Raw genomic sequence first — 57,671 nt, forward strand, 5'->3', positions numbered from 1 at the left:
CCTTCAGGTGCCATACCCACCCAAATTCGATCATATTTTTGAATGGTTGCGACAACTTGCTCCGTTAGCCCATTGGTACTGTCACGGTGAACAGGAATCAGTCCAGCCCAGTCTAAAAGTGGTTTGAAAGGTGGTTTAAATAACGTATCTTTGCCTAGAACTGTTATTTTTAACCCTAAGCCACCAATCGCTAGAAAACCATACCACCCATCGATATTTGAGGTGTGTGGTGAAATAATTGCGACTGCTTTAGGTAGGTTTGGAATATCACCCACAACTTTCCAGCTTTGGCTTAAAAAGATTTTTTTACACAAAGCCCGACTATAATGAGTTCCACGTTGGGGAACTAATGGTGGTAAATCTGGAAAATGTTGTGGCATAAGTAAAGCTAAATAATGACAACTATAATTATCTTAAACGCTGATGAGATACTCTGCATTGGCAAAAAATGAGAAAATATCGTCAAGATTTTGAGAGGATTAGATACTTTTGAACTTACTAAGCACTTGTCGAGGAAATTGATACATGCCTAATTTACGGCAAGTTTATGTCTTATTATTTTCACTGTATTGGGCTCAAGGTCTACCTGTCGGCTTTATGACTCATGCTTTGCCGGTCATTTTAAGAGCGCAAGGTGTTTCACTGGCACATATCGGCGGTTTTGGCTTGTTGATGCTGCCGTGGTCAATCAAAATATTTTGGGCTGCCTATGTTGATCGTTATGCCATACCTTATCCATCCGTTTTCGGTAGGGAAAGAAATGGGAGTGTTTATATTGGGCATTATCGAAGCTGGATTATTCCAATGCAGCTTTGCAGTGTTTTGATTCTAATTTTACTTTCATTTTTCCCCATTCAAGCTTTGGATCAACCAAGTTACTTGTTGATCTTTTTTGTTCTATTGCTATTGAGCAATTTAACAGGCGCAACGCAAGATATCGCAACAGATGGTTTGGCAGTTAATTTACTTAAAATTGATCAACAACATTGGGGCAATACTTTCCAAGTAATTGGTTCAAGACTTGGCTTTATTGTCGGTGGTGGTGCTGTGTTGTGGAGTCTGGACTGGTTGCAATGGCAAGCAACTTTTCTATTACTGGCTGGGATTGTGTTTTTAAATACATTAGCGATCTTATTTTATAAAGAACCTGTTCATCCTAAAGCTTCTACTGATATTGCAAAAATACAGACATCACTACTTCAGGCAGTTCGACAATATCTTGCTTACTTTAGTTCATCTGTAGAGTTAAAAGCTTGGTTAATGGTATTAATCAGCTTCAAAATTGCTGATGGGCTTGCAGGGCCACTATTAAAACCGTTAATGGTCGATATGGGGCTAAGTTTTTCGCAAATCGGAATTTACATTACCATGCTTGGGGCAATCGCAGCATTGATTGGTGCAGGTATAGCAGGACTATTACTCAGATATCTTTCTAGATCATCGGCTTTGATTTTATTTTCGATATTAAAAATATTCAGTCTTATCGCTTACGGTTATCTTGCTTATGCATTTGAGCATCAATCTCCGATTGCGCCGATGTGGTTGTATGCTGTCAATGCATTTGAAGATGCATGTTCGGCAATGCTTTTGGTCGTGATGCTGACTTTAGTGATGCAATACAGCCGTAAAAACTTTGCAGGCACAGATTTTACTTTTCAGGTTTCTGTGATGGCGACGATCAGTGGTTTACTTTATTTAATGAGTGGGGTAATAGGGGATTGGCTAGGGTACACTCGTTATTTAACTGTGATTTGTATGATCGCAGTGATTTGCTTATGGCCGATTTATTACTGGTTGAAAAAGGCAAGACCACATTAGATATTTATTACAAAATTAATTTTTTTGTTGTTATAAGTTGAAATATTGAACAGATGTATACATGGATAAAAAGAGATGAAGATCCTATTTCAATAAAATCAAAAAATTGCCTACCAAGATTTGAATCACCTTAAATTAAAGAAATGGTTGTTTTTATAAGATATTGATAATAAATAATATTATTGAATATTTTTTATTTTTTACAGTAAATGATTATCGTGTATAAAAATTAAACTTTAGTCGAAAATAGAATAAATAAATAAGATTTTAATTGTTTTGTCATATAAAGTTAATGTGTAGGATTTGTTACAAATTAACTAGGATGTCAACAATGAAAATCAAAATTGTAACAGCAGCAGTGCTCAGTTTACTTGCAACATCAACTTTTGCAGCGCCAACAATCTACGGTGAGATTGATGCTAGCGTTGACTATTTACCAGAAAAAAATGCAACTAAATCGAATAAAGATGTTTGGGAAATTAGTTCAAACAGTTCGTTTATCGGCGTAAAGGGTGATGAAAAACTGACTGACCGTTTAAGCGCTGTATATGCTGCTGAATGGGGTTTTAGTGCTGATGGTGATAGTAGTGACTGGACTCAACGTAACCGTTATGTGGGTTTAAAAGACAGTCAATTGGGTACTGTTAAAATCGGTAAGCATGATACGCCATTGAAACAATTATCAAGCGTCGTAGATACCTTCAATAACTATGTCGCAAATAAAGCGGATGTAACAGGGATCTTCACAGGCGAAAACCGTATTGATAATGTGGTTGTATATGAATCACCAGCAGTGAAACTTTTAGATGGTGGTTTCAAATTCAACGCATTACTGGCAACAGGTGAATCTTCTGGGATTAAGAAAACTAGCGGTGGAGCTAAAGTTTCTGGTCGTGGTTTAGGTGATGCATGGTCTGCTTCTGTTGTATATGAAAACCCAATGGTTGTGGCAGCTTTAGCTTATGACAAAGCAATTCCAAGTAATTTCTTAGGACGTGGCATGTTAAATGCTGCTGAACCTGAAATTGGTGGTGGATCTTTATTCGCAGCAGCGAATACTGTTCGTGCCATTGGTCGTGTGAATCCAATTGATGGTTTGGCGTTAAAAGCAATGTACCAAACGTCCGAAGTAGAAGCTGTCGCTGGAAATGATGCAGGTTCTGAAAATATTGATGATGCGCAAGGTTGGTTAATCGGCGCTGAATATAATATTCCTCAAGCGAAAAACTGGACGGTAAAAGGTCAGTACAGCCAAAATGATACGAGCTTTAAAGATAACTCATCTGATTTTAAAGCGAAGCAAATTATCGCTGGTGCAGATTATGCTTTTAACAAACAAGTTAAAACTTATGGTTATGCAGGTTATTTGACACTTGAACAAGCAAGTAAGAAAGACAAGCAACCTGTTGCAGGTTTAGGTTTAGAGTTCAAGTTCTAATACTTAGCTTAAAACAACACCCTTAAGCGCTGCTTATAGGGTGTTTTTTTATTTCAATTTTTCTTCATTACACTATAATCGCCTTATCCACTGGATGGCTTGTTAACAATAAAATAATACGATGTTTGGAATGATCGGGTATAAGGAAATTATTGTTTTCATATAAATAATTTTTAGCGTCATGATACGAGTTTTAGCGTTCAATTAGCAGTATTGTGAAACATCAAGTATTTAGTTTAAGTCATTTTTAAGTTTCAATTTTTATCTTAGCGAAGCTAAGAATTTTCTTTTTAGATTGTGATGATTATGCTGCTACAAAAACTCAAGATCAGGCCGATTTCACTGCTTACTTTTAACTTATTGCTCGCAATTTGGTTAGGGGTTTTTCTGAATATCGCTTTTTATGAAAAGCTTCAATCCCTTACTCCCTATACAGGCATCAAAGCAGGTCTATTTGTTGCGGCTTCGGTTTTGGTTGTTGTTGCACTGTATAACTTTATTTTTCAGTTATTCAACTGGAAGTGGACGGCTAAACCAATAGCAATTGCACTGGTTTTTATCGGTGGATTTGCTTCATATGCAGTGAGCACTTTAGGTGTCTTGATTACTTCTGATCAAGTGCAAAATCTGATGCAAACAGATATGGCAGAGGCGCGTGATACTTGGTCTTGGCATTTGGTTGTCTGGACTTTAGGGATGACGGTTTTACCAATCATTGCGATCTTAATGGTAAAACTAAAATCTGAACCTATCGTTGGTCAGTTGCTCAAGAAAGTAATTGCTTCTGTTGTTTCTTTAGCAATGGTAGGTGGTCTGCTTTTTGTTTTCTATGTTGATTTTGCAGCAATCTTCCGTGAAAATCGTGATTTGAAAGGTATGATCTCACCACAAAATATGATTGCATCTTTTGCGTCTTATTATAAAAAGAAAGCACCTAAAGAAAATCTTCCGCTCGTAACCTATGGTGAAGATGCAACGATGCAAAAAACTGATGCATCCAAGTTGCCTAAATTAATGGTTCTAGTCGTCGGTGAAACTGCGCGTGCAGAAAATTTCTCTTTAAATGGCTATAGCAAGAACACCAACCCTAAATTATCGAAACAAGACATTATCAATTTTTCTCAAGTGAGTTCATGTGGAACGGCAACGGCAGTTTCAGTACCGTGTATGTTCTCAGGTATGCCACGCGAAGATTATGACGAAAGTCTAGCAAATCATCGCGAAGGATTGCTAGATATTGCGAAGCGAGCTGGGTATCAAGTGACATGGATTGATAACAATTCTGGTTGTAAAGGAACGTGTGACCGTGTTGAAGAGTTCAAAATTCCAGAGCCCATTCAAAAGAAATGGTGTAAAGATGAAGAATGTTTTGATGATATTTTAATTGATAGTTTAAAAGCATACTTAGCGACGATTCCGAAGGATGATACACGTCCGCATTTAGTGGTATTACATCAGATGGGAAGTCATGGGCCTGCATATTACAAACGCGTTCCACCGCAATATAAAGTCTTTAAACCAACCTGTGATACCAATGCGATTCAAGGTTGTTCTCGTGATGAATTATTAAATAGTTACGACAATACTTTGCTCTACACGGATTATGTTTTAGATTCTTTAATTGAAACCCTAAAGACAGCAACCCAATACGAAACAGGTTTGTGGTATTTGTCTGATCATGGTGAGTCGACGGGTGAAAGTGGCATGTATTTACATGGCGCGCCTTATGCAATTGCACCATCTCAGCAAACACATGTGCCGATGTTAATGTGGTTCTCTGATACGTGGAAACAACAGGCGCAGAAACAAATGAGTTGTTTGTCGCAACAACGTCAAAAGGAATTAAGTCAAGATAACTTATTCCCGACGATGTTGAGTTTGTTAGACGTAAAAACCAAAGTAATTGACCCTAAAAATGACATGTTAGCTACATGCTCAAATCCATAAGTGAGATGAAATCATGACCAAAATCTTGATGATCGAAGATGATTTTATGATTGCAGAGTCGACATTGACGTTATTGCGATATCATCAATTTGACGTGGAATGGGTCAATAACGGTGTAGATGGATTAACGCTTTTATCAAAGCAAGATTTTGATTTGGTGTTACTCGATCTTGGTTTGCCATTGATGGATGGTATGCAGATTTTGCGTCAAATTCGTCAACGTAGCGCATTGCCTGTGTTGATTATTTCGGCGCGAGACCAACTGCAAAATCGTGTTGAGGGTTTAAATCAGGGAGCAGATGACTATTTGATTAAACCTTATGAGTTTGATGAATTACTTGCCCGTATCAATGCATTGTTACGCCGTGGCAATACAGCGATGACGCAGTTAAAAAATAATTCACAACTGTTAAAAAGTGGCGATTTAGTCTTGGATGTCGAACAGCATTTAGCAACTTTTAAAGGTCAGCAAATCGAGTTGTCAAATCGTGAGTGGGCGCTTCTTATTCCAATGGTAACGCATCCCAATAAGATTTTTTCCAAAGCAAATCTTGAAGATAAGTTGTATGATTTTGATAGTGAAGTCACGAGTAATACAATTGAAGTGTATGTCCACCATTTGCGTGCAAAATTAGGTAAAGACTTCATTCGTACGATTCGTGGATTAGGCTATCGACTGGGACAACCCTAAGACTTATGAAAACACCCAAGCAATATTCGCTAAAAAAACGGCTCATTTGGGGCACATCAATCTTTAGTTTATTGCTTGGATGTTTATTGATTTTTACTGCTTATAAAATTGCCTTGCATGAAGTAGATGAAATTCTTGATACGCAAATGCAATATATGGCAGAACGTTCAACAACTCAGCCTCTAACGCCCGTTGCAAGTAAGGTTGAGTTGCATCGCACCTATCATGAAGAAGACCTACTCGTCGATATCTGGGCGTATAAGGATCAAAGCCATTTATGGCATCAAACCCATTTGCTGATTCCACCTGTACAACAGGCAGGTTTCTATACTCAAGAAACACCACAAGGCAAATGGCGCGTTTATGTTATTCCACTAAAAGATTATCAAATCCAAGTTAGTCAACAGGAGCAAGTCCGCAAAAGCTTTGCATGGGAACTTGCAGGAAGTATGTTTATTCCTTATGTGCTGCTACTGCCATTTGCGATTATTATCTTGGCTTTTATTATTAGCCTAAGTCTCAAACCGTTGGATGATTTTAAAGCAGAATTACAGCAACGTGATTCAGATGGTTTAGCACCGATTGATAGTCAGGAATATCCTCAAGAACTCATCCCAACCATTGAGGAAATGAACCATCTGTTCGAGCGAATTCAACATGCTCAGGCGGAACAAAAGCAGTTTATTGCAGATGCAGCACACGAACTTCGCACGCCTGTAACTGCGTTGAATCTACAAACTAAGATTTTGATGAGTCAGTTTCCAGAACATGAGTCCTTAAAAAATCTAAGTAAAGGTCTAGCACGTATTCAGCATTTGGTCACTCAACTTTTGGCTTTGGCAAAACAAGATGTCGGTTTGATGTTGATCGAGCCAAATACGCTATTCCGTTTGAATGATGTTGCGTTGAACTGTGTTGAGCAACTGGTCAATCTCGCTATGCAGAAAGAAATTGATCTTGGCTTTGAACGAAATGATGTGATTGAGATGCAAAGTCTTGAGTCAACGGTGCATTCAATCATTTTCAATCTGATTGATAATGCAATCAAATACACGCCAAGTCAGGGCATCATTAACATTTCAGTTTATAACGAGAATGAGGATTATGCTTGTATTCAAATCGAAGACAGTGGTTCAGGAATTGCTCCTGAAAACTATGACAAAGTTTTAAAGCGCTTTTACCGTGTTCATCATCATCTTGAAGTGGGTAGTGGTTTAGGACTTTCTATTGTTGACAAAGCGACTCAACGACTGGGCGGAACATTGCAATTGGGACGCAGTATTGATTTGGGGGGATTATCTGTAATTGTTCGTCTGCCTAAAAAGCTTGAGCGTCACGGATAAGTTGCTAGCAAGTTAATATGTGATCATCATTTAACTTCGCCATGTTCTCTTAAATAGCGTAAAAACAGCACGCATTTTTGGATGCGTTTGCCATCATTGCCAACACGACTGACATTTAAACGTAAAACCCAATTTAAGCGCTTACCCACTTTGCAAATGTCTTTATAGACTTGCGGCTCTGCGAGTAATGCTCGATATAGAATTTGACTGGCTTCAGAAAGCTGTTCAAACTCGAAGTGATAAGCAGTAGAGAAAATATACAACAACCAATCTCGAACATAGCAATCATGTAGGCTTAGCACAGATGCTGGATCTGTTTCAAAATCAATAAAACTAAAATGAGTATCTTTGTCTACCAGAATGTTGCGAGCAAAAGCTTCACTTAAATATCCACCTTGCAAATGTACATGCTGGATGGCTTGAATCGCTTGAGTAAACAAGCTTAACTTGGCTGCAACATCATCTTTACAACGTGCTAAGGATTGGTCTAATTGCTTTACCTTACTTTGACGTTGCGAACCGAGATCTTCTAAGAGTATGCCTTTTTTGGAAAGCGCAAGAACATTTGGGGTTGATACTCCCAATGCTTTGAGTTGTTGGATACGATTGTATTCACATTGAATCGCTGCCGAACCACCTTGATTCGGAACAGGCATGATTGCACCCAAGTTAAAAATTTTGGCCAACCATTTTAGAGGCGTGTATAACCATAAACCATGACGTTCAGACGCTTTCTTTAACCAGACTTTGCCAGAGTCTAAGGTGTACGCTTTAATTGATTCTTGCTGAGTAACTAAAGCGGTTTCTAGAAATTCTTGAAAGTCATCCATTCGCAACAAACTATACCTAAGTGATTATAACCGTTCCATTAGGAGGTCACTTTACCACATCAAGCTTAGATTGAGGTATGGAAATGGTCGTACTATTTGCAAGATGGCGTTTGTAGGTGATTGCATAAACAACAAAGTTAATTGCAAGGCAGATCCATCCCGTCCAAAGATTATGACTTAAGAAATGCGCACCACGCATCATTTGTGCCCATCCCATTGCAAAGCCTAAAATGACACTCGCAAATAAGTAAAACCATGCACGACCTTTTTGATCGAATCGATAAACGAAATAGCCTGTAATGAGTGCAAAGCCAGTACTTGCATGCCCACCTGGGAAACAATGGCCTGCGGTAGCCGAAAAATCCCATACAAATCCTGTCGCAGTTTCATGTGTCATTGCCCAAGGGCAGGCGTGAGCCGAATGCGCTTTCATAAAGCCAACGATACAAGTACATAGCATGCTGACCCAAAACATATAGCCATATTGCCAACGTTTCGCTTTGAATTTTTCGACTTTAAAAGACAGTGCCCATAAAATAAAAAAGGTCACATACACAACGGTAATGATCTGTTTTACATAGCTATGATTTAGCTTTGCCAAATACCAATCACCTTTGAGCGCAAAGTCTCCAAACGTACCGACCCACGGTTGGATGAGATATAAGTCAATTGATCCACCCACAGGAAAAACCCAGAGTAAAATGAAAAAACTAATTAGCAGAAGAAAACTCATCTGTATAAAAAAAGGTGTTTTCAGGTGCATAGGCGGCACAATTCAAATGAAGACAATATATTTTTTATTAAACTGTTCTAATCTTAAGCATCTCTTAAATAAGCATAAAAAAAGCGGCTTTTTAGCCGCTTTAAATTACTGAAAAATTAGAACATCGACTCTTCGGAGTTGGCTGAAATTTTATGAATGGAAAGGTCAGCACCACGATATTCATCCTCTTGAGAAAGACGGATACCTAAAGTTGCTTTCAAGATGCCATACACCACAAAGCCACCGACAAGTGCGATCGTAATTCCTAAACCTGTACCTATGATTTGAGACATAAGCGAAACCCCACCTAAGCCTCCAAGCATTTCTTGACCAAAAATACCCGCAGCGATACCACCAAATGCACCACATACGCCATGTAATGGCCATACACCTAGTACATCATCCACTTTTAATTTATTTTGTGTATAAGTGAATAGGTAAACAAATAGTGCACCCGCAACGCCACCAATCAATAATGCACCAATTGGATGCACAATGTCTGAGCCTGCGCAGATTGCAACTAAGCCAGCCAATGGGCCATTGTGTAAGAAACCGGGGTCATTTTTGCCCATAAAGTTCGCTGCTAAAGTACCGCCAACCATTGCCATTAAAGAGTTGATTGCCACCAATCCAGAAATCGCTTCAACACGTTGCGCACTCATCACATTAAAGCCAAACCAACCTACGATCAAAATCCATGAACCTAAAGCGAGAAATGGAATTGATGAGGGTGGATGCGCACTGACGCGACCATCTTTCTTATAACGACCATGACGAGCACCGAGTAAAATGACGGCTGCTAAAGCAATCCATCCACCCATTGCATGTACAACGACAGAGCCAGCAAAGTCATGGAAACTTGCGCCGAATGTGCTTTCTAACCATGTTTGTACACCATAGTTACCGTTCCAGATCATGCCTTCATAGAATGGATAAATCAGTGCAACTAACAGCAAGGTTGCGATAGCTTGTGGACGCATTTTCGCGCGTTCAGCAATGCCTCCCGAAACGATGGCAGGGATCGCAGCAGCAAATGTCAGCAAGAAGAAGCAGCGCATCAAGTTATAGCCATGATCTTCTGCGAGGACAGCCCCCATATGGAAAAAGTTTTGTCCATATGCAATCCAATACCCCACAAAGAAGTATGCGATTGCTGAAATCGCAAAGTCTGTGAGGATTTTGCTGAGAGCATTGACTTGGTTTTTATGGCGTACTGTGCCAAGTTCCAAGAATGCAAAGCCAGCATGCATTGCCAATACCAGTACTGCACCGAGCAGTAAGAAAAATAAATCTACGTTTTGCATAGTGGTGCTCAAAAAAAGTGCTAAATCTGGTCTTGGTGTAAATGTTTGATTCGTTTTTTGCACCAAAATAGATTTAGTAAATCTAAAAACTCAAGTTATACGAATACAACTCAATTTAATGGAAATTATTATGCAAAAAACGCACCAATTTAGAATTTAATTGTGAGTTTTGGTGAAAAGTGGTGCATTTTGCTTAAAAATAGCACAGCTTTATGGATATTGTAGAGCTAAAAAAGAAAACGGTCGTTATCCTTGTCTGAACCTTGATAAGAATGCCATTTTTTTGTGGCAAGGATAGTACTAGAACCAAAGTCTATTTCTATCGGAATGATTGAATTTTCAAGGCTATTAGGTATTTAAGCTTAATAATTAATAAAGGATATCTGATATATTGCGAACCTTAAAAAGCAGTTTGCTTTAAGGTGAAAATGATATGTTTCGTATAGATTCCTTTCGTAATCGACTCCTGATTTTATTTGCAGGGATGTCTTTTATCTTAGGACTCTGTATTACCTTATACATAGGTAAGACTGCCTCGGCTCAAATGAGCAAAAGTAGTGGGCAAACCTTATATATTGCGGCAAAAAGTATCAGCAATACCTTGGCAAACTCCCTCACAGAACGTGAACGGGAGATGGTGCTATTAAGTCAGTCGCCGTTTTTTGCTGAAGCCGATTTTCAAAATCCAAGAGTGCAACAACAACTCGATCAAGTTAAAACATCTTATAAATATTATGCTTGGATTGGGATTGCTGATCCTGACGGACAAGTTGCCGTTGCTGCTGATCATCTCTTACAAGGCGCGGATGTATCGGAACGCCCGTGGTTCATTCATGGTTCCAAGCAAGTCTATTTGGGCGATGTGCATAAAGCGGTTTTACTGGCGAAGAAAATTAAAGCTATTAACCCCAATGAACCAATGCGTTTCATTGATTTTGCCACTCCCATTTATGATCCGTATACCAAGAAACTCAAAGGGGTATTGGCGGCGCATGCCGACTGGAGTTGGGCAAGTCATGTATTGAGCAGTTCACTGTCTGAAAATGCTGCACAACGTGGCATTGAAGTCTTTATTGTGAATCAGCAGGGTGAAATTCTGTATCCGTTTAAGAGTATCGGACAAGTACAACCTCCTGTTTCTAAAAAACATAAAGCCAATTATTTTGTAGATAATTGGAGCGAAGATCAACAATATTTAACCACTGACGTGCCTGTGCTTTCACAGACCCAGATGAATTTAGGTTGGCATGTCATTATTCGTCAGCCGATGTCGATTGCCTTAGCTGAAGTGAAATCACTGCAACATAAAATCTTGGCGATCGGCTTTATCTTGTCGCTGTTATTGTTATTGATGACCTATAAATTAGCGAATCGTTTTAGTCGTCCAATTGAAACTTTGGCGCAGTCAGCCCATGCAGTCGAAAAGGGGCAAGAAGATATTCGCTTTGCAACCCAGACCAGTATTCGCGAAATAAAAGGTTTGTCACATTCTTTACAAAGTATGACTGATACCTTGCTCACTCAAAAGCATCAACTGCTGGATGCCAATGCCACACTGGAACAGAAAGTGGCTGAACGCACACATGAGTTACAAGTAGCCAATGTCGAATTGGAGCACATTGCTCGTTACGATGCTTTGACTGGCTTGCATAATCGTCGTGCTTTTAATGATTATTTGAGCTATTTATTTACCCAAATGTCACGTACTGAACAGACCTATGCAGTACTGTTGATGGATATCGACTTTTTCAAAAAGGTGAATGATAGCTTTGGGCATGAGGTGGGCGATCAAGTGTTGCAACGTGTAGCTGAGATTTTACCGACGACGCTACGTATTACTGACTTTGTGGCGCGTTTGGGGGTGAGGAATTTATTGCATTATTGCCTGCAACAACGCTTGAGGGGGCGATGCACTTGGCGGAGAAAATCCGTAGCGCGATTGAACAAGAATCCATTATCGACAATCATCCCGTCAGTCTTAGTATTGGGGTCAGTCTGGCTCAGGTGGATGATGCGGATATGAACGATGCTATTCGCCGTGCCGACCAGTGCTTATATCGGGCGAAACAGCAGGGGCGTAATCGGGTAATTTCTTTAATTACTGATGCTACGGATTGTCTTGCTTAGTTGTTCCTTTGCTTTTTCAGATCGATTTGCCTAGCTGTTCAAAGGCCTGAGTGCTACTTTTGGCCTTTGATTATTGCTACACTTTTTCTTTTTCAGGTAGATGTGTGATGTCCTTTGATCTTAAAGTCAGCATGCAGCAAGGGGCAGAACAGTCTCCACAGCAGAAAAAACTGAATCGCCTGATTGATAAAATTGAACAGCAAAAAATTAGCCTTGCTATATGGCAAAATGCCCAAGACGAAATTCAGCAACATACACGGCAAAAACTTCTACCTATTTATAGTGAACTCCATGCTGTTCTATTTCAGCAGTTGCAACAGCTTTGGGATATGTTACACAGTCATGAATTTTCCAAAGCAGATATGCAGCAGTTGGATGAAAGCATTGCCCAACGTGCGCGCATGTTGAAACATTCCAAAATGCTCTCCAACGAACAGCAGCAACAAGTCGATCAGATTGATACTTTTTATCAGCAACATGCACAGCAGTCCGCCAAGAAAAGCAAAAAAGTGCAGCAAGTAAAAGTCGATCAGCTTGAACGTGATGAGCAAATAACATCGTATGAAGATGACTTTGAACAACATGCAGCCGAGCAGCAACTAGCACGAGAACACGCTAAACAGCAAAGACAGCAGCAGAAACGGGAACAAGCGGAGCAGATGGCAGCCCAGTCACTGAAAACGGTGTATTTAAAAATTGCCGCGATGATTCATCCTGACCGTGAGCAAGACGAGAGCAAGAAAGCAGAAAAAACCGAGTTGTTCCAACAAGCAAGTCAGGCTTATGAACAGCAGGATTTGTTTTATTTGCTGAAAATGCAGTTACAGCTTGAACAGAATAAAGGTGTTGGCGCGAAAGCGTTATCAGCGGAGCAAGTGAGGTTTTATAAACTGGCTTTGGATGCACAGAGTCAGCAGCTTGAAAGTCAAATTGATGAGATTTTGGATTCATTTCAGTTGGCGAAAAAGGTAAAAGCTGAGCATCTGCATATTAGTGATGTGTATAAAGCGATAGATGCGGATTGTGCTGAGTTAAAGCAGCAGTTGAAATGGGAAAAAGAGCGTTTAAAGCATATGAAAAAGGTGAGTGGGGTGGAGATGTTATTGGAGCATGGGGCGCTTTAATTTTCCTCACTCCCTTGCGAAGCAGTGCTTCTCATCCCATAGGGAGAGGGAGTAGCAATTGATTTTATGGTGGTGTGTAATTAGATGAGATTCCCTCTCCTTTAAGGAGAGGGCTAGGGAGAGGTAATAATAAAAAAATGAAACTAGACCCAAAACTACTGGAATTTGCCAAAACTATGCGAAGCAATCCTACAGATGCAGAACACCTCATGTGGCAACTACTTCGTGCTAAGCGATTTATGAATCTTAAATTTCGCAGACAGCATGTGATTGCTCCCTATATTGTAGATTTTTACTGTCATGAGTTGGGTTTGGTCATTGAGCTGGATGGTAGTCAGCATGGTACTGAAGATGCGATTGAATATGATGCTGAACGAACTAAGTTTTTAGAGGCTTTAGATTTAAGAGTAGTACGGTATTGGAATCATGATGTGTTGAGTAGGATGGATATGGTTTTAGAAAACTTATGGCAAGTTTGTTGTGCGTTGAAAGAAAATCAATAATGGAAAATTCCCTCTCCCTATGGGATGAGTAGCACTGCTACGCAAAGGGATGAGGGTGAATTTATAATGGTAAAAAATTAAAAGCACCTCTCCCTAACCCTCTCCTGAGAGGAGAGGGAACATTCATTGAGCGTCAAACAACAGTGAAATTCACAAAGGTTACTGCCTCTCCCTATGGGAGAGAGCTGGGGTGAGGGTTATCTCTTAAAATTAATAATATCTTTTAAAGCTTGAACTGTACTATTTGAACTTTGAGCCTCAATTCTATTTTTTCTAGTTCGATAGTAGTTTCGTCTTTTTTAAGAACGAAGTTTCTTTCAGTTTTAAGTAGAGTGTCTAACGCATTGGACAATAACTTGAAGTTTCCAGATTGCCTTGCTAAGTACAATGCTAAATATTTACCTTCTAAATTCGTCATTTCATTTTGAAAATACTTTATTTCATCTAAACTCCTTTTATAAAGATTTAGAAAGAAAAATGAAAAGAACTCAATAAAAATTACGATTAAAACTCTTGGTAAGAAGTAATAAATTAGACTTGGATAGTCTGTGTATAAAGTAATATTTGGGATAGTGGCAATTAGATAAAAAACTCCTAATATACTTAGGGTGATTCCAATGAATAAGTTAACAGTTCCACGTCTAGCTAGACTGGATATTTCTTGTCTAATCCGATCAAGAGAAGGCTGTGTTAAGGTATAGATGTCTTTAATTTTTAATCTTTCTTCTAATTTTATTAAGTATTCATTAGTAATATTTGATTCTAGCTGATCGTTCAATTTACTTAATATTAGAGACTTTTCTTGATCAGAGATCTTTAGCATTGATTCAAGATTATGATTTTTAAAATTTTCAAAATCATTTTCTAAATATTGAAGTCTTTTGGGTATTGAATGTTCATTAGAGTTATTTTGTTGTGCATTATTTAAATAATTTGCAAATAATGGGAATATTACAGTTAAAAACGTAATAAAAATTAACAACCAAAAAACAGGTGTAAAAGGAATATTTTTTCATAGCTGAAACCGAAAAAATCAAAGATTTCTGGCATAAAAAATTTATGTACAGAGTAAACTATAACTGTAGAAAATATTAAGAGAAGTCAGATTGTCTTATAATTTTTCATAAAATAATAAAGGGCTGAATAATCAGCCCTTTATACACAAATTAGATTAAATTAACAATACCTTAAAGCGCAGCAATCTGCTCCATATTCGCTTTAATCTTCGCTAACTGGTCAGCAAACTCAGCTAATTTCGCTTTTTCACCTTCAACCACAGCCGCAGGTGCTTTCGCCACAAAACCTTCATTCGCCAGTTTAGTGGCAATTTGGTCATGCTGCTTTTGCACTTTGTCTAAGTCTTTTTGTAGGCGCCCCAATTCCGCTTTCGGGTCAATTAAACCTTTCATTGGAACAAATACAGACACATGACCTACAACAGATGAAGACGACAATGGTGGTTGCTCAGCATCAGCCAAGAACGTAATGCTTTCAACTTTTGCTAAAGCTTTAAATAGCGCTTCAATACGTGTGATCTGTGCTTTTTCAGCTTCAGTGGTGTTTTGAAGCAACACTGGTAATAAACGCGCATTACCTAAGCCCATTTCACCACGAATGTTACGTACTGCACCAATCAAACCTTGTAACCACTGCATGTCCGCTTCAGCTTGCTCATTGATTTTCTCTTGAGCAGGCACAGGGTATACCGCAGTCATAATGGTTTCGCCTTGAATGCCGAGCATTGGCGCAAGGGTTTGCCAAATTTCTTCAGTCAAGTACGGCATAATCGGGTGAGCTAAACGTAAAGACGCTTCCATCACAGCCAATAACACACGACGAACTTCAGCTTTACGTTCTTCCGACACTTCAGCATCGTTCAATACTGGCTTGGTGAGTTCTACATACCAGTCGCAGTATTCATTCCAAATGAAGTCGTAGATCGCTTGTGCAGCTAAATCTAAACGATAGGTTGCGAAAGCTTGTTGAACCGCAGCTTCAGCTTTTTGCAGACGGCTGATAATCCATTGCTCTGGTAACTCCCAAAGATCAGGACGCGCAGTTTGACCAACCGGTTGACCTTCAACATTCATCAACACGAAACGGGTTGCGTTCCAAATCTTGTTACAGAAGTTACGGTAACCTTCAACACGCTTCATGTCGAACTTAATGTCACGACCAGTATTCGCAAGCGCACAGAAAGTGAAACGAACGGCATCTGTACCGTAAGCTTGAATACCTTCTGGGAATTCTTTACGGGTTGATTTTTCAATCTTCGCTGCTTGTTTCGGGTTCATCAAACCTGTAGTACGTTTTTGTACCAAGGTTTCAAGGTCTACACCATCAATCAAGTCGAGTGGGTCAAGTACGTTACCTTTCGACTTAGACATCTTCTGACCTTCGCCATCACGCACTAAACCATGTACATACACAGTTTTGAACGGAACTTGTGGCGTGCCATCTTCATTCTTCATGAAATGCATGGTCATCATGATCATGCGCGCAACCCAGAAGAAGATAATGTCAAAACCAGTCACTAACACATCAGTCGGGTGGAAGGTATTGAGGAAATAGTTTTCAGCATCTTTTGCTTTATCGCCAGTCCAACCTAAAGTTGAGAATGTCCAAAGTGCAGAAGAGAACCATGTATCCAATACATCTTCATCTTGATTCAATGCAACATCAGCAGGGATGTTATTATTGGCACGAACTTCTGCTTCGTCACGACCAACGAATACATTACCTTCAGCATCGTACCAAGCTGGAATACGATGCCCCCACCAAAGCTGACGTGAAATACACCAGTCTTGAATGTTGTTCATCCACGCCATGTACATGTTGCTGTACTGCTCGGGTACAAATTTGATGTCACCATCTTTCACTGCTTTAATAGCTGGCTCAGCAAGTGGTGCAATTTTCACATACCATTGATCTGTCAATAATGGCTCAACGATCACACCTGAACGGTCACCGCGAGGTGGTTTCAAGGTATACGGTTGAATTTGGTCTAACCAGCCTTCCGCTTCGGCTTGTTCAACCAATTTCTTACGTGCCGCAAAACGCTCTAAACCAATATAGTCAGCAGGGGCTGCGATGGTTTTAGAAATTTGCTCGCCCGCTTTGGCAATGTATTCAAACTCAGCCAATACTTCCGCATTTTTGTTGAAGATATTGATGATTGGCAATTCGCAACGTTTGCCTACTTCATAGTCATTGAAGTCGTGCGCAGGGGTGATTTTTACACAGCCTGTACCGAATTCTTTATCTACATATTCATCTTTAACGATTGGAACTGCACGACCTGTAATTGGCAGAATGATGTTCTGACCGACAAGGTGTGTATAACGCTCATCATCAAGTGCAACAGCGACTGCAGTATCACCGAGTAATGTTTCTGGACGAGTCGTCGCAACCACGATGTGGTCTTTACCATCGTGCGTACGGAGTGATTTGTCTTCAAAGAAATATTTGAAGTGCCAGAGTGAACCTGCTTCTTCTTTATCTGACTCAACTTCAAGGTCAGAAAGCGCAGTTTGCAGTTTCGGGTCCCAGTTTACGAGGCGTTTACCACGGTAAATCAAACCATCTTCGTGTAGCTTAACGAAAACTTCTTTTACCGCATTGGATAAACCTTCATCCATAGTAAAGCGTTCACGAGACCAGTCCACAGAAGAACCTAAGCGACGGATTTGACGCGTAATCGTACCGCCAGATTGTTCTTTCCATTCCCAGATTTTTTCAATGAACTTTTCACGACCCATGTCATGACGGCTAATGTTTTGTGCACCAAGCTGACGTTCTACAACCATCTGCGTTGCAATACCTGCGTGGTCTGTACCCGGTTGCCATAAGGTATTTTTGCCAGACATACGATTATAGCGGGTGAGGGCATCCATGATGGCATTGTTAAAACCATGCCCCATGTGCAAACTACCCGTGACGTTTGGCGGTGGAATCATAATACAAAATGAATCAACTTGACCTGATGGCTTAAAGTAGCCTTTGTCTTCCCAGATTTGATACCACTTTTTTTCGATCTCAGTTGGATCGTAGGTTGTTGCAATATTTTGAGCAGATTGAGCGTCGGTCATAATACAGAAGATTAAAAATGAATAAAAAATTGGATCTATTGTAGCAAAAATTCTATCAATTTTTTCATCTAAAAAACCCGATGAAATGCGTTGGTTTTTTATGTGAAAAAAGCTAAATTTATGTCTATTGGATCACACATTTAATAAATGTAGATGCATAAAACAACAAAATAAAAATGCGAAAATTAAAAAAAGGATGCTTCTTATGAGTTATTCAATTCTATTGAAAATTAATGAAGTGACACATGGACAGTTTGAGACGATTCGCCAACAGTTGAATTCAGGGACTCAAGAAAGCCAGTCACGCATTTTGGGTGAAGTACTATCAGAAATTGCCTGTGATATCGTGGAGCAAGTATTTTCAGTGCTACTGATTCAAAATCGCCAACCAACCTACCTCACACAAAAGAGTGCCGCTGAATCCGAAAAAGTGATTCAGCAGATTATTGGCGCGGTTCGAAAATATATGCCGTGGTCGATTGCATTATTTGGCAATGAACGGTTATGTCCTTTTGTGAATTATTTTTCAGATATGATCAAATATCACGATGAACAAGTGTATGTGTCATATCCAATTGATCGAAACTTAGTTCAACAGGCTCATGCATTGGTCAATAAGTTAAAAAACAATGAGATTCAAGATATGGTGGATGTGTTCCAAACGTTGATTGAAATTGTTGATCTTGGGGTGACAAGTCTTATCCGTGAGCCTAAAAAATGTTTGAATTTCAATACAGTGGTCGATAAGACTTTAAACGGTGTGATTAATATGACCGCGCATTTGAGCTATAAGCGTTTAGAGAAAATGGGCAATCAGGTGGATTCAAATGCAGCAACCGATTGTGTAAATCATTTTTTGGCATTTATGCATGTTGATACTGAATAGAATATGTTAAATTCGGGGTGCAGAAAGCCAAAAATGATACAAAAACAGATTGATGGATAAAAAGGGGCTGATAAAAAAGCCTCTTTTTTATGGATCTAAAAATTAGGGTTAAGAAAATGAACACCGCCGTTTTTTTGAATATTCATGCGGATACATACGCAAGATTTGCGCATATTCGAACGCAGTTAATGCAAGGAAGTAAAGATAGTCAGGCCAATGCTTTGGGGAGTGTATTGTCTGAAATGGCTTGTGAGGTCATCGAACAAGTTTTTATCGTGCTATTACAAGAAAATCAGCACTATTCACAAACGGGTGAATCTGAAAAAGTGATTCAGCAAATCTTAGAGGCAGTGCGTAAATATATGCCGTGGTCAGTCTCATTTTTTAGCAATGATCGTTTAGTACCGCTTGTTGAATACTTGTCTAAGACACTGCAAATTGAGGATGAAACTATTTACATGACTTATCCGATTGATCAGAAATTGGCTCAAAAGGTAGAAACATCAAGTCAAAAGCTAGCTGCTGGTGATCAACAAGAAATCTCAAATGCATTACGACTGTTAACAGAAGTGATTGATGTGGGTGTGACACACTTAATTCGTGAACCTAAAAAATGTTTAAAGTTCAATTTTGTGGTTGATAAAACGTTAAATGGCGTGATTACGATGACGACACATTTAGGATATAAGCGTTTAGAGAAATTAGGTACTCAACTCGATCATCAAGTTGCATCAACTTATATTGATTATTTCCTTAAGTTTATGCGTCATCAAGCATAGAGGGAACAGGTTATGGCAAAGCTAAAAAGTCTTGAAAACAAAGTGGTATGGATCACTGGGGCATCTTCAGGTTTGGGTAAAGCCTTGGCGCGTGAATGTGCCTTGCAAGGTGCACAAGTTGTACTGACATCTCGCCGTTATGATGAGTTAGAGGCTGTTCGAGTGGGCTTATTCAAGCCTGAGCAGCATCTTTCAATTGCTGCCGACATTACCGATGAAGCTCAAGTCCGCCATGCACATGAGCAAGTTTTAGCATGTAAAGGCCGTGTGGATTGGTTGATTAATAATGCTGGTTTGAGTCAGCGTGCATTGATTCAAGACACGACCATGCAAACTGAACGTGCCATCATGGAAGTTGATTATTTCTCACAAGTTTTCTTTACTAAAACAGTTTTGCCAACTTTTCTTAAACAAAAATCTGGTCGAGTGGTCTTTGTTTCAAGTGTAGCAGGGTTGTTAGGCACTCAGTATCGCGCAAGTTATTCTGCTGCAAAAGCTGCAATTCATATGTGGGCGAATAGTTTACGCGCTGAGGTTGCCAAAGACGGTGTTGAGGTTTCTGTGGTTTTCCCTGGTTTTGTGAAAACCAATGTTTCTTTTAATGCCCTAAATGGTGAGGGGAAGCCGCAAGGTCAACAAGATGAAGCAATTGAAAATGGTTTAGATGCAGGTGTATTTGCTGAACGTGTGGTCGAATCGTTGATGGCAGGCGAGGAATATATTGTTGTTGGTGGGAAAAAGGAACAACTCGGTGTTTTAGTCTCTCGCTTATCGCCAAGCTTGTTGTATAAAATGATTCGTAAAACACGAGTTAAATGATAGTGAACATCCGTAAGAAAGCCGTTTTTAATTGGAGCGGTGGTAAAGATTCTGCTTTAGCACTACATACTGTATTAGAGCAAAATGAGTTTGAAGTTGTTGCTTTACTAACAACGGTGAATGAAGAAACAGAATTATCATCAATGCATGCGATCCCGTATGCATTGCTTGAGAAGCAAGCCGAAAGTATTGGTATCCCACTTTATCCTGTATTTCTTCCAAAAAATCTTCCTGCTTATGAACAACGCATGTTAGACGCGGCTAATCATTTTAAAGCCCTAGGCGTTGAGCACTTTATCTTTGGTGATATTTATCTATCCGACGTACGCAAATATCGAGAAGATCGTCTACATCCTCTCGGTATTAAAGTTGTTGAACCAATCTGGAGTTTAAATTCGGCAGAAGTGATGCAGAATTTTTTAGCTTCAGGGATTAAAACCAAAATCATCGTCACGGATGCCAGTAAATTAGATGCGTCTTTTATCGGACAAGATATTAATGCTGCACTCATTGCAAGAATGCCGAGTGACGTCGATGTCTGTGGTGAAAACGGTGAATACCACACTTTTGCTTATGCAGGTGCTTTATTTAAAAAGCCTGTTCAGTTTGAAATTAATGAGACGCGAAAAATGTCTTATGATTTTAAACTTGATAATGGGGAAGAGAAAACCTACCACTATTGGCAAGCGATTTTTGGCGACTAGCGTTTTTGTCCTGTTATTTCCGATATGACAGGACAAATTTTTAATGATGATTGACGATCGCTGTTCCATAAGCAAATACTTCAACCATACCGCCTTGCATCCCTAATTCCGTGGTACTCATCCGAACACCCATAATATGATTTGCGCCTATTCGATCTGCTTCTTGCTTGAGGCGAAGCATTGCTTCACGACGTGCGCGTTCAACCACACTTTCATAACTGGTCAGGCGACCGCCGAAAAAGTTTTGAATATTGGCAAGTATATATTTAAAGTAATCGTGAGAAATAACGACGTTGCTACTGACCATTTGCCCATGCGCTACGGTTTGCACAAAGCGATTGGTATCAACTCGAATATGTGCAAACTGCTTTTCTTTTTCATCCAATTCACGGAGGTGTTTTTGTTCGATATGACGACCAAATCCCCAACCCACTGAAAAAAGAATTAGAAACAGGGCAATCTGAAAAATTAATCCATCCATATGATGTTTGCCTACGAACCAAATGGGTCGGGGAGTTTAGGTGTTACAGGTTGAACGACAACAGCTGTACCATAAACAAAAAGTTCAGATGCGCCTTGTGCAATATTTGAGGTAGAGAAACGAATCCCTACGATCGCATTTGCACCTAAAGCACGTGCTTTATCAATCATTCGTTGGGTTGCCTCTTGGCGAGACTCTTCCAGTAGTTCGGTATAGCCAGTGAGTTCGCCACCAACAATATTTTTAAGACCTGCCATGAGATCACGACCAACGTGTTTACTACGAACGGTACTGCCGTATACCACATCAAATTGACGCAAAATTTCATGTCCAGGAACGGACTCTAAACTACTTAATAACATCGTATTTTCTAATCATTAAAACGTCGTATTGAAGATAAGAAATATTCGAAATTGTTGCAATAAAAAAAGCTCACCGAAGTGAGCTTTTTATTCGCAAAAGTTGATAGTTATTTTGCGTAATGCTTTTCTGAACTAGATGGTTGGTGCGCTACAGTTTCACTGCTTGTCGCTTTCACACCGCCACCAAGTGTTTTGTATAGTTCAACTTGGTTGTTCAAGTCTGCTTGTTGTAATAACAATAGACCTTGTTCAGCTGAGTAAGCAGAACGTTGAGCATCCAATACGGTTAAATAACTATCAATACCTGCACGGAAACGCGCATTTGATAATTTATAGGTTGTATTGGTTGCATCAACTAAACGGCGTTGGGCGGTCAAACGATCACCGATGTTTGCGCGTGTAGCTAAAGCATCGTTCACTTCGCGGAACGCTGATTGAACTGACTTCTCATAATTCGCTAATGCAATCTTCTGATCTGTCTCAGAGATTTTTACATTCGCGCGGCGAGTGCCCCAATCAAAGATTGGCATATTGATGCTTGGTCCAATAGACCATAAACCATTTGCTGATTTAAACAAATCACTCAGGTCTGTTGATGCATAGCCTGCTGAACCAGTAAGGCTAATAGTTGGGAATAACTGAGCTTTAGCAGCACCGATATTCGCACCAGCCGCACTTAACTGATATTCAGCAACTTTGACATCAGGACGGTTGTTTAACAAATCACTTGGTAAGCCCGCCGTTAACACACCTTTTTGTGTGATACGAGCAACTTGTTGGCTCGGCAATAAGTTGTTTGGAACTGATTGACCAACCAATAAATTCAACAAGTTTTGAGCTTGAGCGATTTGTGTTTTGTAATTTGCAACATCATTACGTGCAGTTTCAACTGAAATCTGTGCCTGACGAACAGGGATTTCACTATCAATACCCACATCGAAACGTTTTTTGTTTAAGTTAAACGAGTCTAATTGAGCTTTTAAAGTTTGATCTGCCAGTTTAAGTTGTGCACTGGCAAATGAATAATTTAACCAAGCTTGGGTAACTTGACCAATTAGACTGATTTGCGTTGCATCACGCGAACTTTGAGTAGCTAAGTAGTTGTCTAATGCTGCATCTTTTAAGCTGCGAACACGACCCCAAAAATCTAACTCATAAGAAGTTAAGCCTAAGCTCACTTGGTAAGTTGAGTAAGGATTATTTGGGTTGCTGCTCGGCGATACTTGACGAACCGCGCTACCACTTGCACCAATCGTCGGCAACTGATTGTTTTCCGAGATTTGGTATTGTTGTTGCGCTTTTTGAATATTCAACGCTGCAGTACGCAAATCACGGTTGTTGGCAAGCGCCATATCAATCACTTGTAGCAGGCGAGGGTCAGCAAAGAAATCTTTGTAACCTTGTTCTGCGATTGATGTTCCAGAAGCATTACTATACGACGCATAGCCTTCAGGAATATCTGTGTTCACAACAGGCTCTGGCCCGCGCATGCTTTGGCAGGCAGCCAAAGAAAGCGCGAGTGCAGAAATTGCGATGCCACGACTAGAAATAGACCATACAGTTTGCATCACGATTAATGCTCCTGAGTGTTTAAAGTTTTAGGTTTGTACTTAAAGATACTACGAATCCACACGAAGAACACAGGGATGAAGAAGATACCTAAAAGTGTTGAAGAAATTACACCACCAAGTACACCATAACCAACTGAGTGTTGGCTACCAGCACCAGCACCGCTTGCAAGAGCTAATGGTAATACACCGAAACCAAATGCAAGTGTTGTCATGATAATTGGACGTAAACGCATTTTTGCAGCATGTAACGTTGCTTCAAACAGGTCTTCACCTTTTTCTTGCAACTCTTTTGCAAATTCTACGATCAAAATCGCATTTTTCGCAGACAAACCAATTACCGCAACAATCGCGACTTGGAAGTAGATGTTAAAGGATAAGTTTGGATCGCCTTTAATCACCATGCCTAACCATGTCAACGTAAACGCACCGATGATACCCAATGGAACAACAAGCAATACTGATACAGGGATAGACCAGCTTTCATATAACGCAGAAAGACATAGGAATACAATCAATAATGAAAGAATCAATAAAGGAACTGTCTGGTTACCAGAATCACGTTCTTCTAAAGATAAACCTGTCCATTCGTAGTCAAAACCTTGTAAGCCCATTGACGGTAACTTACCAATAATTTCTTCCATCGCAAGCATTGCATCACCCGAACTGACGCCCGGAGCTGGAGTACCTTGGATGTTAACAGATGATACACCGTTATAACGCTCTAAACGAGGTGAACCATAAGTCCATTCACCTTTTGCAAAGGCAGAGAATGGAACCATTTCACCTTTGTTATTACGCACATACCACTTGTTCAAGTCTTCAGGCATCATGCGAGTATCCGCTTCACCTTGGACGTAAACTTTCTTCACACGACCACGATCAACGAAGTCATTGATGTATGAACCACCCCAAGCCATGCTCATCGTACTGTTAATATCAGCGATACTGATACCCATAGCACCTGCTTGCGCTTGATCAATCGTAATTTGATACTGAGGCGTATCTTCCTGACCGTTAGGACGCACACCAGCAAGACGTTTGTCTTGAGCTGCCATACCTAAGATCGCATTACGTGCAGCAACAAGTTTATCGTGACCTTGACCACTGACATCTTTCAACTGAATATCGAAACCAGACGAAACACCGAGTTCAGGCATCGCAGGTAACTGCAATGGCATGATGTACGATGCATCTTTCACGATCATATTCAACGCCATACCACGTTGAATGATGGCACCAATTTGTGATTCAGGTGTCGTACGCTCACCCCAGTCTTTCAATTTAATGAAGGCTAGACCCGCATTTTGACCGACCCCAGTGAATGAGAAACCAGATACCGTAAAGATAGAATCTACGTTATCTTTTTCTTTATTCATGAAGTAATCAGTCATTGTCGTGATCACTTTATCTGTACGTTCAAGGCTGGCACTTGGTGGTAATTGCACCAGTGTCATGACTACGCCTTGGTCTTCTTCTGGTAAGAACGAAGACGGCAGCATTTTGTACAGACCAACTAACGCAGCAATCACAGCAATATAAATAACCCCAGAGAAAAGCTTATGGTGTGTCATACGATTGACACCACCTTGGTATTTCACAGAAAGTTTATCAAAGCTGCGGTTAAACCAACGGAAGAAACGTGCAAAGATATTGTTGCTTTCTTGCTTGTTTGGATCGTGTTGTTTTAACAATGTAGCGCATAGGGCAGGGGTAAAGGTTAATGCAACGATCAAAGAAAGAATCATCGCTGTAACCAAAGTGATCGAGAACTGACGGTAAATTACCCCAGTTGTTCCACTAAAGAACGCCATTGGTACGAATACAGCGGTTAATACGCTGGTAATACCAACCAAGGCACCCGAGATCTGGCTCATTGATTTTTCAGTTGCAGGTACAGGTTCAAGATGTTCTTCTTGCATAACCCGTTCTACGTTCTCAACAACGACAATCGCATCATCGACGAGGAGACCGATTGCTAATACCATCGCGAACATGGTTAATGTGTTAATCGAGAAGCCGAACATGTTAATAACGGCAAATGTACCTAACACTACTACTGGAACGGCAAGTGTAGGAATAATCGTCGCACGCCAGTTCTGTAAGAACAGGAACATGACGATAAATACTAAAACAACTGCTTCTATTAAGGTATGTACAACACTTTCAATCGATAAACGAATAAACGGTGTTGTGTCATACGCAAGTTTGTCTTTTAAGCCACTTGGATAATTATGGCGTAATTCTGATAAACGCTTTTCTACAGCTGCAGCTGTATCCAATGCATTGGCACCAGTTGCAAGTTTAATTGCTACACCACCAGCAGGACTACCATTGAATTTAGAATCGAACTGATAGTTATCAGAACCTAACTCAACACGAGCAACATCACCCAAAAGAACCTGCGCACCAGTCGAAGTATTCTTGAGGAAGATTTTTCTAAACTGTTCAGGTGTTTGCAGCATACTTTGTGCATTTACAGTTGCGTTCAGTACTTGTCCTTTAGTTGAAGGCGCACCGCCTAACTGACCTACAGCAACTTGAGAGTTCTGCGCGCGAATTGCAGCTGCAACATCACTTGGAGTGAGGTTGAAACTTGTTAATTTCGCTGGATCTAGCCAAATACGCATCGCATAAGAGCCACCAAAGACTTGGATCTCACCAACACCCGCAACACGACTGAGTGGCTCAGAAATATTTGAGTTCACATAGTCTTTAATATCTGATGCTGATAAGCTTCCATCTGGTGAGTAAAAGGCAACAACCTGCATAAAGCTTGCGCCAGATTTAGTTACTCGGACGCCTTGGCGTTGTACGTCTTCGGGTAAAAGTGCTGTCGCAGATTGTAATTTATTTTGAACCTGAACCTGTGCGATATCTGGATCGATACCTTGTTCGAAATTCAAGTTAATCGATGCTTGACCATTACCTGCACTGTTAGAAGAAATGTAACGTAAACCATCTAAACCATTCATTTGTTGTTCGATGATTTGAGTTACTGTGTTTTCAACAGTTTTAGCAGATGCCCCAGGATAAGTTGCAGAAATGGTTACCGTGGGGGGAGCAATCGTCGGATATTGAGCAACTGGCATTTTTGTTAGCGTGAGAATCCCCGCCAGCATAATCACCAGTGCAATCACCCATGCAAAAATTGGGCGATGAATAAAAAATTGAGCCATGCAATCTACCCCTTAAGCTTGTGCAGTTGCTTTTTGTTCAGCTTTTGGTGCGTCGGCCTGTTTTTTCTGTTCGGCTGCTTGTGGTGCAGCACCTTGAGCTTGAGGCGCATTTGCTTGTGGTTGGTAAGGCTTAGTTGAAACCTCTTGACCTTCTTTCACCTTGGCAACACCATCTACGACGACTTTATCGCCAGCTTTTAGACCTTCAGTCACGATCCAATCTTGACCTTTAACACCAACAGTTGTAATTGGACGAGTCTCAATAACCCCTTTAGCATTTACAACCATTGCAATCGCTTGACCTGTAGGCAAACGAGTGACCGCTGCTTGAGGAACCAAATAAGCATTTGGCAAAATTCCCTGAGAAATTTTGGCAGTTGCATACATACCTGGTAATAGCAAATGGTTCGGGTTTGAGAACACAGCACGTAATGTCACTGTTCCAGTATCGGGATTTACACTTGCGCCAGAGAATGCTAACTGACCTTCAATCGGATAGTCAGAACCATCTTCAAGTGTGATTTTTACGCGTGTATTACCACTGCTATCCAAGCTACCTTTGCTCATTTGCTGACGAAGGCGTAGTAACTCAGCGCTTGATTGGTTGATATCAACATAGATTGGATCAAGTTGTTGAATCGTCACCAATGGATCAGCCTGATTCGCTGTCACTAACGCACCAGAGGTTACGGAAGAACGGCTAGATTGGCCTGAAATCGGTGCACGTACAGTAGAGTAACCCAAATTAATTTCAGCATTTTTAAGTGCTGCTTGAGCCGCTGCAACATCTGCTTCCGCTAATTTCACTTGAGCATTAATGTCATCATATTCTTGTTTAGAAACAGCATTTGTTCCAACAAGTTGACTATAACGACCTTCTTTTACACGTAAAGCATTTAAGTTTGCTTGTTGGCGTAACAGAGCCGCTCGAGCATTATCAGCCGTTGCACGATTGGTATTTGCGTCGATTTGATAAAGCGCTTGACCTGCTTGAACGTAACTACCTTCAGCAAATAAACGTTTTAAAATCACACCACCAGTCTGTGGACGAACTTCAGAGATTTGATATGCAGCCGTTCGTCCTGAAAGTTCTACACTTTGTTCTACGCTTTGTGGTTGAGCAACAATGACACCAACTTCTGGAGGCGGCATTTTTTGAGCAGCAGCTGCTTGCTGTGCATCTTTAGGATCTTTGCTACAACCAACAAGCGCGATGCTTGTTGCTAATGCGCAAGCAGTTAGGGCAGGTGCCCAAAGCTTAGCCGACATCATTATTCCACCTCAATTTAGATTTTTTATCTAAAAACAAATTGTTGCTGAAATTGCTTTGATACAGCCAAAACCAAAGCAACGAAGTCCAAATTAACCCAATTCCCCAACCTGCAAGTACATCGGTTGGATAGTGAACCCCTGCATAAACTCTAGATAACCCCATGAAAATAAACCATAAAGTAGATACTAAAATGACGCTTTTGCGGTACTTATGCTCTCTAAATAGCAACATAGATAAACTCGCAAGGGTTGCAGCATATAGGCTATGGGCACTTGGGAAGGATGCTCCATAACTTTGAACCAAATGATAAAATTCCAAAGGCCTTGGCCGATCAATGCCCCATTTCAGAAGCCAACCAATCACAATACTTCCACTTACACTCAAAGCAAGAAAAGTCACTTTTTTATAATCTTTAATCCGAATGTGGTAGACACAAAAAAACACAGTTAAAAATAGTAAAAAAGGCATTCCGCCTAGTCTAGAAAGCAGAACTGCTACATTGTTAAGCGCAAATGAGCGATGTTCAAATAAAGTTTGAACACTCAATAGATCAAAAGCTGATGCGTTGGAATAAAGCAGTCCAAACACACCGAATCCTAAAAAAATGCAACCAATACAAAGTAGTAGGTGCGGCATGCGAACCTCATTTTTTTGCTTAACCATTGTTCAGGGTTGTATAGTGTTTGAAAGTGTACTTGCGAGTACACTTTTGGTCAAGTCTTGAAATTTTATGATAATTTCATTTTCAGATTTTTTTAAGGTTCAGTAAAAAAACATAACAAAATTTGACTAGTGTCTCACTTTTTGTTCCGCTGAATTTTCATCATCAACTTCAATTGGTTGTTTCGGTGGCCAGAAGAAATCACTTGGTCGAGTCAGGAAGTGTGTAAGTACTAATTTCGCTAATGGTTTCCATTGCGCAAAACGAACACGACGTGCGCGTAGAGCAACAATAATCGTGAGTGTAAAACTGACGAACAAGTTAGTTAAGCCAATCAGCATAACGCCTAAAAATGACACAAGGATTAAACCAATATCTGGTGAGCCGCTAATCGTCATTAGACCTTGAATAAAGTTTGCTGAAGCAAAGGCGATATGACGGATATCTAAGGGTAGACCTAAAATAAATCCGATGGTGCCAATACTGCCGAGCATGATGCCGAATAGAAAGTTACCAGCAAGCGCACCTAAGTTCGTTTCAATATAGTTTGCAAACTTGTCTAGGCGTTGTTCTCCCATCCAGCGTTTTAAGCGACGATGTTGTTTTAAACGAGGGCCAACTTTGCGATATACGGCGAGGTTATCAAAATAACCTGCGATTAAACCCGATAAGAATAAACACACCCCAGCGATAGCGGCGTGAGGTACAGCCAAAGAGGTGAATGGATTTAATGAATGTAGGGTTTTCGCTGCTTTGGTGGTGGAGAGCAGTGGTTCGTGTAAATTGTATTGCCACAGGAATGTGATCAGCGCTGCTACTGGGATCGCAATCGAGATATTGCCTAAAATCGCTACGAACTGGGTACGGATAATATTAATAATCAACGCCGCAAGTTCAGCGATCTGGGCATTTTTACTGCCTTTCTGCTGTTGTACCGTAGCAGCAAGAGCGGCTGCGGTCATCGCAGGTTGTTTAGTCGCAACAGTAAAATGAAGTACATGGATCAGCATGAAGCCTAAGCCATAGTTCATACTATATAAGAAAGCTTGCATAAAAGGCGCAAGCACAAAACGTGCGGTTAGGATTTTCAGCGTTGCCATCAGCGCAATAATCGCACCAGCTCCAGCGGCAGCTTTGTACATTCCCCAGAAACCAGATTTGTCCGTACTTACATAGTGTTCACCAGTTTTACTTGCATTTTCAGTTACCTGTAAAGCAATCAGTTCACTGGTTGAGCTTAATAAGTATCGAACACTTTTTTCATCATAATGTGCTTGTGTTAAGTCGGTAATCAACTCGCCAAGAGAGGTATAACGAACCTCATTTTTACTGGCTAGCAAGCTAATTAATAACTCAATGCGATCTAGTGCTTGTTCAAGCAAAGATAGCAAATACGTTAAACTGATACTGACACCGATACGTTTAGTCGCACGACGTATTTTCAGTACTACATCACGGCATTGATCAAGCATAACAAAAGCTTGAGATGCATCAGGTGGCGGGAGTACGACGACAGCATCCTGATCATCAATGATTTTTTTATACTTTTCTATAAACTCAACAATTTCTCGGTTTTGAACTAAGAATGGAGATTCATATTCAATAATGTCTGGTTGCGCATTAATAAATTCAGGATATAAACCAATACCGCTAATACGATAGGATAGAACGGTAATCGCTTTAATCAGTTCATTCTTTGAGATTTGCTTTTCTTTGGTGTTGCTTTGGCTTTCACTAATTAAGCTAAATAAACTGATCCAATCCTGTTTCTCGATCAAGATCAGCCAATCACTATCAGTTTCCTGATGGAAAACTTTCCCAACCAATGTTTTGAGTTGCTGACCATCTTCAACTAATGGAAGGAAGTGCGCACCCAAACGCTGGCTTAACTGATTCCAAAAACCATCTAAAGATAAAATACCGCTGTCGGCATATAAACTAATTTGCTTATATTGACTGATCAACTTGAGTAAAAAGTTTTGCAGCAAGATTGCAGATGTTGGTGTGAGTAACAATGTTTTAATCAACGCATGAATACGTTGTTTAACTTCTTCTGCATCATTGGGATTTTTTGGTCGTAAACGATTGACCAATTCAATCATTAGGTTTTCATCAAGAACAGCTTGAGGTTGGTCAAGCTGTTCCTGCATTTTTAAAAAGAGATCAGTTAAATTAAAATGCATAGGCACTCATAAAAAATTATTGTAAACGGTGTAAGGCCATTAAGGTCAGATTGATGAGTGCTTGGCGATATTCATTATCTGGTAAAGCTTTTAAAGCTTCTAAAGCGGCATCCGTTTCTTGCTGGGCACGTTTTTGACAATAATCCAAAGCGCCCGAGTTATGCACAATTTCAATGACTTTATCTAAATGCTCGATTCCGCCTGTTGCGATACTGCGACGAATAATTGCATGATCATCGCCAGTTGAATGAGCTAATGCTGAAATTAACGGTAAAGTCGGTTTTCCTTCCATTAAATCATCACCGATATTTTTACCTAATGTTTCTGCATCAGAGGTGTAGTCTAAAATATCATCAATGATTTGAAAGGCATTACCAAAGTGACCAGCAAAACGGCGCAATGGTTCACGATATTCTTCTGTACCTGCCAAAATTGCTGCGCCTTCAGTCGCAAGTTCAAAAAGACGTGAAGTTTTCCCGTGAATAATTCTTAAATACGTTTCTTCGGTTGTTTCCGGTTGATGCTGAGACTGCAACTGTAACACTTCACCTTCTGCAATTTCACAAGTACCTGTTGAAAAATCTTTTAATAAGGTAATGTTGTTTAGATCGACCAATAAATCAAAAGAGCGCGCAATCAGAAAGTCCCCGACTAAAACCGCTGTTTGATTATTCCACGTTGCATTGGCAGTAGGACGGCCACGACGGAGATTAGATTCGTCTACGACATCATCATGTACCAAGGTTGCTGTATGCAGCATTTCAATAATTGCAGCCAAATGTTGCGCGTGCTGCATATTCGCTAAACCACAAGCTCGTGCTGCAAGTAAGCACATAATTGGGCGCATCCGTTTTCCGCCAGCTTCAACAACATGTTTGCTGACAGACATCACCAAACCGACTTTAGAGCTAATCCCTTCATTGATCAGGTAATCCATCGCAGCAAAATCTGTCGCAACAGGGGAGAGAATGTCTTGCTTAAAATCGATAACCATATGAAGGAAAACCTCGTACAGGTGAGTAATGGCGCTAAGTGTATCAATTAATCTTTTGCTAAACAGTTATACAGGCTGTGTAATCCGTCATTTAAAACATGATGATGAGTTTTTTGGTGTTAATTTAGGCAGAAAAATGGTTTTCGCACATAACCTCAATACTCTACTTTTGACTTAGTTCAAACACAGTTTGTTCTTGTCGCAATTTGTTTTTAAAAATGTATTGTAAATCACGGAAAGAATCAATCAAAACAACGTATCTGCAATCTAATTGATTTTATTAAAAAATCTAAACAATATTCAGATATGTGAGCATTTGTGCAAAATGACTTGTTGTTTGATCAAATTTCACTTAAAATTTGTCCCCTTGTATAACCCCAGTGGCGTTCGTCTTAAGATCGATATGTCCCTTTATCGGCACGACGACACGGGCAAGTTGGAGTACATTATGTACGCAGTAATCCAAAGCGGTGGTAAACAGCACCGTGTTGTTGAGGGTGAAACCCTTAAAGTAGAATTATTGAAAGCTGAAACTGGCGCGACTATTACGTTTGATGACGTATTAATGGTTGTTAACGGTGACAACATTCAAATCGGTGCTCCAGTTGTAGCTGGCGCAAAAGTAACTGCAGAAGTAGTTGGCCATGGTCGTCACGACAAAATCCGCATCATCAAAATGCGTCGTCGTAAACACTACCGTAAGCAACAAGGTCACCGTCAATGGTTTACCGAGTTGAAAATTACTGGTATCGCAGGCTAACACGAGGAGTAAATAGACATGGCAACTAAAAAAGCCGGTGGATCGACTAAGAACGGTCGTGATTCGAATCCTAAGATGTTAGGTGTTAAAGTTTACGGTGGTCAAACTGTAACTGCTGGTAACATCATCGTTCGTCAACGTGGTACAGAATTCCACGCTGGTGCAAATGTTGGTATGGGTCGTGACCATACTTTATTTGCTACTGCTGACGGCGTAGTAAAATTTGAAGTGAAAGGTCAATTTGGCCGTCGCTATGTAACTGTTGAAGCTTAAGTTTTAATAGTTCAAGAAAACCCGCTTTTAGCGGGTTTTTTTATATCTCAAATTTTGAGCCATTTGTTTAGTTAGAAGCTTTCCCAAAAGTACCATTTTTTAAGTCTTCATAGGCTTGTAGAATTTCTTCATAGCTATTCATTACGAAAAAGCCATGTCCATTGATTGGTTCTTGTAATGGTGGTGCGGATAAAAATAATAAATCACAATGTTCTAAGGCCTTGATGGCAACATCGTTATCGAAGCTCGACATGACTGCCAAAGCTTGTTCTTCTAGAATTTCTTCATCTTTTGCGAATTGGAGCTTGCCTTTACGCAAATAAATAAGGGTGGTGTCTCCATGTGATGCTGGCAAGGTGAGGTGTTGGTCTTTATTGAGATGAACATCTAAGACATTCATCGGACTGAATGTTTTTGCAATTCCCAATGTATTCTGAAATTGTCCAGCCACAATACGAACATAGCCTGCATCTTGCTCCAATTGTACTTTAGGGATGGTATTGCTTAACAAGCTTTGATAGCGGGGTGGCGACATTTTATCTTTAGCAGGCAAATTAACCCATAATTGCACCATTTCAAAGTATCCACCTTGCTCACGGAATGCAGGACTAAAATGCTCTATATGCTGAATGCCAGAAGCTGCTGTCATCCATTGAACATCACCTTGAGCGATGATGCCGCCTTGGCCTGTTGAGTCTTGATGTTCTAGTTCGCCAGCAAAAACAAAAGTCACCGTTTCAAAACCACGATGTGGATGCTCATTGACGCCTTTTTTAGTGCTTTTCGGTGCTAAGCGTCCAGGCCCTAGATGATCTAATAATAAAAAGGGTGAAGTTGTATTACCTAATTCATGATACGAAAACACCGAGAGCGCAGGGTAAAAATCCCCAATTGCAAAATACGTGTCATTTCGTTGAATAAAGGCAAGACTTTTCATAATTTATGACTGTTGTTGTACTTGATGGTATTTAGACTAACAAAATGTAGTATTTCGTCTAGTTGATTCTTTAGACATTATTTTATGTGAAGGCTTTATATGACCTATTTAGAGTAGTCTAATTCAGGTTTTGATCGTAATTTTTATCATTACAATTCCTACATAAAGGCTGCAACTTCATACATAATGCAGGACTTTGCGACATGAAATAAACAAAACCTGTGCTTTTCTTCATTTTTTTAGTGATCAAAAACAGTAAGATGTCGTCATAACAGTAGAAATCTGATAGAAGGTTCATTTTATGAATTTCGTAAAAAAAATGGCTTACGCGGCAACTTTAAGTGCAATGACCTTAGCTCCAGTGATGAGCACACAGGTGTTTGCAGCTCCTGTCGCAGCTTCGACCCAGCAAGCAACAACAAGTTTGGTTCAACAGTTGTCTGGTTTGCAGCGTCTAACAGCAGATTTTGAGCAAACAACCAAAGTAACCAATAACAAAAATGTGCAGAAAAAGGGTTTAACTGCACAGCATATGAATCAAACTTTCAAAGGTGTGATGAAAGTTGAACGTCCTGGGAAATTCTACTGGGAAACAACGAGCCCTGCGAAACAAACGATTGTGACAACAGGTAAGGTCGTGTGGATTTATGATCCTGATTTACAACAAGCAGTCCGTCAAAGCCTAGATGATCAAATTGCCAATACGCCTGCATTATTATTGTCGGGTAATACCAATCAAATTATGCAGTCATATCGTGTAACGCAGCCTGACCGTACGAAGTTGTATTACACCTTATATCCAAAGCAAGAAGACAGTGCTTTCCAAAGTATGACGATTAGTTTTGGCGCAAATAAAGCACCTAACTTAATGGTATTACAAGATTCATTAGGACAAACCACCTATGTTCGCTTTAGTAATATTAAAGTGAATCCAACGATTCCAGCATCAGTCTTTAATTTTGAGCCACCAAAAGGCACAGATATTATTGATCAGTAATTTTTAATTTTTGAAAAAAGCCGCAGTTGATGCGGTTTTTTTCTAGCCTGAACAGATACATTTCTTAATTTTATCTAAGAGCAGGGCTTTGTATAGTGATGAAAAACATCAGAGACTTGCATAACGATGAAGACGGTAAAATTACTCCCATTGATTTCAATCATGACAGTTGTTGCACTGGTCGGCTGTCAACCGAAACAAGATCAAACAACAAAAGTTGAAAAAACAGATATTCCACTTATTCAGGCAAAAGTTGTTACTGTCAAAATTCCAAAGCAGAAAGTATGTTTGGAAGATGGTTGCACCAATTATGATTTGCAAACTGTGGAAACCAATCAAAAATGGATTGATGATTATTTTGTAAACCGCATGAAAAAAGCAGAACCAAATGCGTTTGCTGATTTACCCGATCAACAAGTAAAAGAGCCAGCCAATCAAGCTTTGCAAAGTGAAAGTAGTACCTATGTTCGCTTCGTTGGACAAAACTATAATTTAGCGACTTTTGCAATTCAAACTTATTCTTATTCAGCGGGTGCGGCGCATGGTATGTCACATCAAGAGTTTGTGAATTTTGATTTGGCCAATAAAAAACATATTACGGTCAGTGAACTCCTTAAACCTGATATGAATCAGAAACTTCGTGATGAATTATATGCAGCCAATCAAAACTGGTTAGAAGAGCATAATGTTAAGAAAGATCAGTTAGAGGTCAGCGATAATTATTATTATGGCGTGAATGGTATTGTCTTTGTATATCCACTTTATGAATTAGCATCTTATGCTGAAGGGATGAGTGAGCTAACCCTACCATATTATGCTGCGAAGCAATTTATCAAAGCTGAATATTTACCAAGTTTACCTAAAGAACCAAATTAATCAGTTTTTCAGCACCTACAATCCGTTGTAGATGCTGAGTCTTTGTTTTCTATCGCTGTATTTTTTTAGGTTAAAGCCTTACACTATAGCCAGTTTTTTCTCTATTCATGATTGATTATGATCGACCCAAAATTACTCAGAAATAATATTGAAGCAGTGAATGCTGCTTTAGCAAAACGTGGAATTCAGCTGAATGTACAAGAGTGGGCTGATTTAGAAGCTCGCCGTAAAGATTTACAGTCGAAAGCTGAAAATTTACAAGCTGAACGTAACGCTGGTGCAAAACAAGTTGGTCAAATCAAAAAGTCGGGTGGAGATGCATCTGAAATCATGGCACGTATGGCTGCGATTGGTGATGAAATCAAAGCGGCAGAAGTTGCCTTGGCTGAGTTGCAAACAGAACTAGAGCAAAAGTCGCTTGCGATCCCCAACTTACCAGATGAGTCTGTTCCAGAAGGTAAAGATGAAAGCGATAATTTAGAAATTTTAAAATGGGGTACGCCGCGCCAGTTTGATTTTGACATCAAAGATCATACTGATCTTGGTGAGTGGATGGGTGGGCTTGAATTTGAAACTGCGACGAAGCTAACGGGTTCTCGTTTCAGTGTGTTGAAAGGACCATTAGCGCGTTTACAACGTGCTTTAACGCAATTCATGCTAGACACACATACACTTAAGAATGGCTACACAGAAGCTTATGTACCATATTTGGTCAATGCCGATACTTTACGTGGTACAGGTCAATTGCCTAAATTTGAAGAAGATTTATTCAAGCTGCAAGGTGAAAAAGAATATTATTTGATTCCGACAGCTGAAGTGCCAATCACGAACTTTGTGCGCGATGAAATTATTGATGCTGACCGTCTACCGCTTAAATACTCAGCACATACGCCATGTTTCCGCAGTGAAGCAGGTTCTTATGGACGTGATACACGTGGTTTGATCCGTCAGCATCAGTTCGATAAAGTTGAAATGGTGCAAATTGTTAAGCCTGAGCACTCTATGGAAGCACTTGAAGAGCTAACTGCACACGCAGAGGGCATTTTACAAGCGCTTGGCTTACCTTACCGTAAGATTTTGCTCTGTGGTGGTGATATGGGCTTTGGTGCAGTTAAAACCTATGATTTAGAAGTATGGGTACCAAGCCAAGATACGTATCGTGAAATTTCTAGCTGCTCAAATATGGGTGATTTCCAAGCACGTCGTATGAAAGCACGCTACCGCGTAGATCAGAAGAAGATCGAATTGGTGCATACGTTGAATGGTTCAGGTTTGGCTGTAGGTCGTACTTTGCTTGCAGTGATGGAAAACTATCAACGTGCAGATGGTTCTATTGAGATTCCTGAAGTGCTACGTCCATATATGGGCGGTGCAACGTATATTGACTAAACTGTGCATCTAATTTGTGCATAGTTTTTGCTTTATCTCAGTCAGATTGAAAATATAGAGGCATGATGTGGAAATTTTCCCAATCTCTTTAAAGTTGCAACAGCAACGTTGTCTGATTGTTGGAGGTGGGCATATTGCTTACCGTAAAGCAAATTTGTTGGTCAAAGCAGGTGCAATTGTCGATGTGATTGCACCTGAGATTGAACCTGAGCTACTTCAACTTGTAGCGAAGTCAGCAGGACAATATATTCAAGCTGCTTTTTCTGAAAGTATTCTAGCAACGCCTTATCGTTTAGTGATTGCTGCAACTGATCAAGCTGAAGTCAATAAAGCCGTTTTTGAACAATGCGAACAGCGTAATCTACTGGTGAATAGTGTGGATGATATTCCGCATTGTCGCTTTATGGTGCCAGCAATTATAGATCGTTCACCTTTGGTGATTTCAGTTGCATCGAATGGCGCATCGCCTGTTTTATCTCGACAGCTACGTACTCAGATCGAAACGATTGTGCCACATGGTATAGGCAAACTCGCAGAGTTTTCTGGACAGTGGCGTAAGCAAGTTAAAGCAAAAATTTCTAATCCAGATGAACGTCGTATCTTTTGGGAAAACTTGTATGCAAGTCCGCTCAAAGAGCAAGTGTTCAATGATAATTTAGATGTCGCCAATGATCTGATTGAACAGGCATTAACTGAATGGAGCGCACCGAAAGGTGAGGTGTATTTAGTCGGTGCGGGGCCGGGTGATCCTGAGCTTTTGACTTTGAAAGCTCTGCGTTTGATGCAACAAGCTGATGTGGTGATTTATGATCGCTTAGTGTCTGCACCTATCTTAGATTTATGTCGTCGCGATGCTGAAAAAATCTATGTGGGTAAAGCACGTTCTAATCATTCCGTTCCGCAAGATGGTATTAATGCTTTATTGGTTGATTACGCACAGCAAGGTAAACGTGTTTGCCGGTTAAAGGGCGGTGATCCATTTATCTTTGGACGTGGTGGTGAGGAAATTCAAGAGTTGGTAGAAGCCAATGTGACTTTCCAAGTCGTTCCGGGTATTACAGCTGCTTCGGGTTGTTCAGCCTATGCTGGTATTCCATTGACGCATCGTGATTATGCACAAAGTGTTCGTTTTCTTACAGGTCATTTAAAAGAGGGTTCGCCAGAACTTCCTTGGAATGAACTGGTTTATGAAAATCAAACCCTTGTATTGTATATGGGCTTGGTTGGTTTAGAGCGGATTTGTGAGCAATTGATTGCACATGGTCAGCGACCGAATATGCCTGTTGCTCTCATTTCTAAAGGGACAACCCCTGAACAAAAAGTGGTGGTTGGAACTTTGGATGATATTGCAACTAAAGTGTCAGAGCATCATATTGTAGCGCCGACTTTAACCATTATTGGTGAAGTGGTGAGCCTACGTGAACAGTTAAAATGGCAATAAATCTCCCCCAACCCCTCTTTTTAAAAGAGGGGAGTTCCTCCCTTTGAAAAAGGGAGACTAGGAGGGATTATGAAAAGTAGAGAAAATTTGTGATTCATGTTGTTCTATTCGAGCCTGAAATTCCTGCGAATACAGGTAATATCATCCGTTTATGTGCCAATACTGGCGCACAGCTTCATTTGGTTAAACCCTTAGGTTTTGAACTCGATGATAAAAAGCTTAAACGTGCGGGATTGGATTATCACGAATGGGCAAGAATGCAAATTTGGGACAATATCGAGCTTTGCCTTGCTGATTTAAAAGCAAAAGGTGTTGAGCATGTTTTCCCATTAACAACTAAAGGAACGGCAACACCGCACACGGTTGATCTAAATCGCCCTGTGGCTTTATTGATGGGGCCAGAAACACGCGGTCTGCCAGAGCAGGTACGTTTAATGTTTCCACAAGAACAGTGGATTCGTTTGCCAATGGCGGAAAACTCAAGAAGTTTAAATCTGTCGAATGCAACAGCGGTGATTGTTTACGAAGCATGGCGTCAACAAGGCTTCAAACAACTCTAATTAATGCATCGCTATACATCGCCATAGGGACTCGCAACAACGAGAGTATAGCCATTTGGGTCTTTAAACCAAACTTCTCGATGATGTGCATTCGCGTTATATTTAGGCCCTTCTAAAATTTCGACTTGATGATTTTGTAGTTTTTGTACAATCTCATCAAATTGAGAACTCTCAAACCACAATAACACGCCATTGCCAATCGCTGTATTTGGACTGCCGATATGAGGGTGTTCATGTGCTTGCCATTGATGTAGTTGTAGAACCATATGCTGGTTAAACATTAACTGTTCATATTCTTTGCCACCATGTCCGCTACTAAGTCCCAACATGGTTTGATACCATAAACTGGTTTTCTCTACATCTTCTACCGCAATTAAAGGTTGTGGGTGCATATATTCACCATTTATTTTGATTCTTCTGGTTGTGTTGCATCAAAGCGCTGTTGTGCAGTGATCACTTGTTCAATATTGGTTTCAGCCCAATCTTTCAATTGATAAGCCATTTTAGCTACCTCTAATCCTAGTGACGTTAAAGAATAATCGACACGTATAGGTGAGGTGTTTTGCACTTGGCGTTCAATGAATCCATCTCGCTCCAGCATTTTTAACTTTTGCGATAAGACTTTGGGTGAAATCCCTTGAATACTTTTCTTGAGCAAATTGAAGTGCTGAGTTTCTCTTGCTAGCACATTGATAATCAATAATACCCATTTATCTGCAATTTTTTCAAAAAATAACCGAGCAGGGCAATGTTGTTGATAAATATTATATTTTAATGCTTGATTCATTTAAAACATCCTTAAAACTTCAGTTAAATTGAGCTAGTTACCAATTGGTAACTAATTGACACCTAGTTTCTAAAATATATCATTAAATCGAACTTTTTAAAAATTTGGATAAAACTCATGTCAAACATAGCAGTTGTTTATTATTCTGGTTATGGTCATACAAAAGTAGTTGCTGAAACTTTTGCGCAAACAATCCAAGCTTCGCTGATTGAAATTGATCAAAACGGAGAAATTTCTGAGCAAGCTTGGCAAGCACTTAGCGAAGCACAAGGTATTGTATTTGGGGCACCAACCTATATGGGTTCTGCGCCGTGGCAATTCAAAAAATTTGCTGATACTACTTCTAAAGTTTGGTTTACACGTGGTTGGCAAGATAAAGTGTTTGCAGGCTTTACAAATAGCGCAAGTTTGAATGGCGATAAGCAAGTGACATTAATTCAGTTACAAACACTGGCGTCACAGCATGGCGGAATTTGGGTAAGTTTGGGGCTGTTACCGGCAAATACTAAAGAAGCAAAACGTGAAGATGTGAATAATTTGGGTGGTTCAGTAGGTTTATTGGTGCAAACACCATCTGATGCAAGCGTGGACGAAATCCCGACAGGCGATTTAGAAACAGCAAAACTTTATGCGCAACGTGTCCAAACGATTGTTGAAAAGTTACATGGCTAATTGAACATAAATAAAAAGGCGCATCAAGCGCCTTTTTATTTGTCGACAGTTTATAGTCTGTCATCAAATTCATTGTGTTGAGGAGCAGAGTATTTAAAACCTTTAGTTTTATAACCAAGATATAAAATACCAAACATTGCCCACCACAAGCCGTATTTGAGTGCTGTCTCTTCAATTTCTAACCACATTGCAAAGACACTGAGGAAGCCGAGTAGTGGAATAATCACAAAGCTCAGAATATCTTTAAAGTTCTTCGTGCGACCATCTCGTAATGCATAACGAGAAATTACTGATAAGTTTACAAAGGTAAACGCAGTTAAAGCACCGAAACTGATCATTGAAATGACAATATCAAGATTCATGAAACCAGCAGTTAACGCAACGGCACCCACAATCAAAATATTATATGAAGGGGTGAAGTTTTTTGGGCTGATATGACCAAAGATTTTCTTATTAATTACACCATCACGACCCATCACGTACATCAAACGAGATACACCCGCATGTGCTGAAATACCTGATGCCATTACAGTGACGATTGCAAATGCTAGAACATATGACTGGAATAATGAACCACCGACTAATAGTAAAATGTCAGGCTGTGTGGCAGCAACATCTTTAAAGTATGTTGTAGGATCATTCGGGAAATAGATCTGCATAAAGTAAGTACTGATAATGAAAATCACACCCGCGAATAATGCCGTTAAGAAAATTGCTTTAGGGAGTGTTTTCTCAGTATCTTTGGTTTCTTCAGCAAGTGAACTTAGTGAGTCAAAGCCAGTGAACGAGAAGCAAAGTAACGTTGCACCAGTGATGAGTGCACCGACTGAAGTTAGTTCATTCCAGAAAGGCTCTAAGCTCCAAAGCTGATAACGTGTTTCAGCCGTGATAGGACCGTCGGCATTCACACCCATTTGAAGTTTTTGATAAACCAAATAAGTGAATGTGCCAATTACGATGAGCTGTACTAAAACGATCCAACTGTTAAAGTTCGCAACAAATCGTGCACCACGTAGGTTAACACCTGTCATAAATGCTGTGAGAACAATTACCCATATCCAGTGGTTCACTGATGGGAAAAGTGCTTCTAAATAAATTACAGCAAGAATGATATTGACCATTGGCGAGAGTAGGTAGTCTAACCATGAAGACCAACCCACCATGAAACCAACATTCGGGTGAATGGATTTTTGGGCATAGGTATATGCCGACCCAGAGGAAGGGTAGCGACGAATCATATGACCATAGCTAATCGAGGTAAACAAAATTGCAATCAATGCAACAATGTAAGAGGTTGGCACATGGTAATGACTTTCTTCAGATACTAGACCGAAAGTATCGAACAAAGTCATTGGTTGGATATAAGCCAAACCAATGATGATAATGTGCCAGAGTCCTAGCGTTTTTTGCAGTTTAGCTGCCGATTGAGTCCCAGAAGTATTTGTCAACGGCGTTGTCCTCATAATCGTTGATCAAGGATCAGCTTTAGTGTCAAGGATCGTTTGAGACGAACGATCCCCCCGATAAAAATCTAAAGTGCGCAAATCTATCCTAATTTAAGGCAGTTTGTCAGTAGCTTTGGAGATTTTTTAGCAATTTTTTAGCCAATTTGCCAAGAAAAAAGATGAATGAAAATTCACGAAACCAATAAAAAAGGTTCGATTTAATAAAAAATCGAACCTTTTGGTATTTTAAGTATTGATTTACCAAGCTTTTTTAAGAATAGCTTTCAGATCATCTATATTTGCTTCTTTTGGATTATAAATGATAGATCCATCATTTAATGCCTTCTCGGCAACTTCATCTAACTGAGCTTCAGTGACCTTTCCTGTCTCTCTTAAGGTGCGAGGAAGCTTAGTTAAGCTAAATAATCGATCACGCATGGTCAAAATTGTGGCAATTGCTTTTTCTGCACGAAGATTGGCTGGAGTCTGTGCATAAATGTCTGCGCCTGCAAGAGGTAATAATAATTCACCGATCTTGTCGCCATTGATCTCTTTGTTGTATTCCAGCACATATGGCAAGAATAAGTTCATGCATAAACCGTGGGGTAGATGTGCAACTGCACCTAAAGCATGACCTAAAGAATGTACTAAGCCAACCATTGAGTTCGAGAATGCGATACCGGCCATCGTTGAAGCCTGAGCAAGTTCTAAACGACCTTGAGCATCACTTGGATTGTCCAATACTTTGAATAGATTTTCACTGATTTTTTTGATCCCAGCACTTGCATAAGCATCACTTAATGGATTTGCAGCCAAACATGTATAAGCTTCAACACAGTGAGTCAATGCGTCCATACCTGTCATGGCTGTAAGGTGTGGTGGCAAAGTTTGCGTCATACGTGGATCAAGGATCGCAGCATGTGGCATCAAGTAATAAGAAGCGAAAGCTAGTTTTACATTTTTCTGTGTGTCAGAAACAACAGCAACCATAGTTGCTTCAGAACCAGTACCAGATGTCGTCGGAATAACGAAAAATGGTTTTAATGGTTTTGGTAGATTGTGTGCACCAGAATACTGTAGTAAATCGTCACCGCCTTCAGAAACTAGAATATTGGTGGCTTTAGAGGTATCAATTACTGACCCACCGCCAATCGCAATGATCGCATCACATTTTTGTTTACGATAAAGCTCAGCTGCTTGACGAACGACTTCTAAACTTGAATCTGGTGGAACATCATCAAAGATTGCGCCAATGACTGCATCAGTTGTACTGAAAGCAGCTTCAATTGGATTGAGTAAACCATTTGCACGTACGCCTTTATCTGTAATGATCATTGGACGTTTTGCGCCTAAAGTGGCAAGTTCAAAAGGGATATGCTCTAACGCAGCGTTACCAGCAATTACTTTTACAGGACAAAAAAACTCGTAATAAGGCTTAGCCATGTTATGCGCTCCGTTTGAGATATGATTTCGCTACTTTAAGATAAATGTTTTTCGCACCCGTGAATTTTTCTTTTAATGTCAATTCGGCTGGGTAGCGTTTTACGGCAAGTGAAGCGATCAATTTAGGTAAGATCAGGGCTTCCATTTTATTCAAGCAACGTACAAGACGAATTGCGCTTGAAACATCACCATCAGCGATCATGCGGTCATTGGCAAATGCCTGTGCCGTACTTTCTTGGAAAGAAAATACCAGAAATGCATGCGTTAGATGTTTGAAGGTAATGGTTAAATCAGGCTTTCCTTTGAAATTCGGTAAAAGCTCTAATTGTTTTTCTTCTGTTACACGAGCAATAAATGCAGGTCCATTTGGAAATACATTCATTGAAAGTATGAAGCCAATAGGAAATTTTGAAACTTCCTGTTGTACTTCACTGTCCACTTGGCTTGCCATTACTAAACCACGACCAACAACATCCATCATGAGTTTTACGTAGGCAAATTGCAAAGTGGGCTTCACTGCTTTGGTCGAAATCACTTGCGTATCCCTTGTTAAAATTATGCAAAAGCAAATTTAGAGTAATTACTCTAATTTATTTCTTTAGAATTGAAAAGTAATTTATTCAGATTTGACTTCAAGGTCATGAAAGAAATTTGTATTTTTTAAATAAGCAACAAAATCATGACAAAGTTGCTCAAAGCTTGGGTAATCTTTAAGCAAGTCTTGTAAGCGTACCATTTCTAAACCAGCGTATCCACAAGGATTAATGGTTTGGAAACCGCTTAGATCACAGTCGATATTTAAAGCTAAGCCGTGATAACTACGACCACGACGAATTTTAAAACCTAAAGAGCCAATTTTACGTCCATCCACATAGACGCCAGGTGCATCTGGTTTCGCATACGCCTGAATGTCATATTGTTGGAGTAGGTCGATCATTGCTTTCTCAGCAAAGCTAACCAATGTGCGTACATGCCATTTCAGACGATTCAAATCAAACATGAAATAGGCTACCAGTTGACCTTTACCATGCCATGTCACTTGTCCACCACGGTCAGTATGAACAACGGGAAGGTTGCTTTGCATGAGGATATGTTCTGCTTTGCCAGCTTGACCTTGTGTTAACACATCTTGATGCTGTAATAACCAAACTTCATCTGGTGTAGTTTCATCACGGTGTGTTGTAAAGTCTTTCATTGCCTCAAAGCGTGCTGTGTAATCTTGTAGATCATTGAAGCAGCGAATAATTAAGGAGGGTTTATCAAGGTTCGTCACAATAAACTTCCTTTGTCTGAATGAATACGGTGTTGCGGAAAACCTGTTCCAATTGCTCATCTTGAGATTGATGTGAGTTGGCGCAATTTGACCAGTCACGAATTAATTGAATTTGTGCATATTGCACGGCATTTTTGCTTTTTAGCTTTACATCAAAATCTTGTGCACGTTTTGCTAGGAAATCTTGATTATTTCCAAGCTTTAACTGATGTTTATTTTCTTTTTCCAAAGATTTTTTTGCATTCTTGAGTAGGGTGTTGCTATTTCTTGTATTCAGCGATTTGGCAATAGCAAAACATTGTTGACCATAGTCGCTGATCAATAATTTTTCAGGCTGTGAAAATGCAGCAGCAGTTAAGTAATTATGTCGATATTCTTGATCAAGAGCAGTGAGTAAATTTTGTTTAAGTGTTTGAAACGCCTTGAGCGGTATCGAGTGAAGATTGTTTAATTGGGTTCGAGTGTTTTTATATTCTTGATCAATTTCTTTTAGTTTGATTTTCGCAATATCTTCAGGTTTGAATGCATAAGATCTGCTATTTAATAGGCTTGTATGACTCAATTGCATCATTTGCACGGTATCTTGTAATTGCTTTTCTGAATATTGCTGAGGATTATATTGTCCTTCAAACTCACACAGATCATTTTGCCATGTAAAAGTCTTAGTTTTTGCATAGCATAAATTGGCGAATGAAACTGTAATTGCTGCGATTAGAAGCACATGCTTTTTCATCTGTAGATTCGCAACCATACATCAAAGAGTTATAGAACGATATTTTAAGATATTAACTGATTTTTATCAGTAATTCAGTTGATTAGATATTATGTTGAAATCGGTATAAAAAATCCAAAACACTTTCGTATTTTGGATTTCTCTATTAAAGCGCTGTCTTAATTAAAGGACAGGCTGCAAGATCAGCGTATAAGGCATGAACTTGTTCTAGCTCTTCAAAGCGTAATTGTGCAGTTAAAGAGTGGTATTTACCTGTACGTGACGGCTGAACTTTCACTGTGTCGCCATCAAATTCAGGAAAGTGCTTCTGTAGAATATCAACAACAGCTACTCGAAGTTCATCCCCAGCATTGCCAATCAGTTTGATTGGATAGTCCATTGGGAAAACCCAAAGATGTTCTTGTAATTCACGAGAAGGAGTGCGGTCTAACATGAGCAACCTCTTAACTTGAAACGCCTGCATCAGTGCAGGCGCTTATGATCTATAACATAGATGGGGATGAAGTGTTGAACTTCAAGTCTTATACGGATTCAAAACAGGGTCTTGATTCCGTATAAGGTGGCCCAAATATTAGTCATTTTCTAAGAATGAACGTAAGTGTTCTGAACGAGACGGATGGCGAAGCTTACGCAATGCTTTTGCTTCAATCTGACGAATACGTTCACGTGTTACATCAAACTGCTTACCTACTTCTTCTAAAGTATGGTCGGTTGGCATATCAATACCAAAACGCATCTTCAATACTTTAGCTTCACGTTCAGTTAAGTTTTCAAGTACTTCACGCGTTGCTTCTTTTAAGCCTTCTGAGGTCGCAGCATCAACTGGAGAAGTGATGTTTGAGTCCTCAATGAAGTCACCAAGATGCGAATCTTCATCATCACCGATTGGTGTTTCCATCGAAATCGGTTCTTTTGCGATTTTAAGTACTTTACGAACTTTAACTTCATCCATTTCCAAACGTTCGCCTAACTCTTCAGGTGTAGGCTCACGGCCCATTTCTTGAAGAAGTTGACGAGACACACGGTTGATTTTGTTAATCGTCTCGATCATGTGCACAGGGATACGAATGGTACGCGCCTGATCCGCGATCGAACGTGTAATCGCCTGACGAATCCACCATGTCGCATAAGTCGAGAATTTATAACCACGACGGTATTCAAACTTATCTACGGCTTTCATCAGACCGATGTTACCTTCCTGAATCAAATCAAGGAACTGTAAGCCACGGTTAGTGTATTTCTTCGCGATCGAAATTACCAAACGTAAGTTTGCCTCAACCATTTCTTTCTTCGCGCGGCGAGCTTTTGCTTCACCAACAGCCATACGTTTAGAGATATCTTTAATATCTTTAACGTTTAGACCAAGTTCTTTCTCGATATCAGCAATCTTTTGTTGGAACGCTAATACGTCAGGACGTACTTTTTCTAAATGTGCTTTAGTTTCAGCAGGAGCTTTCGCAATTTGCTCATCTAACCAAGCTAGGTTTGATTCTTGTTCAGGGAAGGTTGTACGGAACTGAGTACGATCCATACGACCACGACGAACTGCATAACGCATGATTTCACGTTCATTTGAACGGATTTGATCATGTGTACCACGAATCATTTCAGAGATGATTTCAAATAAACGAGGAGTGAATTTGAACATCATGAATACAGCAGCTAAAGCTTCAAGAGCAGCTTTTGCTTCATCACTGTTACGGCCATGTTTTGCAATAACCGTTTTAGTTTCATTCCAAGCAGCTTCTAACTCAGAAAAACGAACTTTCGCAACTTCAGGGTCTGGACCTGAGTCGCCTTCAGAATCATCATCACCTTCAGACTCTTCTTCTTCGTCATCATCATCTAGTTTAACGTCTTTGGTTTTAGATGAAGCTTTTTCATCTTCCTCTATTTCTTCAGATTCCTCTTCTAAAACTTCAGGAATCTCTTCGTCAGTTTCTGGGTCTAAATAACCAGATAGAATATCGGCAAGACGACGCTCACCAGTCAAAAAGTCATTATATTCTTGTAAAACTACTTCAACAGCGTTTGGCCAGTAAGCGATTGAATGTAAAACGTCACGAATACCTTCTTCGATACGTTTTGCAATGCTGATCTCACCTTCACGGGTAAGGAGTTCAACTGTCCCCATTTCACGCATATACATACGCACAGGGTCAGTGGTACGACCAGGCTCACTTTCAACCGATGCTAAAACAGCAGCAGCTTCTTCCTCTGCAACCTCATCCGCAGCTTCAGTAGATTCGCCAAACATTGCATCGTCAGTTTCAGGTGCACGCTCATGCACAGGAATACCGACGTCTTGAAGCATCTGAATGATGTCTTCAATCTGTTCGCTTTCTGTAATCGAGTCTGGGAGATGATCGTTAACCTCAGCGTAAGTTAAGTAACCTTGTTCTTTGCCTCGGCTAATCAGAGCCGCTACTTGCGAAGTAGGGGAATTCATATCGCTCATCTTTGCTTACTCTTTGTTGAATCTGTGGCGGTGAAAAACCGTGCATGATAGCACAATTCACTGGGAATGTTTTGGATTTGATCCGTTTGCTTTAAATAAAAAAATACGTTTGATTTCACGGTAGTTTGTTGAATATGGGGTTAACTATTATTTTTTCAAGCATCAAGTCCTTTCGAAATGAAGGAAATTTTCATTCTTGTTGCCCTTAATCTATAAATACACAAAAAAACCGCCGAAAAAAAGTACAAATTGGCGATTTATAGCAAAAAAATAAAATAAAACTTGACAAGAATTTTGAAGAAAGATAAATAGCGGCTAGACCCATTTAAATTTTTCATATTAGAGGTACTTAGTGTCTTCTACAGATTTTGAATTAGATGATGATAACTATGGCGATGATGATGTAAGTTTTGATGAGTCATCAGGAAAACTTACTGCCAAAGAATCATTAGAAAAGCGCCGTTTGATCGATGACCTATTAGCTCAACGTCGTCTCGAGCGAGAGTTAAAAGATTTTGATTATGATTTCGACGACGATGACCTCGATGATGAAGACTAAGCAAAATTGCTAAGACTTTATGATCGAAAATGTTATGCTGTTGCCGATGTATTTTTAAAGTTGGATTAAAGAATGAGCACGTTAGATTTAGACTTATTGAGTAATTATCTCGACGGTGATCAAAACGAATACGGTCTAGATTTCGCAGCGACTCATGGCTTTTTGTGTGCTATTGCCGTTGGTCCAAAATTTGATCGTTGGTTAGATGAGCTTTTCGAGAGCAACCAAAAGAAAGTTCCAAGTGAAATTATAGAGCAAATCAAAGCTTGGTTAGAATCGATTCGCCAAGATTTAGCGAATGAAAATGGAATCGAGTTTCCATTTGAAATCGAAGAAGCTGATGTAGATTCTAGCTTAGGTGATTGGAGCGTTGGTTTCGTCGATGCAATGTTCTTAAACGAAGAGGCATGGTTTGCCCCAGAATTTGAAGAGCAATTGGTTGATTTAACTCTACCAATCATGGTGTTTAGCGGAATTGATGAAGAAGATCCGCAAATGGAATCATTCCGCCGCAATGGTCAGTTGATGGATGAGCTGGCAGAAGAAATTCCAGAAAACTTGAATGAAATTTATTTGATGTATCATACACCTGCGTAATGATACATTTTGCAGTGATGTCATCTCAGTGCAATTATAAAACTAAGTGAATTAAAAACGTCCCCTAGAGGACGTTTTTTATATATAGAGTATTTTGATTTACAGAGGTCGTATATATTCTTGAGGGTATTGTGATTAAATTACAAACTAGAAAATAATAAACTTAGACCTAAGCCACTTAGCACAGAGCCAATAATTCGATTAATAACAACTTGTTTTGCTAAAATTTTATTTCGAATAGTTGGTGTGGAGCAAAAATATGCAATCAATAAAAACCAGACTAAGTGACTGAAAGAGATAAACGCACCGTAACTCAAAAGATGAACAAAGTTATTTTCTGAACTCATAATTTGTGAAAATAAACTGATCACGAATAATGTCGTTTTGGGATTTAAACTATTGGTTAATATGCCTTGTTTAAATGCTTGAAAAGCACTAATGGAAATATTTTCAGCATTGAAAGAAACTTTTTCCTGAGTAAATGTTTTATAACCGAGAAAAATTAAATAAGCAGCGCCAATGTATTGAATAATTTGTAGAAGACTCGGAATATTGTTTTGTAAAAAACTTAGTGCAATTAAGCTATAGCTGATGTGAACCCAAACTCCACTGGCAATACCACATGCGGTTAAGATACCGAGCTTACGACCAAATAAATAACTATTTCTGGTGACTAGTGCAAAGTCAGCACCAGGACTAATCACAGCCAATACGGTAACCAATACGATAGTAATTATTTCATTCACTCAATTGACCTTGTAAAAATATACTAATGATTTATATATTTTTCATATATTTGCTATATTTAAAATCGAAGTTAATTTTGATTGATATATGAGATTTTGGAATGATTGAAAGGTTGTCTTTGAATTCTCTTAAGTTTTTCTATTATGTGGCACGCTATGAAAGCGTTACCGTTGCTGCGGAAAAGCTATTTCTCACCCAAGGTGCGGTAAGTAAACAATTAAAAAACCTAGATGATACGTTGGGTTATGCTTTGTTTGATCGAGAGGGTAGACATCTGATTTTAACTGATCGAGGACGGATCTTGTTTGAATGTTGCCAGCAGGTTTTCCAACAAATTGACCAGTGCCTAATACAGTTACAAGGTGAGATAAAATCGCAAAATACCTTGATCGTTTCATGTGAACCAACTATTGCCATGAAATGGCTTATTCCTCGTCTAGGCAAGTTTAAGCAGCTTTATCCAAATATCGAAGTAGGTTTATTGACCAGTGGTGGAGCAGTTGATTTTGATATTCAGAATATTGATTTAGCCTTGAGACGCAATGATTTTGATTGGGGTAAAGCTATTTATAGCGAAAAAATTGCAGATGAATACATGCTGTGTGTTGGAAAACAAAATACTCAGTCGGTTGATCAGATATTCATTTCATCTTCAAGACCGAAACTTTGGCAGAAATTTTTAGAAATTCAAAATGGTCGATTTAATGAGCTAAATAAGTCTGTGTTGGAGCATTTTTATTTATGTATTGAAGCTTCAATCGCTGGGCTAGGTGCTTCTGTGGTTTCAGCCTATATGGTTGAAAGGGAGATCAAGTATCAGATGTTAGAAAAGTTGAGTCCTGTATATAAAGATGACTCAGCTTATTTTTTACTGTCAGCTTCACCATTTGAAGATGATGTACGCAAAGTGATTTTTAAAACTTGGTTGATCGAGGAAATGCAAGCGAGCCAAGCTGAATTTTCTGCACTCAATATTCAATGATTTGTCTAAATTTTCTCTAATAACCAAACATTTTCTTTTGCATCCACTTTTCCTTTGAGCTTTTCATACTCTGAGGCTAATTGCTTGATTTGATAATGGCTTGCGTAATATTTTCTGAGTTCTTGTTCTGGAACTGAGAAAGGAGGGCCTGCTAAAAGGTCTTGATCATATTCAAAGCTAATTAAGAGTTGAGGGGCGTTCTGAGTCAGTTGTACTAGATGTTGGGTATATGTCTCACGCATATGTTCAGGTAATGCAACCAACGCAGCTCGGTCATAAGTTGCATCAATTTTTGAGATATGATCAATATTCAGTTCAAAAAAGTCACCAACATATAGATCAATACTTTGATGAAGGTAATGGGTTAAATCTCCAACTTGAGACACTGTGAACTCAAGCTTGAGTTCAGATATAAGTTCTTCAATTGCAATTGGGCTAAGATCAATCCCTGTGATATGAAATCCTTGCTGAAGTAACCAGTGGATATCTAGGCTTTTTCCGCATAATGGAATGAATATACGCGCTTGAGGTTGTAAATTTAATGATTGAATGTGCTTGATTAATAGAGGATTGGGGCTAGATAAATGAAATCCAATATTATTGCTTTGCCATTTGTCATGCCAAAATTCGTGTTTCATTATCTATCCTTAATTTTTTACTGAATGACTTGAAATATACGTTGTTGCTTCATTTTTAGCTATTTTTAGACTTATTAAGATAAAATCTTTTGAAGCACCACCAAGCGATATAGATAGTGACAATCGTTAAAATGAAATAGCTCATACGTTGCATAATAGCAGTCATGAGTGCTTGATTTTCACTAAAGTGATAACCGAGATAGGCGAGAAAGCTAGTCCAAATAACAGTTCCTGCACTACTATAAATCATGAATTTTGCAAAAGGCATTCTGCTCATACCAGCGGGTATACTAATTAATGAGCGAACAGCAGGGATCATACGTCCAAAGAAAACAATACGATGACCATGTTTATTAAACCAATTCAGTGCTTTCTCTAGATCCGTCACTTGAATGCGTAAATATTTCCCATAGCGCTCGATGAATTTAAATAATTGAGGTTGAGGAACTTTCCTACCTACCCAATACAACAACATGGCCGCTGCGATTGAGCCGATGCTGCCAGCAATGATTACACCAATCAGGGTAAGCTCGCCTTTTGAGGCTGTGTAGCCTGCGGAAGGCATAATAATTTCAGATGGAATTGGTGGAAAAATGTTATCCAGAAACATTAAAAATGCGATACCTAGATACCCAAGCTTCTCCATGATGGATAAGACCCACTCTTCAAGACCCATAGTGCCTATTTATGTTACTTATGAATTAAGACAGGATAATTCGTGCTTGTTCTACTAGCAATAAAAGATTCGTTAAGCAAGTTGCATGTAATAGGAAGAGAGTAACTGAATATATTTTACTTAGTATTAAACCCTACTTTCTAAAAGTATTTGATTGGTATAAACAGAAAGGTATGTATAATACTGGCGATTTTGCGCAATGGTGAAATCACATAAAAAACCAAATATTAGGGTAAGCCAATGAAATTAAATACTAAAAAAAATGTATGCTCAATTTGTTTTTAATATCAATTTTGATAACTGGATGCGGAGGAGATAATAGCAATGATTCAAGTGTTGTAATTGAACCAACGGATCAATTTGAGATTGAATACAGTACAATTACAGGTACAGCATTTGCCGAATCAACTTTAAATGGAAAGACTGTAACAGCGAGTTGTAAAGATTCTGTAGGTTTTAAAGAAGAGGTGGTAGTTGATGAACACGGTGTATGGCTGGGACAAGTAGATAGTAGTAAATTTCCATGTCGTTTAGAAGTTAAAGCCAATGAACATAGCTATCACAGTTATATTAGCCAAGCAGGAAGAGTTAATATTAATCCGTTTACAGATTTGGCTATCGCTTATGCAAGTACGCAATTACCCGCTACATGGTATCAATCAGGTAGCATAACAGTTGATCAGTTGAAATCAGCGAATACTGCTTTGGTGAATGAGTTAATTAAAAAAGACTATTCACTTGATAGTAAAACGGATCTCTTTACTGCAGAAATACAAACAGTAAATCCTCTCCATTTAGCTATTCAAGCCTTGTTAGATGCAATTCAAGGCAGCAATAGTATTCAGGACTACAATGCCTTATTAACTTTGATTAAGGATGGTAATTTAAGTCAACTACCTGAAAAACTTAAAAACCAAAATACTGAAACAAATGTAGATGATCTCCCAAATGTGACAGATTTTTCATTGAACAAATTCAATAATAAGGCATGTACTTGGGTGGAAAATACAACTGAACTATATATTAACTGTAATAAGGATGTAATGAGTGATTTCAAAAATTTATCGCTAGTTTCCATCATTGGAATATCTGAGTCAGGCATTTTGACAAAACCTTGTGAAATTTATAAATATGGGGAAAATCTAACTCTACAGACAGGGGGTAAATCAATTACTGCACAGTTTACAAGTCAAGGTTTCGATCAAATATATTATCAAAATGATGAAAATCAGATAGTCGTTTCTGCTTCTCCAAGTAAAAACCGTTTTAATACGGCTACATTAGTATTTCGTGATAATAAACTTTTTACTGCTACTTTTGAGGGTTACTTAAATAATGAATCTAGTCTTGGAAATCAAGAATTGACATGTATTATGAATCCAAATTCATGATGGGAAATGAATTGTCTTATTCAGATCTGAATAAGCGTTAAATTTTTTACTTATAAAAAAGCCATAGTAAAAACTATGGCTTAACTATGCTTTAGTGCTTATAGGCGTTTACGTTTTGCGGCAGCAATTTGTGATTGGCGCATACGGAAACCTTCTTTTTGCTTCTCTGTGGTTTTGTCGATACAGAAAACACAAGACACACCATGTTCATAACTTGGAAGAGCTGCTTCTTCTTGCGTTAAAGGCCAGCCACATGCGTGACATTTGATATTTTCGCCTTCTTCAACACCATGTGTGACCGCAGTACGACCATCAAATACGAAGCATTCTCCTTCCCACATGCTTTCTTCAGCTGGTGTTTCTTCAAGATATTTTAAAATACCACCCTTCAGGTGATACACCTCATTAAAACCTTCTTGGAGGAGAAGAGAAGTTGATTTTTCACAACGGATACCACCAGTACAGAACATCGCAATTTTCTTATCTTTATGCTGTTCAAGGTTTTGTTTTACATATTCTGGGAATTCGCGGAAAGTTTCAGTTTTAGGATCAATTGCACCCTTGAACGTACCTGCTTTGTATTCGTAATCATTACGCGTGTCGATTAAAATGACGTCATCACGGCTGATTAGCTCATTCCATTCTTTAGGATCTAGATAGTGACCAACTAAATCACGAGGTTTAACTTCTACGCCTAAAGTTACGATTTCTTTTTTAAGTTTGATTTTCATTTTACGGAATGGTTTTTCAGAGCTTTCTGACTCTTTATATTCCATTGCGTTAAAACCTTCGTTTAAAAGAAATTGATGAATGCGATCAATTGCTGCACGATCACCTGCAACAGTACCGTTAATTCCTTCTGAAGCAACAATTAGAGTTCCACATAAATTGATGTTATTCACTAAGTCCAAAAGACGTTGTTGCAGATCCGCTGCATCTGAAACTTCTTTAAATTGATATAGTGCCGCAACAACCCAATTATTGGTCGCTTGCTGTTCTACAGGTGCAAGCTGTTCTACAGTAGCGTTCATGGATAACTCCAAATGTATTAAGATAGGAAAAATAAGGCGCGTATTTTAGCGTGAAATTTAGAAATAAGCGAGAAAACCATAAAATGAATATGGTTTTAAAGGAGTTGGTTTTGAGTAGTGATCGTCGAATTCCATCATTAACCCCATGTGCAGGGCGTTGTTCAACGGTATTTGGTGATCTAGTTTGTCGAGGATGTCGTCGTTTCAATCATGAAGTGATTCAATGGAATACTTACACACCTGACCAACGCTTAATGGTTTGGAAGCGCTTAGATGCGCAATTGGATCAGATCTTAGTCCCGTTATTGCCAAATGCAAATCTTCAACATGTCGAAGGCTTTATTCATGGTAAGCATATCCGTATTTTGGAAAATGCCAGTAAAGGTCGTAAGTTGTATCATGCTCTAAAAATTTGTGAAAAGAATAAACACTTAGCGCATGAAAGCGGTTTAGGTATTCACGATAAGCAAGTGAAACCTGTTTGGGATGAGTTTGAGCGCCGTGTTCTTGCACTTGCTAAAGCGAGTTATGAGTTGGCTTGGTTGCGGGCAGATGGAATTAGTTCCAATTTATTGCGTGCTTTAGAGGAAGATGAAATTTAATAGGATTTTGTCTTTTTTGCTAATCGATAGATGATGAGTTCAGCAATAAGTAAATTAATTGTCCATCCAAGCCAAGCTTCAAGTTGGTAAATATGCAGTGGAGTGAGCCAGTCAAAATACGGTTGTAACTCATACAAAGCGAGTTTCCATGTCCTTAAGCTCAATGCTGAAAGGGCAAGCGCAAAGCTTCGAATCATCCAGTTACTATGTTTTAGCCATTGTTTATGCATAGCGAAATATAGCGCTAAGGCGGTACTGCACCCCCAAAGTAATCCCAAAACAACAAAGCAGATTTGAGTGCTAAGACCACCATTGGCTGAAAATGCAAGAATAAATCCACTCGGTAGGGCAAATCCAAGTGTGGCGATGATATAGAGCCAGCCTGCATAACGATGTAAACGGGGTAGATTTTGACGAATGTTTCGAGAAAACTGTGTAAAACCTGCTAATAAAACAAAGCTACTCGTGATGACATGTATCTGAAAGCCAATCCGCCAAGGTTGGGTGTTGATGACATCTTGTTTTAATACCAAAAAATTGGTGTGATCAGACCAAGGATAATAATTCAGGCAAATTTCAATCATGAGCCAGCATAGATAACTGAACATGAGAAGGCTCAAAATTTGTAAAAATTGATTTAGGCTTTTCCACATAAAAAGTGATCACTATTATGGTATGGTATTCAAAAAACGAAATAATTTTAGTTGAACGAGAATAGATACATGCAAAATTTTAAACAATTATTGATCTTAACTGTTGGTTTGGCAACGAGTACTTTTTCTATAGCACAAACGATGCAAATTGCACCTTCATGGACGGGTTTGTATAACGATGAACAGAAAATTTCATTATTCTTTCAACAAAAGGGCACAGATGTGTCTGGCTATAGTTTGTTAAACGGAAAGCAAACAAACTTTAAAGGCAAAATTCAGCAAACTGACTTGAACTATACCTTAACTTTGAATGAAGTTGGGCAAGGTGTGGACATCGGAAAGTTTATTTTAGAGTTCAAGAACAATGCTACACCTATCGAGGCGCAATGGTTGCCTACAAGTAAATCTGTAAAGCCGAAATTTTTTAACTTGGATGCTCAACAGTGCAAGTATGCAAAAGGACAGGGAGATTTTCCTGAAACATCCACTCGACTATTAAAAGATGGTGATTTACAGGTTGCGCGAGGCGAGCTGGAATATATGCGTAATGAGATTTATGCACGTCATGGTTATGCATTTAAAACGAAGGAATGGGCAAATACATTCGCGATGTATGACTGGTATATGCCGTGTTATACCAATGTAGAAGGAAGACTATCTAAAATCGAAAGAGAAAATGTAAAACGTATTAAGATGGTCGAACCCTATGCACAAAAGATGGATTGGGGACGTTAAAATTTCCGTACATGGTTGAAATAAAAAAGCTGCCAAATGGCAGCTTTTTTAACATTAACTTTACTTAGAAAATTAACGTTTGATATCGCGTTGTGTTTCACCAGTATAAAGTTGGCGTGGACGACCAATCTTGTATGGTGACGCGTGCATTTCTAACCAGTGGCTGATCCAACCAACAGTACGTGCAAGCGCGAAGATAACAGTGAACATCTCAACTGGGATACCAATCGCTTTTAAGATGATACCTGAGTAGAAGTCAACGTTTGGATAGAGTTTACGTTCTACGAAGTACGGGTCGTTCAATGCAATTTTCTCAAGTTCCATCGCAAGAGCAAGCTGTGGATCATTGATACCTAATGCTTCAAGAACTTCGTCACAAGTTTGCTTCATTACTTTAGCGCGTGGATCGAAGTTTTTGTAAACACGGTGACCGAAGCCCATGAGTTTAACTTCTTTACGCTTCACTTTTTCCATGAATTCAGCAACGTTTTCAACGCTACCAATTTCATCAAGCATTTTAAGAACGGCTTCGTTCGCACCACCATGCGCTGGTCCCCAAAGTGCTGAAATACCTGAAGAGATACAAGCGTAAGGGTTTGCGCCAGTTGAACCTGCAAGACGAACTGTAGAAGTCGATGCATTTTGTTCATGGTCAGCATGAAGTGTGAAGATACGATCCATTGCTTTAGCAAGGATAGGATTTACTTTGTAATCACGGTCAGCAGGTGTAGCAAACATCATGTGTAAGAAGTTTTCTGCGTAACCTAAGTCATTACGTGGGTAAATGAACGGTTGACCTACTGTATATTTGTAGCTCCACGCTGCAAGCGTAGGAATTTTAGCAATTAGGCGAATTGCAGTAATTTCACGATGGTTGATATCTTCGATATCTAAACCGTTGTGATAAAACGCAGATAAAGCACCAACAACACCAACCATTATTGCCATTGGGTGAGCATCACGACGGAAACCATTAAAGAAACGGCTTACTTGATCGTGAACCATTGTATGGTTACGTACTTTAGCGTCAAATTCTGCTTTTTGTTCAGCATTTGGAAGCTCGCCATTTAATAATAAGTAGCAAGTTTCTAAATAGTCTGCTTGAGTCGCTAATTGATCAATTGGATAGCCACGGTGCAATAACACACCTT

The 57,671-nt window shown here is 39.4% G+C and carries 55 protein-coding genes and 1 pseudogene (2 of these 56 only partly in view); 26 read left to right on the forward strand and 30 right to left on the reverse strand.

Annotated features, from left to right (window positions below; genetic code table 11):
- Positions 1-380, reverse strand: the 5' portion of a protein-coding gene (locus IO68_RS31595; protein WP_023014171.1) for a lysophospholipid acyltransferase family protein. Its footprint begins 247 nt before the window's first position; only the first 380 of its 627 coding nucleotides appear in the window; it begins with the start codon at positions 378-380; its stop codon lies off the left edge, out of view.
- Between the two features lie 145 nt (positions 381-525).
- On the opposite strand from IO68_RS31595, the gene IO68_RS31600 reads away from it, so the two are divergent.
- The 5 genes from IO68_RS31600 to IO68_RS31620 all read left to right on the forward strand — a co-directional run bounded on the left by IO68_RS31600 (position 526) and on the right by IO68_RS31620 (position 7,237).
- Positions 526-1,818 carry an MFS transporter gene (locus tag IO68_RS31600; RefSeq protein ID WP_023014172.1) on the forward strand — a complete coding sequence of 431 codons (1,293 nt, stop codon included), beginning with the start codon at positions 526-528 and terminating at the stop codon, positions 1,816-1,818.
- Positions 1,819-2,149: 331 nt separating this feature from the next.
- Positions 2,150-3,256, forward strand: a complete 1,107-nt coding sequence (locus tag IO68_RS31605; protein WP_004877036.1) for a porin — start codon at positions 2,150-2,152, stop codon at positions 3,254-3,256.
- A gap of 306 nt (positions 3,257-3,562) precedes the next feature.
- On the forward strand, positions 3,563-5,203 hold the full coding sequence (locus tag IO68_RS31610) for a phosphoethanolamine transferase (RefSeq protein WP_023014173.1): 1,641 nt from the start codon (positions 3,563-3,565) through the stop codon (positions 5,201-5,203).
- Between the two features lie 13 nt (positions 5,204-5,216).
- Entirely contained in the window at positions 5,217-5,894 is a 678-nt protein-coding gene (locus IO68_RS31615) for a DNA-binding response regulator PmrA (protein ID WP_023014174.1), read from the forward strand.
- Positions 5,895-5,899: 5 nt separating this feature from the next.
- Complete coding sequence (locus IO68_RS31620; RefSeq protein ID WP_023014175.1) at positions 5,900-7,237, forward strand: sensor histidine kinase; 1,338 nt, start codon at positions 5,900-5,902, stop codon at positions 7,235-7,237.
- A 26-nt stretch (positions 7,238-7,263) separates the two neighbouring features.
- Here IO68_RS31620 and IO68_RS31625 read toward each other — a convergent pair whose 3' ends face one another.
- From IO68_RS31625 to IO68_RS31635, 3 genes are all read right to left on the reverse strand, one after another.
- Positions 7,264-8,067, reverse strand: a complete 804-nt coding sequence (locus tag IO68_RS31625) for a hypothetical protein (protein WP_023014176.1) — start codon at positions 8,065-8,067, stop codon at positions 7,264-7,266.
- Between the two features lie 46 nt (positions 8,068-8,113).
- A complete protein-coding gene (locus tag IO68_RS31630; RefSeq protein WP_023014177.1) occupies positions 8,114-8,830 on the reverse strand; it encodes a phosphatase PAP2 family protein in 717 nt (238 codons plus the stop codon).
- 116 nt (positions 8,831-8,946) lie between these two features.
- A complete protein-coding gene (locus IO68_RS31635; RefSeq protein WP_023014178.1) occupies positions 8,947-10,134 on the reverse strand; it encodes an ammonium transporter in 1,188 nt (395 codons plus the stop codon).
- 433 nt (positions 10,135-10,567) lie between these two features.
- On the opposite strand from IO68_RS31635, the pseudogene IO68_RS34340 reads away from it, so the two are divergent.
- The 3 genes and pseudogenes from IO68_RS34340 to IO68_RS31650 all read left to right on the forward strand — a co-directional run bounded on the left by IO68_RS34340 (position 10,568) and on the right by IO68_RS31650 (position 13,888).
- Positions 10,568-12,261 (forward strand): annotated as a pseudogene (locus IO68_RS34340) (diguanylate cyclase).
- Between the two features lie 107 nt (positions 12,262-12,368).
- Positions 12,369-13,385 carry a molecular chaperone DnaJ gene (locus IO68_RS31645; RefSeq protein ID WP_031234934.1) on the forward strand — a complete coding sequence of 339 codons (1,017 nt, stop codon included), beginning with the start codon at positions 12,369-12,371 and terminating at the stop codon, positions 13,383-13,385.
- Between the two features lie 137 nt (positions 13,386-13,522).
- Complete coding sequence (locus IO68_RS31650; RefSeq protein ID WP_023014181.1) at positions 13,523-13,888, forward strand: endonuclease domain-containing protein; 366 nt, start codon at positions 13,523-13,525, stop codon at positions 13,886-13,888.
- A gap of 223 nt (positions 13,889-14,111) precedes the next feature.
- Here the strand turns inward: IO68_RS31650 and IO68_RS31655 are convergent, their stop codons facing one another.
- Entirely contained in the window at positions 14,112-14,870 is a 759-nt protein-coding gene (locus IO68_RS31655; protein ID WP_023014182.1) for a hypothetical protein, read from the reverse strand.
- A gap of 205 nt (positions 14,871-15,075) precedes the next feature.
- A complete protein-coding gene (locus IO68_RS31660; RefSeq protein ID WP_023014183.1) occupies positions 15,076-17,976 on the reverse strand; it encodes a valine--tRNA ligase in 2,901 nt (966 codons plus the stop codon).
- Positions 17,977-18,181: 205 nt separating this feature from the next.
- Here IO68_RS31660 and IO68_RS31665 point away from each other — a divergent pair, with 205 nt between their 5' ends.
- The 4 genes from IO68_RS31665 (at position 18,182) to IO68_RS31680 (ending at position 21,164) form a co-directional block, all read left to right on the forward strand.
- Positions 18,182-18,862 (forward strand): hypothetical protein, encoded by a 681-nt coding sequence (locus IO68_RS31665; protein WP_023014184.1) that lies wholly within the window; start codon positions 18,182-18,184, stop codon positions 18,860-18,862.
- Between the two features lie 116 nt (positions 18,863-18,978).
- The gene (locus IO68_RS31670; protein ID WP_023014185.1) at positions 18,979-19,641 is read left to right on the forward strand and encodes a hypothetical protein; all 663 of its coding nucleotides are present in this window, start codon (positions 18,979-18,981) and stop codon (positions 19,639-19,641) included.
- Between the two features lie 12 nt (positions 19,642-19,653).
- Positions 19,654-20,460 (forward strand): SDR family NAD(P)-dependent oxidoreductase, encoded by an 807-nt coding sequence (locus tag IO68_RS31675; RefSeq protein WP_023014186.1) that lies wholly within the window; start codon positions 19,654-19,656, stop codon positions 20,458-20,460.
- Positions 20,457-21,164 carry an ATPase gene (locus tag IO68_RS31680; RefSeq protein ID WP_023014187.1) on the forward strand — a complete coding sequence of 236 codons (708 nt, stop codon included), beginning with the start codon at positions 20,457-20,459 and terminating at the stop codon, positions 21,162-21,164. Before IO68_RS31675 ends, IO68_RS31680 begins: the two co-directional genes overlap by 4 nt.
- 40 nt (positions 21,165-21,204) lie before the next feature.
- On the opposite strand, the gene IO68_RS31685 is transcribed toward IO68_RS31680, so the two are convergent.
- The 8 genes from IO68_RS31685 to sdsA form a co-directional block, all read right to left on the reverse strand.
- The gene (locus IO68_RS31685) at positions 21,205-21,645 is read right to left on the reverse strand and encodes a YbjQ family protein (protein ID WP_023014188.1); all 441 of its coding nucleotides are present in this window, start codon (positions 21,643-21,645) and stop codon (positions 21,205-21,207) included.
- A gap of 11 nt (positions 21,646-21,656) precedes the next feature.
- Entirely contained in the window at positions 21,657-22,007 is a 351-nt protein-coding gene (locus IO68_RS31690) for a YbjQ family protein (protein ID WP_023014189.1), read from the reverse strand.
- Between the two features lie 107 nt (positions 22,008-22,114).
- Positions 22,115-23,575 carry a multidrug efflux RND transporter AdeIJK outer membrane channel subunit AdeK gene (gene adeK / locus IO68_RS31695; RefSeq protein WP_023014190.1) on the reverse strand — a complete coding sequence of 487 codons (1,461 nt, stop codon included), beginning with the start codon at positions 23,573-23,575 and terminating at the stop codon, positions 22,115-22,117.
- Between the two features lie 5 nt (positions 23,576-23,580).
- A complete protein-coding gene (adeJ, locus tag IO68_RS31700; RefSeq protein WP_004877001.1) occupies positions 23,581-26,754 on the reverse strand; it encodes a multidrug efflux RND transporter permease subunit AdeJ in 3,174 nt (1,057 codons plus the stop codon).
- A 12-nt stretch (positions 26,755-26,766) separates the two neighbouring features.
- Positions 26,767-28,026: an efflux RND transporter periplasmic adaptor subunit gene (locus IO68_RS31705; protein WP_004877000.1), complete on the reverse strand. Its 1,260-nt coding sequence runs from the start codon at positions 28,024-28,026 to the stop codon at positions 26,767-26,769.
- Positions 28,013-28,663, reverse strand: a complete 651-nt coding sequence (locus IO68_RS31710) for a phosphatase PAP2 family protein (protein ID WP_004876998.1) — start codon at positions 28,661-28,663, stop codon at positions 28,013-28,015. The genes IO68_RS31705 and IO68_RS31710 overlap by 14 nt, the downstream gene beginning before the upstream one ends.
- A gap of 153 nt (positions 28,664-28,816) precedes the next feature.
- Positions 28,817-30,871, reverse strand: a complete 2,055-nt coding sequence (locus IO68_RS31715) for a site-specific recombinase (RefSeq protein ID WP_023014191.1) — start codon at positions 30,869-30,871, stop codon at positions 28,817-28,819.
- Between the two features lie 16 nt (positions 30,872-30,887).
- On the reverse strand, positions 30,888-31,865 hold the full coding sequence (gene sdsA / locus IO68_RS31720; RefSeq protein WP_019383878.1) for an All-trans-nonaprenyl-diphosphate synthase: 978 nt from the start codon (positions 31,863-31,865) through the stop codon (positions 30,888-30,890).
- A gap of 448 nt (positions 31,866-32,313) precedes the next feature.
- On the opposite strand from sdsA, the gene rplU reads away from it, so the two are divergent.
- Both rplU and rpmA read left to right on the forward strand, forming a co-directional pair.
- On the forward strand, positions 32,314-32,625 hold the full coding sequence (gene rplU, locus IO68_RS31725; RefSeq protein WP_004652230.1) for a 50S ribosomal protein L21: 312 nt from the start codon (positions 32,314-32,316) through the stop codon (positions 32,623-32,625).
- Between the two features lie 18 nt (positions 32,626-32,643).
- Positions 32,644-32,898 carry a 50S ribosomal protein L27 gene (rpmA, locus tag IO68_RS31730; RefSeq protein WP_004640422.1) on the forward strand — a complete coding sequence of 85 codons (255 nt, stop codon included), beginning with the start codon at positions 32,644-32,646 and terminating at the stop codon, positions 32,896-32,898.
- Positions 32,899-32,965: 67 nt separating this feature from the next.
- Here rpmA and IO68_RS31735 read toward each other — a convergent pair whose 3' ends face one another.
- Positions 32,966-33,835, reverse strand: coding sequence for a pirin family protein (locus IO68_RS31735; RefSeq protein ID WP_023014192.1), 870 nt, complete (start codon positions 33,833-33,835; stop codon positions 32,966-32,968).
- Positions 33,836-34,136: 301 nt separating this feature from the next.
- Here IO68_RS31735 and lolA point away from each other — a divergent pair, with 301 nt between their 5' ends.
- The 5 genes from lolA to IO68_RS31760 all read left to right on the forward strand — a co-directional run bounded on the left by lolA (position 34,137) and on the right by IO68_RS31760 (position 39,098).
- Complete coding sequence (gene lolA, locus IO68_RS31740) at positions 34,137-34,832, forward strand: outer membrane lipoprotein chaperone LolA (protein WP_004876988.1); 696 nt, start codon at positions 34,137-34,139, stop codon at positions 34,830-34,832.
- A gap of 126 nt (positions 34,833-34,958) precedes the next feature.
- Positions 34,959-35,708 carry an RsiV family protein gene (locus IO68_RS31745; RefSeq protein ID WP_019383881.1) on the forward strand — a complete coding sequence of 250 codons (750 nt, stop codon included), beginning with the start codon at positions 34,959-34,961 and terminating at the stop codon, positions 35,706-35,708.
- Positions 35,709-35,825: 117 nt separating this feature from the next.
- A complete protein-coding gene (gene serS, locus IO68_RS31750) occupies positions 35,826-37,097 on the forward strand; it encodes a serine--tRNA ligase (protein WP_023014194.1) in 1,272 nt (423 codons plus the stop codon).
- 67 nt (positions 37,098-37,164) lie between these two features.
- The gene (cysG, locus tag IO68_RS31755; protein ID WP_023014195.1) at positions 37,165-38,538 is read left to right on the forward strand and encodes a siroheme synthase CysG; all 1,374 of its coding nucleotides are present in this window, start codon (positions 37,165-37,167) and stop codon (positions 38,536-38,538) included.
- Positions 38,539-38,627: 89 nt separating this feature from the next.
- Positions 38,628-39,098 (forward strand): tRNA (cytidine(34)-2'-O)-methyltransferase, encoded by a 471-nt coding sequence (locus IO68_RS31760; protein WP_019383884.1) that lies wholly within the window; start codon positions 38,628-38,630, stop codon positions 39,096-39,098.
- 11 nt (positions 39,099-39,109) lie between these two features.
- Here the strand turns inward: IO68_RS31760 and IO68_RS31765 are convergent, their stop codons facing one another.
- Positions 39,110-39,490, reverse strand: a complete 381-nt coding sequence (locus IO68_RS31765; RefSeq protein WP_023014196.1) for a VOC family protein — start codon at positions 39,488-39,490, stop codon at positions 39,110-39,112.
- Between the two features lie 11 nt (positions 39,491-39,501).
- On the reverse strand, positions 39,502-39,885 hold the full coding sequence (locus IO68_RS31770; RefSeq protein WP_023014197.1) for a winged helix-turn-helix transcriptional regulator: 384 nt from the start codon (positions 39,883-39,885) through the stop codon (positions 39,502-39,504).
- 117 nt (positions 39,886-40,002) lie between these two features.
- On the opposite strand from IO68_RS31770, the gene IO68_RS31775 reads away from it, so the two are divergent.
- Positions 40,003-40,557 (forward strand): flavodoxin family protein, encoded by a 555-nt coding sequence (locus tag IO68_RS31775; protein WP_023014198.1) that lies wholly within the window; start codon positions 40,003-40,005, stop codon positions 40,555-40,557.
- A gap of 50 nt (positions 40,558-40,607) precedes the next feature.
- Here IO68_RS31775 and IO68_RS31780 read toward each other — a convergent pair whose 3' ends face one another.
- The 7 genes from IO68_RS31780 to rpoD form a co-directional block, all read right to left on the reverse strand.
- Positions 40,608-42,020, reverse strand: coding sequence for an APC family permease (locus IO68_RS31780; protein ID WP_004876974.1), 1,413 nt, complete (start codon positions 42,018-42,020; stop codon positions 40,608-40,610).
- Positions 42,021-42,260: 240 nt separating this feature from the next.
- Positions 42,261-43,445, reverse strand: a complete 1,185-nt coding sequence (locus IO68_RS31785) for an iron-containing alcohol dehydrogenase (RefSeq protein ID WP_004876973.1) — start codon at positions 43,443-43,445, stop codon at positions 42,261-42,263.
- Position 43,446: 1 nt separating this feature from the next.
- Positions 43,447-43,980 (reverse strand): hypothetical protein, encoded by a 534-nt coding sequence (locus tag IO68_RS31790; RefSeq protein ID WP_004876971.1) that lies wholly within the window; start codon positions 43,978-43,980, stop codon positions 43,447-43,449.
- Positions 43,981-44,061: 81 nt separating this feature from the next.
- The gene (gene lipB, locus IO68_RS31795) at positions 44,062-44,718 is read right to left on the reverse strand and encodes a lipoyl(octanoyl) transferase LipB (RefSeq protein ID WP_023014199.1); all 657 of its coding nucleotides are present in this window, start codon (positions 44,716-44,718) and stop codon (positions 44,062-44,064) included.
- Complete coding sequence (locus IO68_RS31800) at positions 44,705-45,451, reverse strand: hypothetical protein (protein ID WP_031234935.1); 747 nt, start codon at positions 45,449-45,451, stop codon at positions 44,705-44,707. Before IO68_RS31800 ends, lipB begins: the two co-directional genes overlap by 14 nt.
- A 145-nt stretch (positions 45,452-45,596) precedes the next feature.
- Entirely contained in the window at positions 45,597-45,884 is a 288-nt protein-coding gene (locus IO68_RS31805) for a YbeD family protein (protein WP_004652212.1), read from the reverse strand.
- Positions 45,885-46,022: 138 nt separating this feature from the next.
- Positions 46,023-47,909 carry an RNA polymerase sigma factor RpoD gene (gene rpoD, locus IO68_RS31810; protein WP_023014201.1) on the reverse strand — a complete coding sequence of 629 codons (1,887 nt, stop codon included), beginning with the start codon at positions 47,907-47,909 and terminating at the stop codon, positions 46,023-46,025.
- A 352-nt stretch (positions 47,910-48,261) separates the two neighbouring features.
- On the opposite strand from rpoD, the gene IO68_RS31815 reads away from it, so the two are divergent.
- Entirely contained in the window at positions 48,262-48,468 is a 207-nt protein-coding gene (locus tag IO68_RS31815; protein ID WP_004876963.1) for a PA3496 family putative envelope integrity protein, read from the forward strand.
- A gap of 72 nt (positions 48,469-48,540) precedes the next feature.
- Positions 48,541-49,065 (forward strand): YecA family protein, encoded by a 525-nt coding sequence (locus IO68_RS31820; protein WP_007484160.1) that lies wholly within the window; start codon positions 48,541-48,543, stop codon positions 49,063-49,065.
- A 140-nt stretch (positions 49,066-49,205) separates the two neighbouring features.
- On the opposite strand, the gene IO68_RS31825 is transcribed toward IO68_RS31820, so the two are convergent.
- On the reverse strand, positions 49,206-49,811 hold the full coding sequence (locus IO68_RS31825; RefSeq protein ID WP_004876959.1) for a LysE family translocator: 606 nt from the start codon (positions 49,809-49,811) through the stop codon (positions 49,206-49,208).
- Between the two features lie 101 nt (positions 49,812-49,912).
- On the opposite strand from IO68_RS31825, the gene IO68_RS31830 reads away from it, so the two are divergent.
- On the forward strand, positions 49,913-50,794 hold the full coding sequence (locus IO68_RS31830; RefSeq protein WP_004876958.1) for a LysR family transcriptional regulator: 882 nt from the start codon (positions 49,913-49,915) through the stop codon (positions 50,792-50,794).
- A 5-nt stretch (positions 50,795-50,799) separates the two neighbouring features.
- On the opposite strand, the gene tmpT is transcribed toward IO68_RS31830, so the two are convergent.
- Both tmpT and IO68_RS31840 read right to left on the reverse strand, forming a co-directional pair.
- A complete protein-coding gene (gene tmpT, locus IO68_RS31835; RefSeq protein WP_004876957.1) occupies positions 50,800-51,432 on the reverse strand; it encodes a thiopurine S-methyltransferase in 633 nt (210 codons plus the stop codon).
- Between the two features lie 55 nt (positions 51,433-51,487).
- Positions 51,488-52,108 (reverse strand): DedA family protein, encoded by a 621-nt coding sequence (locus tag IO68_RS31840; protein WP_023014203.1) that lies wholly within the window; start codon positions 52,106-52,108, stop codon positions 51,488-51,490.
- A gap of 266 nt (positions 52,109-52,374) precedes the next feature.
- Between IO68_RS31840 and IO68_RS31845 the strand changes: the two genes are divergently transcribed.
- Complete coding sequence (locus IO68_RS31845) at positions 52,375-53,499, forward strand: hypothetical protein (protein WP_023014204.1); 1,125 nt, start codon at positions 52,375-52,377, stop codon at positions 53,497-53,499.
- A 98-nt stretch (positions 53,500-53,597) separates the two neighbouring features.
- Here the strand turns inward: IO68_RS31845 and IO68_RS31850 are convergent, their stop codons facing one another.
- Entirely contained in the window at positions 53,598-54,530 is a 933-nt protein-coding gene (locus tag IO68_RS31850) for a rhodanese-related sulfurtransferase (RefSeq protein WP_007484151.1), read from the reverse strand.
- A gap of 110 nt (positions 54,531-54,640) precedes the next feature.
- Here IO68_RS31850 and IO68_RS31855 point away from each other — a divergent pair, with 110 nt between their 5' ends.
- Positions 54,641-55,132 (forward strand): DUF1289 domain-containing protein, encoded by a 492-nt coding sequence (locus IO68_RS31855; RefSeq protein ID WP_031234938.1) that lies wholly within the window; start codon positions 54,641-54,643, stop codon positions 55,130-55,132.
- On the opposite strand, the gene IO68_RS31860 is transcribed toward IO68_RS31855, so the two are convergent.
- Entirely contained in the window at positions 55,129-55,785 is a 657-nt protein-coding gene (locus IO68_RS31860) for a DUF2306 domain-containing protein (protein ID WP_031234939.1), read from the reverse strand. The two genes, IO68_RS31855 and IO68_RS31860, sit on opposite strands and share 4 nt — an antisense overlap.
- Before the next feature lie 69 nt (positions 55,786-55,854).
- Here IO68_RS31860 and IO68_RS31865 point away from each other — a divergent pair, with 69 nt between their 5' ends.
- Positions 55,855-56,520, forward strand: a complete 666-nt coding sequence (locus tag IO68_RS31865) for a YARHG domain-containing protein (RefSeq protein ID WP_023014207.1) — start codon at positions 55,855-55,857, stop codon at positions 56,518-56,520.
- 72 nt (positions 56,521-56,592) lie between these two features.
- Here IO68_RS31865 and gltA read toward each other — a convergent pair whose 3' ends face one another.
- A protein-coding gene (gene gltA / locus IO68_RS31870; protein ID WP_004876951.1) for a citrate synthase crosses the window boundary here: on the reverse strand, positions 56,593-57,671 show its 3' portion. It continues 196 nt past the right edge of the window; only the last 1,079 of its 1,275 coding nucleotides appear in the window; its start codon lies off the right edge, out of view; the stop codon is at positions 56,593-56,595.

The sequence above is a fragment of the Acinetobacter sp. COS3 genome (genome assembly GCF_000475335.1).
Classification (GTDB): domain Bacteria; phylum Pseudomonadota; class Gammaproteobacteria; order Pseudomonadales; family Moraxellaceae; genus Acinetobacter; species Acinetobacter venetianus.

What these genes read in the sequence shown, in the direction of transcription:
- rpmA (WP_004640422.1), top strand. Translation starts at nt 32,644, where the DNA reads ATGGCAACTAAAAAAGCCGGTGGATCGACTAAGAACGGTCGTGATTCG.
- rpoD (WP_023014201.1), bottom strand. Translation starts at nt 47,909, where the DNA reads ATGAGCGATATGAATTCCCCTACTTCGCAAGTAGCGGCTCTGATTAGC.
- IO68_RS31650 (WP_023014181.1), top strand. Translation starts at nt 13,523, where the DNA reads ATGAAACTAGACCCAAAACTACTGGAATTTGCCAAAACTATGCGAAGC.
- IO68_RS31600 (WP_023014172.1), top strand. Translation starts at nt 526, where the DNA reads ATGCCTAATTTACGGCAAGTTTATGTCTTATTATTTTCACTGTATTGG.
- IO68_RS31645 (WP_031234934.1), top strand. Translation starts at nt 12,369, where the DNA reads ATGTCCTTTGATCTTAAAGTCAGCATGCAGCAAGGGGCAGAACAGTCT.
- adeK (WP_023014190.1), bottom strand. Translation starts at nt 23,575, where the DNA reads ATGCAAACTGTATGGTCTATTTCTAGTCGTGGCATCGCAATTTCTGCA.
- adeJ (WP_004877001.1), bottom strand. Translation starts at nt 26,754, where the DNA reads ATGGCTCAATTTTTTATTCATCGCCCAATTTTTGCATGGGTGATTGCA.
- IO68_RS31715 (WP_023014191.1), bottom strand. Translation starts at nt 30,871, where the DNA reads ATGCATTTTAATTTAACTGATCTCTTTTTAAAAATGCAGGAACAGCTT.
- rplU (WP_004652230.1), top strand. Translation starts at nt 32,314, where the DNA reads ATGTACGCAGTAATCCAAAGCGGTGGTAAACAGCACCGTGTTGTTGAG.
- IO68_RS31710 (WP_004876998.1), bottom strand. Translation starts at nt 28,663, where the DNA reads ATGCCGCACCTACTACTTTGTATTGGTTGCATTTTTTTAGGATTCGGT.
- IO68_RS31675 (WP_023014186.1), top strand. Translation starts at nt 19,654, where the DNA reads ATGGCAAAGCTAAAAAGTCTTGAAAACAAAGTGGTATGGATCACTGGG.
- IO68_RS31820 (WP_007484160.1), top strand. Translation starts at nt 48,541, where the DNA reads ATGAGCACGTTAGATTTAGACTTATTGAGTAATTATCTCGACGGTGAT.
- IO68_RS31685 (WP_023014188.1), bottom strand. Translation starts at nt 21,645, where the DNA reads ATGGATGGATTAATTTTTCAGATTGCCCTGTTTCTAATTCTTTTTTCA.
- IO68_RS31805 (WP_004652212.1), bottom strand. Translation starts at nt 45,884, where the DNA reads ATGTTAGACCGCACTCCTTCTCGTGAATTACAAGAACATCTTTGGGTT.
- IO68_RS31785 (WP_004876973.1), bottom strand. Translation starts at nt 43,445, where the DNA reads ATGGCTAAGCCTTATTACGAGTTTTTTTGTCCTGTAAAAGTAATTGCT.
- IO68_RS31735 (WP_023014192.1), bottom strand. Translation starts at nt 33,835, where the DNA reads ATGAAAAGTCTTGCCTTTATTCAACGAAATGACACGTATTTTGCAATT.
- IO68_RS31635 (WP_023014178.1), bottom strand. Translation starts at nt 10,134, where the DNA reads ATGCAAAACGTAGATTTATTTTTCTTACTGCTCGGTGCAGTACTGGTA.
- serS (WP_023014194.1), top strand. Translation starts at nt 35,826, where the DNA reads ATGATCGACCCAAAATTACTCAGAAATAATATTGAAGCAGTGAATGCT.
- IO68_RS31680 (WP_023014187.1), top strand. Translation starts at nt 20,457, where the DNA reads ATGATAGTGAACATCCGTAAGAAAGCCGTTTTTAATTGGAGCGGTGGT.
- IO68_RS31845 (WP_023014204.1), top strand. Translation starts at nt 52,375, where the DNA reads ATGCTCAATTTGTTTTTAATATCAATTTTGATAACTGGATGCGGAGGA.
- IO68_RS31625 (WP_023014176.1), bottom strand. Translation starts at nt 8,067, where the DNA reads ATGGATGACTTTCAAGAATTTCTAGAAACCGCTTTAGTTACTCAGCAA.
- IO68_RS31780 (WP_004876974.1), bottom strand. Translation starts at nt 42,020, where the DNA reads ATGAGGACAACGCCGTTGACAAATACTTCTGGGACTCAATCGGCAGCT.
- IO68_RS31830 (WP_004876958.1), top strand. Translation starts at nt 49,913, where the DNA reads ATGATTGAAAGGTTGTCTTTGAATTCTCTTAAGTTTTTCTATTATGTG.
- IO68_RS31850 (WP_007484151.1), bottom strand. Translation starts at nt 54,530, where the DNA reads ATGAACGCTACTGTAGAACAGCTTGCACCTGTAGAACAGCAAGCGACC.
- IO68_RS31610 (WP_023014173.1), top strand. Translation starts at nt 3,563, where the DNA reads ATGCTGCTACAAAAACTCAAGATCAGGCCGATTTCACTGCTTACTTTT.
- IO68_RS31840 (WP_023014203.1), bottom strand. Translation starts at nt 52,108, where the DNA reads ATGGGTCTTGAAGAGTGGGTCTTATCCATCATGGAGAAGCTTGGGTAT.
- IO68_RS31615 (WP_023014174.1), top strand. Translation starts at nt 5,217, where the DNA reads ATGACCAAAATCTTGATGATCGAAGATGATTTTATGATTGCAGAGTCG.
- IO68_RS31865 (WP_023014207.1), top strand. Translation starts at nt 55,855, where the DNA reads ATGCAAAATTTTAAACAATTATTGATCTTAACTGTTGGTTTGGCAACG.
- sdsA (WP_019383878.1), bottom strand. Translation starts at nt 31,865, where the DNA reads ATGGTTATCGATTTTAAGCAAGACATTCTCTCCCCTGTTGCGACAGAT.
- IO68_RS31775 (WP_023014198.1), top strand. Translation starts at nt 40,003, where the DNA reads ATGTCAAACATAGCAGTTGTTTATTATTCTGGTTATGGTCATACAAAA.
- IO68_RS31860 (WP_031234939.1), bottom strand. Translation starts at nt 55,785, where the DNA reads ATGTGGAAAAGCCTAAATCAATTTTTACAAATTTTGAGCCTTCTCATG.
- IO68_RS31670 (WP_023014185.1), top strand. Translation starts at nt 18,979, where the DNA reads ATGAACACCGCCGTTTTTTTGAATATTCATGCGGATACATACGCAAGA.
- IO68_RS31665 (WP_023014184.1), top strand. Translation starts at nt 18,182, where the DNA reads ATGAGTTATTCAATTCTATTGAAAATTAATGAAGTGACACATGGACAG.
- lolA (WP_004876988.1), top strand. Translation starts at nt 34,137, where the DNA reads ATGAATTTCGTAAAAAAAATGGCTTACGCGGCAACTTTAAGTGCAATG.
- IO68_RS31705 (WP_004877000.1), bottom strand. Translation starts at nt 28,026, where the DNA reads ATGATGTCGGCTAAGCTTTGGGCACCTGCCCTAACTGCTTGCGCATTA.
- IO68_RS31800 (WP_031234935.1), bottom strand. Translation starts at nt 45,451, where the DNA reads ATGAAAAAGCATGTGCTTCTAATCGCAGCAATTACAGTTTCATTCGCC.
- IO68_RS31765 (WP_023014196.1), bottom strand. Translation starts at nt 39,490, where the DNA reads ATGCACCCACAACCTTTAATTGCGGTAGAAGATGTAGAGAAAACCAGT.
- IO68_RS31630 (WP_023014177.1), bottom strand. Translation starts at nt 8,830, where the DNA reads ATGCACCTGAAAACACCTTTTTTTATACAGATGAGTTTTCTTCTGCTA.
- IO68_RS31605 (WP_004877036.1), top strand. Translation starts at nt 2,150, where the DNA reads ATGAAAATCAAAATTGTAACAGCAGCAGTGCTCAGTTTACTTGCAACA.
- IO68_RS31690 (WP_023014189.1), bottom strand. Translation starts at nt 22,007, where the DNA reads ATGTTATTAAGTAGTTTAGAGTCCGTTCCTGGACATGAAATTTTGCGT.
- tmpT (WP_004876957.1), bottom strand. Translation starts at nt 51,432, where the DNA reads ATGAAACACGAATTTTGGCATGACAAATGGCAAAGCAATAATATTGGA.
- IO68_RS31660 (WP_023014183.1), bottom strand. Translation starts at nt 17,976, where the DNA reads ATGACCGACGCTCAATCTGCTCAAAATATTGCAACAACCTACGATCCA.
- IO68_RS31745 (WP_019383881.1), top strand. Translation starts at nt 34,959, where the DNA reads ATGAAGACGGTAAAATTACTCCCATTGATTTCAATCATGACAGTTGTT.
- IO68_RS31770 (WP_023014197.1), bottom strand. Translation starts at nt 39,885, where the DNA reads ATGAATCAAGCATTAAAATATAATATTTATCAACAACATTGCCCTGCT.
- IO68_RS31620 (WP_023014175.1), top strand. Translation starts at nt 5,900, where the DNA reads ATGAAAACACCCAAGCAATATTCGCTAAAAAAACGGCTCATTTGGGGC.